Raw genomic sequence first — 57,671 nt, 5'->3', positions numbered from 1 at the left:
AGCCTTTATCCAGAGCAATCCCAATCAATATTGAAATCACACTTTTTGTCACGGAATAAACGTGAACGCGGCTATTCGCCGTACAGCCCTGAAAGTATTTTTCACAAAGTACAACTCCGTCTTTTATTATGACAATACCTGTGGTATTTCCATATTTGCTGCTTATAATCTGTTCCAGTTCTTCCATTTTTATCTGAGCCATACTTTCTTCCTCACGTGCTTCACAATATCCGCCTGCCATTCCGGTCTTTGGAAACCCTCTTTTTCACCGGATAAAAGACCTCCGTAACAAGTTCGCTTTCCTGTGAAACCTCTGCCGGGTCTGTTACATATACTTCATACAATGCATTGCTGTTTTCATACCCTTCCCTTTCTGCCTATTCTATTTGTTTTGCATAAACAGAAGGAAGCTGTAAATAAGACCCCTTCACAACTGTTTTCAAACACAGTCCAGGGCAGAAATCCCTTGTTCCCGTTGCATACTCTTTTATGGGGATTGCAAATTCCGTATCTAACCCGAATGGGGTATACTCATGGCCGTGAAACAGTACCATTGGCGGGGCAGCCGCTGTCAGTTTCTTCTCTTCCATTTTCTGAAACAGTTTTCCAAAACAGATACCATATTCTGCTGAAAATTCATGTTCTAAAACATTTTTCCGTATCGACAGAAGATACATCATGGGTATCTCAACCATCTGAACATCAATACTTTCCATATAGAACATAAGGGGTTTTCCTTTCCTCAGATTTGAGATATCCCTGCCTATCTGATGCAGTGTGTCTTCAAACTTCTGTACCTTTACTGTAATCTCCTTTTTTTATTAAGCGCAGTGAAAAGCACCTCATCCATGAGTTCTTCCGATTCAAATATTGATTTGATTTCTTCCAGGGAAAAACAATAAGCCTTCAGACGATTAATCAACAGCATTTTTCCAATTGCTCGATGGAATAATACCGATAGCCATTTTCCGGATTGACTTCATCCGGCAGTATCAATCCAATTTCAGCATAATATCTAAGCGTTTTTGCAGATACCCTGCATATGTTTGAAAATTCTCCAATGGTAAGCATACGCACCCCTCCTTCCAGTCCAGGTATAAAATTGTGGTAATTGTACATGGAATTCTTATAATTTATCCGTTTTGCAATTATCTGTTAGTATAACCTTTCCCCCAGGGGGAAAGTCAACCTCTTTGTTCTTGTCCGTTTCAGTTTCTTACCTGCCTCTCAAAAATAATGGTACTGTTTCCTGTGCCTGCATATCAGATATACCGTCAGCATAAGCGTGAAAAACTCTGCCAGCGGGACGGCAAGCCATACGCCTGTTACTTTTAAAAATTTCGGCAACACCAAAAGGAACACCGTGATAAATCCAAACGTCCGCAGGAAAGATATGATTGCCGATACTTTCCCATCGGATAATGCTGTAAACAAAGCGGATGAAAAAATATTGCATCCGGAGAACAGAAAGCTGCCTTACCAGTTCCATCCAGTCATCCACATCTGCGGGTGTGCCAAATTTTATATGTTCTTTTGTCAAATCCATTTTTACAGGCCCTCTTTCAGATAAATTTCAAGCTGTAACGGATAAAAGTTTTCCGTTTTCCGAAATTCCGCAGGGGAAGTCTTATACATCGCCTTGAAAATATCCGTAAATGCCTGCTGGCTTTCATACCCACTCATAAGGGCAATCTCCATAATCGGCTTTTCGGAAAACACCAGAAGTTCTTCGATATAACGGATAGCCTGTGAAACAATGCCTACTTTTCAAAAAATCGCGCATATCGCAGAAAGTCAGTAAGCAAAATATCGACAGGAAGAGATAGCGATTCAGCATAGCTCTTAAAAGCTCTATAAACATTATTTACTGTTGGTGTAACCTGCTGCTTAATACTTAAATAGTCTCTCACAAATCCACTGACATCATTGTTTGTACATTTCTCAATTTTCACCCAGTATATATCGTAATACTTAGTCTGGTTCTGCGCGGGAAGGCTCATCAATACATAGTTTCTGATTTTGTCACCTTCAGTAAGCGCAAGATCAGTTGAGTTCAAACTTTCAAAAATAAGCTGTGCATTATCACTTTGGTCTAATGTAATGCTGATGATTTCAAGTTTACCAATGGCTGCATATAAATCCTCTACCGGAACTTCCTCTCATTTTTGCCAGCCCAGGGAGAAATAAGAAAGCGCTGGCTAATCTGCTCATCGAGCTTTCCTTCATTAGTTGCCACCTTTCTTTGTACTATAAGATTACGAATCGCTAAAAGCAATAATGTAATGGTCGTCAATCTCTGCTGACCATCGATAATGTGATATTCAATTTTACTGCCATCAGGAACAACAGCAGACACAATACTCCCAAAGAAATGGCTGTTTCTGCCATCTGTTACTATTTTCTTTAAATCATCGTATAACTGGCGGCAGTTTTCATATTTCCAATCATACTTCCTCTGGTATACAGGAATCACGTAACGCTTGTCCGCGCCTTCCATGAAACCAGCCATTTTAGCTTCTGAACCTTTCACTAAACTTCCACTTCCAATGTTAATCTAATGACGAACTTCCAGGCGGTTCATACCCGCAGGACTCCAGCATTTCGTTTATTTCGTAAATACTATTTTCAGCACATGCACTTAATGCACATCTATATGCATAATTCTGTGGATTAGCAGATTTTATATTGAAATCCTTCTTACTAATCAATATTTCAGCTTCCGGTACTGACAGTTGTAATCCATAATATAAGCCCATAACAGTTTACACTGTTGTCGGATACTCCTCGTTATTTCTTAGTCTTTAAATTGTCTTTTCACCAACCAAAGATGAGTCCTCTAATTTCTTATTGGAAATCTTTCGTTCCTTCATCATTTGAACCAGGGTCTCGGAAAAGGCACCCGGATATAAGCGTATAGAATTTGCGCTCTTATTTGCTCCTTGAATCTGTGGCAATAAGGTTTTATTATGCTTATTCAACTCAAACGAATATTCCGGAGTTTTATACATCTTTTTAAGTACAATGAAGTCATCAAAAGAGCATCCGGTTCTTTTCTCAGGGTCAGGATTCTGATCATTTGCTTTATTAAAAACAGTCAAATCTCCGTATTTCTGCCCTTTATATTTATCAGTTACATACTTCATAAACAAAAGTGTAAGTATGTAATCTTTGTATCATAATGCATCCATGCCTCCACGTAATGCATCGCAGCTCGCCCAAAGGGAGCTATATAATTCCGTTTTCTTTACTGCCATAACCTGAATCTCCTTGTCGTTTATTTGCTGTATCGATTACTCGATAGCGCTTTTTCCGCTTTTAACCCACGCATCAAATTCAGAGCATTTAAACTTCCACTGTTTTCCAATCTTATGTGCCGGTATCCCCTTATCATTACGTATCCATCCTCAAAGGGTGACCGGTTTGATACCCAAGTATTCAGCAGCTTCTTCAATGTTTATCCATTTATCATTTAACTTATCTTCCATATCCCACCTCTCGAAGTTGCGTGTAGATATAATATTCCAATAATATTATGTTCATTTTTACATTCGAAAACAAGTGGTTTCCTGTTATTTGTTTATATTTGTTATTGGTTTTCTTGAAAATTTACATTGTCCTTTTCATGGAATGATCCGGAATTTTCCGCCTGTTTTACCCATTTGTCAAATGGCGAATGGGAGATACTGGATTGTCAACACTTTTTCAGACAACTTTTTTAAGGTTGTTTTCCCTATATTGTACCGGTGTTTGATATCCTAAAGCGGAATGTATTCTGTGATGGTTATACCAGTTCACATAATCCCATAACTTCAATTTCAGCTCCTCCTTTATTTTGCGTGTGCCGTAATTGTTACGGCTTGCTTTGAAAATTTCTGTGATTTCAGAGGAGAGCTCTGAATCGACGGGCGTTTGTTTTGCTTCGTAATAATAAGTGCTTCTGTTTACCTGCAGGACGCGGCACATTGCTGATACAGAGTATTTGTGGGCATTGGCCTTTATCACATTTACTTTCGTCCTGAGATCAGCGCCGCCTGTTTTAAAATATCGTTCTCCATCTTAAGCTGCTGGTTTTCCTTACGGAGTTTTAGCAGTTCTTCCTGCTCTGGTGTGCGGTTGTCCTTTTCGTGGAAAGAGCCGGAGTTTTCCGCCTGCTTTACCCATTTATCAAACAGGGAATGAGCAATATCGTATTCCCGGCAGATATCACATCTTCGTTTACCGGAATGGTATAAATCCACCAGCTGCTGTTTAAATTCATCTGTGTACTTACGAGGTTTTCTGTTCTGTTTTGATTCGGTCATATTGGCTGCTCCTTTTCTTACTGGTTTTATATTATATGACCTTAAAAAATCTGTCCAGTTTATTGTAACCTATCCACCATTATCCACTCTGACCGTGGAACGCAGTACACCAGCGAAGCTTACCGGAAAGCAGCTGCCAAATATGGCATCCGCCAGAGCATGAACAGTGCAGGGGGACGCTGCCATGACAATGCCCGATGTGAGAGCATGTGGGCGAGGATGAAGGAGGAACTCCTCTATGACCGTCATAATACGGAAGAAATGACCATTGAGGAACTAAAGACACTCATCTGGAGATACTTCATCAGCTACTGGAATAACAGGAGGATATGCTCAGCCAATGAGGGACTTCCTCCTATGGTTAAACGACAGAGATATTATGAATCTCTGGGGATTGCAGCTTAGGCGTTCATATCCTTGTAAAAAAAGTGTCAACCAATATTGACAATATCAAAACATCGCTGTCCCTCCTTTGGCAATGGAAGCTGACGCTTTACTAAAAACTCCCGGCCACATAATACCAACTGATAATCCACACAACGCACAGCCAATAAAACCAACTATCGGACTTGGTACAAGAGAAATACAGAGATATGCAATAATGCACAAAACGCAACTACCTGTCATAAAGTGTTCCAAATCAATTTGTTCTCCATATTTCCCATAAAAAGCTCTTGCACTTCCCATCAAAAGTGCAAACAACATCGGTCCCGCCAAATCTCCGATTGCCTTACTCCCCCAACCCTGTTTCCGCAAATGTAGATGCCCATTGACTTACTGCCTGTTCGCTTGCTCCGGCACATATCATCATTACCATCAGCACCCAAAATATCTTCCTGTGAAAAAGTTGTCCAATCGTTAATCCTTTTTCTCCCTTATTCACCAATGAATCAATAGGTACTTTTGTAAAGAAAATCATATTGATGAAGGGAACAACTGCCCATATACATGACATAATCTTCCAGCTTTGGATATCAAAAATTTGAAAAAAAACTGTAGACAAAAGCACTACCGCTACATGCCCCCAACAGTAAAAAGAATGCAGAAGGCTCATGGCTTTCTCTTTATTTTGGGTAGGGCAGGCTTCCACTACAGGACTTACCAATACCTCCAATAATCCGCCACCCACTGCATATATGGCAACCGCAATCAACAGACCTATAAAAGAGCTTCTGCATATGTCAGGAAGAATAGTCAGAAAAACAAGTCCATTCACTGCGCAGGCATGTGCAATAACCATTGATGCCCGATAACCTATCCTGTCAACAAAAGTAACCGACAAAATATCAATCAACAATTGCAACCCAAAATTAAATGTAATGAGTAGCGTAATCTGTGTCATCGGAATACCATAACTACTATGAAAAGTCAGAAAAAGAAGCGGTACAAAATTATTTACAATTGCCTGTACAATATAACCAATAAAACAGGCATAAAGTGTTTTATTATAGCTTTTATCCATATCAGGAATCTCCTTTTTCTTTCATTCTCACAGTTTCTGCATCCAGTTCTTTTTTCTGAATATTGCCAATGAAATAACCACACGCACACACTCTTCCATAGACAGTACAAAATAAATTGCTGCAATAGGCAAATGAAGCACAAAAGCAGAAAACAACCCAAGAGGTACGCCAAATATCCATGTGCCAATCAGATCAACTGCCATTACATAGGTTGTCCTGCCTCCACTCCTTAAAATTCCACCTAAAATCATATTCTGCACTTTTACTGGGGCAACAAAAGCGTATGCTATAAGCAGATACCCTGTTATCTGCCTTACATCATCTTCTACCTTAAAAATCAATACATAATATTTATGAAACACTATTACAAACACTGACATTAAAATGGAACAGGCAAGCCCCGTATACATCAGTCTTTTGGAATCCTGATAAGCACTCCCTGTATCATCAGCCCCCAGCCTTTTGCCAATCATCACTCCGGCTGCCTGCGATACGCCGCTTAATGCTCCCATTACCAATGCCTGCAAAGGATTGGTCAGCGTCATAGCAGCGAACGCATTTGTTCCTACATGACCATAAATAGACGCATAGACGTTTTCTCCAAGACTCCAAAAAAATTCGCATATAAGCAGCGGCATTAAAATAACCATATACTGTTTTATATGCACCTTATCTGTCCTGATTACAAATGGAATTTTCCATGAATGTTTCTGGTACAAATGGAAAAATAATATAACTGTAATGATACAGCCCGATAACTGAGCAATTACTGATGCCCATGCAGCTCCTTTGACGCCCATTGCCGGAAATCCTGCATTGCCAAATATAAGCACATAATTTAAAACAGTATTGGCTACACTGGCAAAAATGCCCGCATATAACGATATTTTTGCTGCCTGCACGCATCTAAGATATGCAGATAAAATTGACGTGACTGCTACAGGTAAAAAACTGAGCGCATATATCCTCAGATACTCCACTCCTTCCTGTACCGTAGCAACATCATTTGTGTATAATCCCAAAATCTGAACCGGCATAATCACACTTGATGAAGTAAAAATCGCCACTAATATCAAAGATACTGTTAAATTTGTGTAAAAGCTTCGTCCTACCTCTTTTATGTCTTTCTTCCCTATATATTGTGCTATCATAATGCCTGCCACAGATGCTACGGCAGCAATTACAACCGAATAAATGGACGCAAACTTTCCTCCTAACCCAATGCCTGCAATGCTGATGCTTCCAAGCTGCCCTGTCATAATCTGGTCTACCACAGAAAAAGAAGACTGCATCAGACACTGTAATGTTACGGGAACAGCAATTTGAAGCAATTCCGTTTGAAATTCTTTTCTGCCTCCCGTCATTTTCGGTTTTCTCCTATCCACTCCACAGCAAAATCTACCAATGCTCTTTGGCTCATCATGGAAAGAATACCGTTTCCCAATGATACATGACGCACCTGACCTGTCTGTTCAAATGCCTCTCCGATTGCTGAAAAGTCCTCTCCATCTACAGCCAGTGTTTCATAACCTTTCCATACCCTCTGCCCGTCAACCCGTATGGCACTGCTTTCGATAACTGTATGCTTGCCCGGATACTCAGCCCGTACATCTGCCAAATGCAAGGAAGTATTCTTATCATAGCCAACTCCAATCAACAGTACATATCCATCAAGTTCATACAACCTGCCAATAGGTGAACTGTCACCAAAAATATCCGACAGGTCATGATTTTCTGTCAAATATCCCGCATAATGCCCCCATGCCGCTACTGACCTTGCAGGGTGGTCGCTTCTAAGTGTCCCTGACCACTGCCGGAACATTTCCGACACAGCCCCCATCGTATTTGTTGGTGTAACCCTTTTATCATAAGCAGGAATATTTTCACGTATAACAGCCCACCATTCTTCTGGCTCCTGCCAGTAAACCCCTGTCTTTGGATCTAAGTTTTTCCATGACTGTGTTGGCATCATGATAGTCCCTTCTTCGCCAACGCTTTCCAGTAACGCTTCAATAACCGACTGTGCGCCGCCACATACATATCCCAGACTGCTCAGCGATGTATGTACCATAATTGCCTGCCCTTTTTTTACACCCACCTCCTTTAAGGCAGCTTTAATATCATTAGGAATTACCAGTTTTCTCTTTTCCATCTTATTATTCCTCCAATCTACGTTAAGGCAGTTGTAATAATAATAAAATGAACTGTGACAAATTACAAAGGTTAAACGCATAACCCATGCTAAAATTCAGTTGCATTTTTTGTGCAATTTTACATCATGCACTGTGTCGCGTTCTATAAGAGTTACAGGAAGCAATACGTTTTTCTCCCTGCATACGCCATCTTTTAACTGTTTTAACATTTGAAGCGCCAAAGCCGCCCTTTCATTGTAATCCTGTTTTATCGTAGTCAGCGGCGGTACGAACTTTTCACATTCCCTCACGTTATCAAACCCGATTACCGACATATCCGTCGGTACGGACAACTCCACACTTTTCAGGAATTGAATAAAATCCATTGCATAATAATCAGATACTGCAAAAACTGCTGAATATTTTTTAATTTCTTCCAAATGTTCTCTGTAAAAAATAGTACGGGCTTCCTGCTCCATAGGAATAACCATAAGCTCTGCTCTTGGAAGTTCACTTTTTAAGCCCCTAAACCTTTCCAAATCCATGCAGATATTGTTATCCGATATGCAAAGCACATCCCTGTGTCCCCTGCTTTTCAGATAATGTCCAGCCTGTATTCCACCGTCAAAATGGTTGACCTCAATATTTACAAGATTTTCGGAACTTTCCATGTACCCATCGTAAACTACAAAAGGAATATGCATCTGTTCCCTCAGTTTCTTATAATCCTGTTCACAAAAACCAATCAACACCATGCCTTCCATATTCCACATGGAAGCAAACTTTGGGATTTCACTCCATTTTCCAGTTACTTTGAGCATAAGGAATTTATCTGCCTTCTCCATCTCTTTTGCCAGTGCATTTACCGAAGCAGAAATAAACTGGTCTTCCAGCGTATGCCCCTCATATTTCTCATGGTCATTGATAACCACCCCGACAATTTTAGAATCATTCTGTGCCAAAAGTATCCCTGCCATATTCGGAATATATTGTCGCTTTTCCAAAAGCTCCTGCACACGCTTGACCGTTTCGTCCGATATTTTCTTTGTTTTTCCATGAATCACATTAGATACAGTAGCAGTGCTCAAGCCTAATTCTTCAGCAATATCAGCAATCCTTATCCTTCCGTTTTCCATACACATCAATCCTCTCTTTATGACTATAGGCACTATAATTTTCAGAAATATAAAATACCCTGTGACTTTTCAACACTGTATATTTTTATCTTATTCTATCAGATAAGCACTCTCCATATTTAATTCCTTTAACAAACAAGAATTATTTGTAGCCACAATATATACAAACTTCTTAATCAACAAAACCTACATCATGGAATTGTGCATAACCAGCTATTTCACTATGGAAAACTCCGTTCACAGCACATGGAAAAGCAAAGGACAGCTTTCCCACATCCTGCAAACAGAGTTTTCCACAGTTCCATAAAACAGCCAGTTATACAACAATTCCACAATGCCTGCTCCGGCGGAATCCCTATTAACCATTCTTCCATTTTATTATAAGTAAAAAAATCTTTGTCTACAAGGGAAAAGCCCTGCTAATTGCAGAGCTTCCCTAACTACCGTTTTATTTCTCTGTACAGAGCATTTCAAAGACTTACCCCTGCCTTTTGCGCGAAGTCGGCTTTCTCCCTGATAAGTACCGACTGTTTTTCTTTTGGCAGACTGTTAAATACTTTCTCATAGAGAATATCATCTAACTGCATCTCTCTTGCCATAAGATACAGCTTTGTATTGAACCATTCCTGCCATAGAGCCTCAAATAATTCCTTGCTGTCCGTAAAAGTTTCATCTTCCTCAAATCCATGCAGTGGCTTGTAATATTTCAGTTCCACAAAGCCATATCTGCCCGCATCAAGCACTACAATATTCTCCATCTCGTACAGTTCCGCAAACGCATCAGCCACCCTTTGGCACTTTGCCCGTTCTTCCTCTGTGATATAAATCTGCTTTTCCATATTGCTTTACCTCGTTTCTTCTAAAAAAACAGCCATCCTGTACAGATTAAAATCTGCAGGGCAGCTATTTTGCGTTTTGATTATTCAGGGCAGGGGAGCAGTTCACATGGCGGGGGCAGGGGTTTCATCCGGGCAGCAAGGGGTTCCGTACAGGGAGAAAAGGACAGCGTACAGGCAGAAATTGCTTGTTTATCAATGGATTTAAGGCATTTCCTCTGTATAATGGCCATTTCACTGTCCTATCCGCTGTCCTGTAAAATAGCTGTGGGACAGTGGGAATCAGCTCATAAATCAGGTTTTTTGCCGCTGTCCTATCCACTGTCCGATAGCCTTTTTACAGGACAGTAACTATGGCTGATAGGACAGTGGAGTCAGCCATAACTGACTACATTTCCATGTAGTGTTTTGCCTCTTCCTGAGAAAGATTGTATTCTTCCTGTATCTTCAGAAGGATATCATGGTCTGGTATGTTGAAGTATCTCAGAGAGGATACCATTTTTATAATTCCAATCTCTATGCCTTCTTCCCTGCCAATTTCTCTATTTTCACGGTCACGCATTAACAATGTCATATACTCATGCCTCCATTCTCTGTTTTTCCGGGCATTCTTCACTGCCTCTTCCAGTTCATCCACAAATGGGTCTGCTGGTTTCTTCCCTGCTACATAATCCAGGAATGCTTTCAGTTCCGGGCTGACGTCTTCCATAGTCCCTTTGGCGCTTAGGAATATCTTAGTTGTCCCGTCCTCCAGGAAGATGTCTTTATCTTCCCTGCAGGTATTTTCAAATGTGTAGATATGCCTGCCCATGCCAAATTGGTCAAACAGACAGATAAAAATGATATAGCTCGGTTTTAATTTTTTGTACGATTCGCCTTTGTCAATCATCTGCATATCCAAAAGGCTCTGATAATATCTTGTTCTCTTTGGCAGCTCCTTTGACATAGCGACTTGCATTTCGATGTCATAAACAGTATTGTTGCTATCAGCGACGTACACATCCAAACGCACACTTTTGGCGTCTATATCAGGACGTATCGTTTTTTGTGTTTCCGGATATTCTATATGGTCTATCTTTAACTGTGGCAGTATCCGCTGTAAAAGTCCTCTGCACAGCTTTGGGTCCTGCATGATTTTTCCAAAGATAAAATCATTCGATATCTGTAATTCTTCCCACGCTGTGGCGTTAGTATTATGATTTTCCATTCTGTTTCCGCCTTTCTTTGGTTTGATTATAACATATCCGCGCAGCCGGATAAAGGGCTGTTTTGTATTTGACATTTTATGCCGCAGCAGCCGGAAGCCGGGTGCTAAGCACCCTCTGCTCCCAGGCTGTGATAAACGCCTCAACTTCCGGCGTCATGCTGCAGTTTCCTGTGCCCCGTACCTGTACCGCTTTTTGTCCCCGGACTTCAATCGTATAAAATGGCTTGGATTCGTCATAGCTTTTCCGAAGGAACAGTATGACACATTCTTTGTTAGCCGCACGTTCCACATAGCCGCCTACGCAGTGATGCAGTGCATGCCCTTCTTTTATAACGTCATCCGGCGTATCAGGATACACGATTTTCAAGCCGTCTTTCTCAAAATCCAGCTGCCCGGAAAGTTCCTGGTATACAGCGATAAAGTCACGTTTTATTTTAGCGTCTTTCCTGTGCTTTATCCGGCGGGCCGCTTTATCGTGGGATTTCTGTAAATCTTTCGGGTACAGGACAAAGCTATGGAATAGCTTTCTTATTGGAAATGCACCATTCCGCCGTAAATGAGGAGTAATTTACTGTGATTCTGTTCCGCAAATACATAGGCGTATTCAGGGTTTCGTACATAAACTGCTGGATATAGTTTTTGTCAATCCATGTCGCACCCAGACGTACTTCAATCTCAGATGCGTCAAGGTCTTTTGGCTGTGCAGCTTTCAGGACTTCGACATTGGCTTGATATGCCGGGTCTTTTATTGCCGCTTTCTGTGCCTGCCGCAGCTTTTTACGGACACTTCCGGATAAATATTCGTCTGCTGTCTGCCAAATATTACTCGTTGGGTCTTTATAGATTACGCCTTGTAATTCCCGAATCAGCTCGGATTCACTTTTACAGGTCAGCTGTGACATAAAAGGCAAGTCAACTCTGGCGCGTTCCCCAATGGATACAACCAAGGCTTCCGATGCCGTGTCTACGCTGGTGATTGTCTTATGCTGTTTGATAGTGCGTTTTGTGAACATATCCGCTTTGCGTTCCAGCCTGCCGTCTTCATCCAAGATTTCCAAGGAGCAGAGCAGATAATAGCTTGAATCCCGCTCAAACGCCAGACGGTTCGCACGGCTGTTAATCAGGCCGTATTTATGAGTAAATGCATCGTATAACTGGTTTAACTCTGCCTGACCTGCCTTAATGGTACTATCCGGCATATATTCATCCATCTGCAGGGTAATCAACTTTTGTACGCAGTCACGCAGTCCTATCATGCCTTTTACACGGTTCTCGGCTGTTGCATTTAACCCAGCTTTCTTCATCATAGAATTCTCACGGTAGTACAATTCACCGTCTACCAGAGTGAAGGAGTAGTTCTTCACGCTGTCGTCAGCCGGAAGCGTGTCTGCCAATGTGCTATTATCTGGCTCAGCAGGTACAGCTTTCTGGTATGTTCCGTGGATAAGGGACACTGCCTTTTGAAGCTGTGTGGCAAGGCCAACGTTTGGAACAGGAATGACAGTATAATCCGGCCTGCCGTACTGCGTGCTTTCTGATGATGGCGTTCCCAGAACCATTTCTGGATGATTGAGGAAATAACTGTTGATGGTAAATCCGTCGTTATTCTCTTCAATATGTACCCAATCTGGGATTTCGTCTGCCGGGGTATCGCGTTTCTGTAAGAACAAAATATCAGACACCACTTCTGTACCAGCATTCGCTTTAAAGGCGTTGTTCGGCAGACGGACAGCCCCAAGAAGGTCCGCTCTTGCAGCCAGATATTCCCTTACATCTGTACTCTGGGAATCCATTGTGTAACGTGTGGTGATAAACGCCAGGATGCCTCCGGGACGCACTTTATCAAGGGATTTAGCCAGGAAGTAATTGTGAATGGAGAAGCCCAGCTTGTTGTATTCCTGGTCATTGACCTGATACTGCCCGAACGGCACGTTGCCAATGGCAAGGTCAAAGAAATCATCCGGGAAATCTGCCTTTTCATAGCCAGTGATGTGAATTTGTGCATTGGGATACAGCAGCTTTGCAATGCGTCCGCTGATGCCATCCAGCTCCACGCCGTACAGCTTGGATTTGGACATTCCTTCTGGCAATAAACCGAAGAAGTTTCCGACGCCGCAGGCAGGCTCCAGAATATTGCCGTATGTAAAGCCTATACTGCCGACAGCCTGATACATTGCCTTAATAACAACCGGGCTGGTGTAATGGGCATTCAGGACAGAGGCTTTGGCAGAGGTGTATTCTTCCGGCGTCAGTGTATCTTTCAGCTCCTGATATTCCTTTTCCCAGCCTGCCTTGTCCGGCTCGAATGCATCCGGGACGCCGCCCCAGCCGACATATTTAGATAAAATCTGCTGTTCATCAGGCGTGGCGACGCGATTTTCGGATTCTATCTGTTTGAGTGTCCTGATGGCTTCCATGTTCATACGGAACTTAGCCTTGGAGCCGCCCTCGCCCAGACGTTCATCTGTGATTGTGAAATTACAGGGTACAGGAACAGATACTTCCTGTACGTCGGATGTGTCCTGAACGACTTCTGTATCTGGCGTGGGAACCGGCTCTTCTGTATCCGGCGTGGGATGCTTCGCGTTGCGTGAATCATGCTGCAGCATATCATTCAAACGGTCTTTGTTTTCTACACGGAAGATTGGATATCGTTGCGACGGGTCACGCAGATGCACATCATACATGTCAATTTTCGTAATCTCGTAGGCCGTATCTTCCAGATACACGGTATCGCCCACCTGATAATTTGCAGGTTGTGGCTCCTGGCTGACTGGCTCAGTATCAAAAGTATCATGGCTGATGTTCTCTGTATCTGGTGTTTCAGTAGTGGCAGATTCCGGCTCTTTTGTAGCATCTTCTTGAACGGCTTCAGCAGTGGCAGGCTCTGGCTCCTTTGTAGCATCTTCCTGAGTGTTTTCAACAATAGCAGATTCCTTTGCAGCATCTTCCTGAACAGATTCAGCAGTATCAGGCTCGTTTTTAGCATCTTCTTGAACAACATTCGTTTTGGCTTCATCCGGCTTCTGTACATGAATCTGATGCTCGTGGTTATAGATAGTGACCGCAATCGTTCTCAGAATCTGTTCACTGTATTCACTGACGGCAGCACCGAGAACCTTGATGATTCTTTGTGTGTTAAAGTCCGGGATATACTGAAAATCTTTGCTTTTTAGATATTTCTCTGGCTGAAAGCCGCATCTGGCAAGGAGTACATATGAAATACTTGCCGCAGCAGTCAGCCGGAATTCCACGCTGACCTCCGGCTCTTCCAGTTCTTCAAGAAAACTCCCTTCACACTCATACATAATAGGCATTTGCGAAACGCCAGAACCCGCATAAATACGGGATTCTTTTTGTCACAAAATAAAACAACTCCTCACTGGTTTGTGGTAAAATTGAGATGCCGAGTAACAATCAACCATATCCACCAGTAAAGGAGTCGTATCTATATGATAACACATAAACAGCTCTCTTTGGCAGATATTTTTACCGATTGCCAAAATAAATTTGATAATGATAAATATCAGTTCCTTGCACTTCTCGAAAATACCATCAACTTAGATGAAATTGTCCCAGTGTCCTTTATTTCTCATTTCCATGCTGCCACTGGCAGGCCCCGTAAGCATCTGCTTTATCCAATGCTCAGGGCTCTGTTATTACAGCTTATCTTCTCAATCCCAACAACATCCCTGCTGATCATATTCCTGAAATACTCCCAGGAACTGCGGGACTTCTGTGGGTTTGATGTTGTCCCGGATGCCTCTAAATTCACCCGGTTCAAACAGGATTTTTTATCGGACTTACAATCCATGTTCGATCATCTTGTTGACTTGACCGAACCAATCTGCCATTGTATTGATACACAGAAAGCTTCCATGCTTCTCTTTGACACCTCCGGCATTGAGGCATGGGTTACAGAAAACAATCCCAAATATGCCAACCGTATCATCAAACAGCTGAAAGCCTTCAAAAAAGCAAAAGGGATGGACGATTCCTTTGACCCTTATAAAGCCGCCTACGGCTCCATGCCTTCCCATGCTGCCGCCAATCCAGCCATTCAGCAGATGTACATTAACGGGCATTTCTGTTATGCTTACACCACTTTACAACTTTTCCATAAAAAAAATGTCATACAGGACTTTCTGATGTATAATAAGTTTGCAAACAAAAAAATACGAAAGAAAGTGATCCTGTACGACAGACTTATTATACAACGAAAAAACTATAATTGGTAGACTTTATCATTATTTTTACATTTATTTTGAGGCTTGTTCCATTCCTACAGCCGAGACATTGGTCCTGCTCCTGCTGTCCATACTGACACTGGAGTCAGCGGATTCCATCCGTTTCCTTTACAGACATTTCCTGTCAAAGCTAACAGATAAATCCCTGAATGCCTTTTACTATGCCTGCTCCTATGCCAAAGTGGATTATTCCAGGTTTATGAATGCAACAGCATCTATGGCATTGAAACTAATCCCGAAATCCTTAGAGACGCAGCCCGTTTTTTTATGCATGGATGATACCATTGTTCCCAAATATGGAAAGAAATTTGAGGATGTCTCAAAACTCTTTGACCATTCCGCGCACAACGGCAGCGGCTACCTGAATGGGCACTGCTTTGTAAGTGTCATGCTCTGTGTGCCAATGTGGGATAAAGGCAAGATTGTTTACCAGGCGTTTCCGCTTTCCTACCGTATGTGGCAGAAAGAAGAGTCAAAATTAAAGCTGGCTGCTTCCATGGTACGCCAGGCCATGCCTGAATTACAGGAAAAGGCGAATGTCATTATCCTATGCGACAGCTGGTATACAAAAGGGGATCTGGTTTCTGTCGTGGATGAATACCCAAACCTTGGCCTAATCGGAAATGCAAGGTATGACTCTGTCCTTTATGACCTTGCCCCGCAGCCGACCGGAAAAAGGGGCAGGCCTGCAAAACATGGGAAACGTCTTTCGGCGGAAAAAGATTTTACACTTTCGGATGAAAAAATAGGCGGTTATTATATTGGGATGCGCCGTGTCCTTACAAATATTTTCGGCACAAGGGAAGTTTTTGCCTATGTGACAGCCACAGAGAAGGAAGGCGGTTCCAGGCGCCTGTTCTTCAGTACGGTTTTCCCCACACAGCTGCAGATTTTTTGTGCATGGCAGGAAAAGACCCCCCTGAACCAGACGGGGAGTGCATGGATGGATTACATCCCCTTGTTCCTGTACTCATTCAGATGGAAGATAGAAGTCAGCTATTACGAACAGAAAACCTTCTGGTCACTATGCAGCTATATGGTGCGCAGCCGGAAAGGGATTGAAATGCTGGTTAATCTGATCAACATAGCTTATTGTGCGATGAAACTGCTGCCATATCAGGATGAAGCATTTTCAAAGTACCGTAGGGAAAGCGCACAGGATTTCAGGTTTGTGCTCAGCGAGCGGATCAGGCAGGAGGTATTTTTTGCCACTTTCGTGAAAAAGAGCGAAAGTATAATAAAATCATCTGCCCTTATGAGAGCCTTAAAATACCTTGTTCAGCAAAAGGAGCGCTATTTATAATAGTTGTAAAGTGGTGTAATATAATCATCAGCCCCTAATCCTAACCCGTAGATGATGTCTGTTTCCAAAACCTTTGCAGTAAGAAACAGAATCGGACAATCCACAAGCCCTCGGATTTTTTTGCAAAACATGAATCCATCAACATCTGGCATCATAATATCTAACAAAATCAAATCGTAATCTTTCAAGCGGTCTACCGCAACATCCGTTGCACTTCCACATATAGCAACAATATGACCATCTTTTTCCAAGCCATTCTTAACTAAGTCAAGAATGGCTTTTTCATCGTCAATTACCAACAACCGTGCCAATTTAAATCCTCCTTTATTTATCTGTCAATTCTGCAATAAAATATTTTTCATTGATATTTACTGCAATATCCGTTGTTCCCTCAAGCATATAAACATATCCATACCGCAATTTATCTCCTTCAACCGTTGTGATGTTTTGAGAAACCTGCCCAATTTCTTCACCTAAATCAGAGGCTTTTGTTGTTCTTTCTGTAATGGCGTATGTCTTTCCGTCAAAGCTTATCTCCGTATAATCAGCAGTATTCAGCTCATATTTTGGAAGAGTGTCATTCAGCGTATTATTCTTATCAGCCGTATCCAATATTTGATTGTTATTGCAGCCCGTGAAACAGACACTTAAAGCTATCAGACATACACATACCAACAGCATTTTCTTAATCATTTTCTTTTCCTCCGTCCCATAACTTAATCCAAATAATGCCGATAGCAAACAACACAAGCACCACCATTACATTTATTATAATCCCACCGTAAAATGAATTGCAACTCTGCAAATAAGCATTCCTGTCCGTGACAGAAAGACACCAGAAATCCATAAAGCGGACGCTCCACGCCCACGGAATATATTGCCAACATATATCCCCTAAACCCGTGAGCATAATTGCCGCCAATAAACTTCCTGCTATTCCAAGCCCCATAGAAGCACTTTTACCAAACATGAAAGCACACAGGAAATGTATCAGATATATAGGGGCAGTACCTAAAAGCAGAAGCCCTATAATCTGAATGCAGCCATTTATGGAAGCAAACGGAAAAAGGAGTGAAAAACAGGCAACAGCAACTACACAAAATAATAAGGAATTTATCAGTAAGAAACATATTTCCCCGATATAAACGCTTACCCTTGACGGGACAGCACTCAATATAAATTGATACTGTCCTGCCCGACTTTCCTGCTGTGCAATGATTCCCACGGTGATTCCAATCAAAAACGGATATATGATACCCATCATTTCAAGAAAAGCACTTATCTTAAGTGTCCTGTCCCAATTTGAAATATGAAAATAGCCTGCAAATGCCAAAGCCAATACAAAAGGGACAAGTACATAAATAACACTCAGTATAGAACGCTTCGTTTTAAGACAATTCGCTCTTATACACCTTAATATTGTTCTCACTATTTTACCTCCTGCTGTGAAAAACTTTTAGCACTGAGCCTTAGCAAAGTGAAACTTAGTATCACGGAAAACAGTAATGCTAAAACAATCATCGCAACTGGCACTGGTAAATTACCTGCTTCTTCAGAAACAGGTACACCGTTTGGCAATATCCCAATTGCAGGAACCATTAAACGGGATATCCAACTATACGGGCAAAAAATCCAAAACTTAGTATTCGCCAGTGCTACCCCTAAGAATGAGCCTATTCCTGCATTTATCACAACTGTTGCAAATGCACCAACCTTTTTCGACAGCCACAAGCAGACTGGTATTTCCCACATAGATGCCACAATAATACAAAAGATGCCCGCTGTAGCCTGAATCAGCGATATACTGATTGGAATTTCGTAAATAAGGAAAACTGCCACGCCGCCAAGCATATTCAAACTTAAGAATACTAAGTTTGCTGCAATGTCAAAAAGCAATATAACAGTCGCTTTTGCAATCCAGACATTTTCAAGCTTTATGGAAAGAGGAATAAGGCTTCTGTATTTCATCTTTCCCCCGTCCCGCTGCTCGCATATTGTACAAAGCAAAGTAAGGCAGCCTGGGAAAAGCAAAATATACCACCAGTTAAATGAATTTTGCTGATACCACATTGGTGCAAACACATTCATAAGCAGCGTAATAACAGGGGCAAGGATAAGAATTTTCATTACAAAAGTCCGTCTGTGTTTCATCCATTCTGAGCGTATATATTTTTTCATCCTGTTACCTCCTGCTTTCTTCAACGACTTTGAGAAACAGTTCCTCAAGATTTCCACTATGCTGCATTTCGCCCTCATATCCAAGCGTACCGTTTGCAATAATGCCTATGTCATCTGCAATAAGCTGTACCTCTGAAAGAATATGACTTGACAATATAACTGTTATCCCTTGCTGTGGAAATGAGCGGATTAAGTTTCGCAATTCTCCGATACCAATCGGGTCTAATCCGTTTGTCGGCTCATCCAGAATTAACAAAGACGGATGATTCAGCAATGCTATTGCAATCCCCAACCGCTGTTTCATCCCCATTGAGAATTGTCCTGCTTTTTTCTTTCCTGTATTTTGCAAATCCACAATTTTTAATACATCATTTATTCGCTGCTCTGGTAAGCCTAACAAAATAGTCCTTACTTTTAAATTTTCAAATGCCGTCAGATTTTCATATAACGGGGGATTTTCTATCAAAGCCCCAATATGCTTTAAGTCCTGTCTGTTCCATGCATGGCTGGCAAATTCAATCGTGCCAGATGTTGGACGGAGCATACCTGTTACCATCTTTAGGATTGTAGATTTTCCTGCCCCGTTCGGACCTAATAGTCCGTAAACGCTTTTTTCCCGTACATGGATTGATACATCCGTTACAGCAGAATGTTTCCCAAAATTCCTACTAAGATTTGTTGTTTTCAATATGAAATCCATAGTGTTCATTTCCTTTCTTGATTTTGATAGGAAAAGGGTACTGTACAGTTTTGAAGATTTCATAAAGATATACCATTTTATTCAACATTTTACATACAAAGGGAGCAAGGAAATATCCTCGCCCCCTGATTATTATTTGCAATATATAAATCTATGAATATATGATTTCCCTTTCCACAACTTCCCTTGCACAAGCCCTCACATCATTGTGCCGTCCTGTCCATTCTAAGGCGTTTTCTTCCTTTAGGCGTTCCGTTATGCCCTGTGCCTGTTTCATGCCCTCTATGAGCCTTTCAAAGCGTTCCTGCGCCTGCCTGTCAATGTCGGCAAGGTAAGAATTGAGCCTGCCACTTGTGAGCAGATTGGTGTATGTAACCTTTCGGTACTGCTTCAGATAGTCCAGATGCCGCTGTCCCCATGTGCCTATTGGCTGTTCTTCTTCGGCGGGTAAAGCTATACATGGAATTAAATAGTCACCTTGCCTTTCGTATCTGCCGCCCAGTTCCTCAAAAATCGTCTTTGCCATTGTCTGTTACCTCCACATTCTTTTTTATTTTGAATGTCCGCAAAATCCGTCCTACATCAGACGGACGCCAGGGCACATCGAGGTGGTGTAATGCGATGAGCCTGTCCTGTACGTTCGTCCCGGCTCCCATTTTTGCGGTTGAGCCTAACAAAAAACGAACCTGCCCGCTTCTTACTTTTGCGAACAGCTCCGCTTTCCTTGTTTCCGTATTGGCATTATGAATAAATGCTATCTCATTCTCCGGCACTCCCTTCGCCATAAGTTTATCCCTGATGTCCTCATATACGTTGAATGTCCCATCCCCTTTCGGTGTGGATAAATCGCAGAAGATTAGCTGCGCCGATTTCTGCTCTTTGGTCTGCTCCCATATTTCAAATGCTTTCTCCACACAGGTTGTGGCTTTGGAGTTTTCTTCATCGGGAAGCATATCATTGATGAGCCGCTGGTCTAACGCTAACTTTCTTCCATCGTTGGTTATCTTTAGCATATTATCTCGTGAGGGATCTACTTTACGGTCACGCACCGCCTCCGCCCTGTCCGCAAGGGACTGAACCATGTCCTGCTGGTATTCGCTCGGCTTTAACACGATATTTTCATAATCCGCTTTCGGAACAGGCAGCTTTAACATATCCGGTGTCTGAATGTCTGCGCTTTCCTTGAATAGCGCAATCAGCTCTGGCAGATTGAAGAACTTGGCAAACCTTGTTTTTGCCCTATATCCAGTTCCCTCCGGCGCAAGTTCACTGCCCCCAGTATTATAGATACATAAATGGATTTTTAATTGATTTCCCCAACAAACTTATAGAAAATCCTGATATTCTGGACTTTCTCCCCGTTGACGGTCTGAGGTTCCGAAACCTCAATCTTTTCGATCAGGCGATTGACAATCTCTGTAGTCAGCTCCTTAATCTCTGCACATTCCGCCATCTCATCGGCAAGGCGTTCCGCTTTACCTGCACTGTCCTCCAGATTTTCAGCCGTCGCTCTTAACTTTTCGATTTGCTCTGTATAGTCTTTCTTTTCCTGCTCAAAGTGGGCAGACAGCAACCGGAACTGCTGCTCTGATATCAACTGCTTTGACCAGTCCCCATACAACTTGATGAATTGTTTATCAGATTCTTTTAACTTTTTCTCTAAGACAGCCACTTTCTTATCAATATTCGCCTTGCTGTTTGCAGATGATATGTCCATCTGACCAAGCACTTTCCGCATAAATTTCTCTCGATCCTTTATGACCTTCCCTGCATGGAACTGGATATCAGAAAGTACCAGTTCTTCCAAATCCCCGGCGCTGATGCGGTGCTTACTGCAGAACTTCGCTCCCCTTGCACGGTAAATCCGGCACAGGTAATACGTCTTTTCAAGCAAAGGTCTGTCCGGGTTCCTTCCGTCCGTATGGATTGTCAGATTATTGCCACAATCGGCACATTTTAAAATTCCCCGGAACTTATTATCATAACCAGAAGTACAAGGCTTTACTTTTGTATGCCTGTCAAGAATTTTCTGAACGGTATTCCATGTATGCTCGTCTACTAGGGCTTCATGGTCGCTGGGTATAGTTACACGTTCCTTAATCGGGATATAACCTCTTGACTGCTGTTTAAAATGCTTCCTGTCATACCTCTGTACCCAAAAATAACCTTTATACAGAGGATTCCGGAGTATACGAATTATCGTAGACTGTTTCCAATTATAAATATCATCCTCAGCAATCAAAAACTTCCCGAAAACTTCCTGATTGTAATAAGCTGGCTTCGGAATTTTTTCTTCATAAAGAATTTTCCCGATCTTATTGTTTCCGTAACCTTCCAACGCAAGCTGGAAAATATAGCGAACAGTCGGCGCTGTCTCTTCATCCGCAATCAGATGATTTTTGTCTGCCGGGTCTTTTTTATAACCAAACGGTGCATACGCCCCCATAAATTTCCCCTGACTGGCTCGGATATACCTTCCCGTCTTTACCTTTTTAGAAATATCCCTCGAATAAAATTCGTTCAGGATATTCTTGAACGGAGTAATGTCCATCTCACCGCTGTTTGCGGAATCTACGCCGTCATTGACAGCGATATAGCGGACATGGTGGTTCGGGAAAAATACCTCGATATACGCCCCGCTCTCCAGATAATTCCTGCCGAGCCTTGATAAATCTTTGGTTATGACGCAATCCACATGCCCCGCTTCGATATCTGCAATCATCTGTTGAAAAGATGGCCGGTTAAAATTCGTACCAGAGTACCCATCGTCTACGTAGAACTTGTAGCTGTGGATTCCCATTTCTTCCGCTTTCCGTTTAAGGATTGCTTTCTGGCTCCCGATACTCATGCTCTCCCCGACGTTTCCATCATCCATTGACAATCTCGTATAGAGTGCTGTCCATATTTCTTTATTTTCTGTATTCTGCATATTGGCCTCCTATATTCACTCAATATCCAGAGACAGAAATACGCTGACTTCATTATAGCCTTTTCTGTCTCTGGTATCAACCGTCAATTCATCTTTTCAGACAGCTTTCTTCTCTGTCCCCATACTTCCGTTCCTTAATTTTTCCTCCACGTTCTTACGGGCGGCTTCTTCGCTCACTACTGTCAGTAATCCCTCCATACTTTCCGTGCCGGAATATACATGCTCTACCACATAACGGATCGGCGTATCCTTTCTCCCCTTTTTCTTTCTCTGCATAGATTCCCTCCCTTCTTTCAATATTTTTTCAGCTTTCTCCACTCCCCTGTTATGTTTCCTTTCAGCTTTTGTGCAGTTCCTATTTTTATCAAGGGACTGTTATCTGTTATGCTCCGCTTTCTTATCTGGATACAGTTTCCCGGAAACTACCGCCGCATGGCTGCGGATTTTGATTTCCCCACGCTTTTCACTTTCTATGGCATTGCGGTATCTCCCGTCTGAGAGAAAGAAGCGGTATCTCTCCCCTTTAAATCCTACGGGGCTGTCATTATTCAGCACATCAAGGACGATCATATGTCTTGTGTCCGGCTGGAACCGTTCCCTCCCTGACAGGTCATGCCCCTGTAAGACCGGCTGTTTCAACCGTTCCTTTGCTTCATTCAGTCTCCGCAGGACAGAACTTCTGCCCTGTCCTATGAAACGTGCCTTATTGTCCGCTATGAACCGGCTGCATTCCGGTTCTGGAAGTTTCTCCAGTTTGTCTGCGGCATTCCTTATGATAATCCGTGTCAGGTCGTCCCTGGCTGCTGACTGCCCGTCCCTCATAGCTTTCACTGTGTCCTCTTTTGTTGTCGCTTCATATTTGTAAACCATCTCCAGTTCACTCTTTGTAAATCGCATGAATCCCTCCTTGCTTTTTTCATAATGCCTGATCAGGGGAAGCTGTTTTTTGCTTCCTACTATATAAGCCAATTGGAGAACGCTAGTGGGAAAGGAAATTGGATTATTTTTAGAATTTTTTTATCTTCCGTGATGTAAAGCAATCACGCTGCGACTATTTTTAATAGGAGCCAATCTGCATATTTAGAAAATATGCAGGAACTGAGGGTATGGGGAAACAGAATCCCCATCAAGGTTGCCGGGTAAGCAAAACCCACAAAGTGGGTTTTGAGTTACTCTGGCGAAACTTGCTCTTGGCTATACACTTCCCACTACCAGGGTGTGTCACGGACTTTCACCGATTAGATTGCGCCCATACTGGGCGCACATAAAAAACGGCAAACCCTTTCCTACATGGATTCGCCGTTTTAAGCCTGCCATTGCGCAAACATTCTCCTATGATTCTGTTTTTAAATTCAAAAAGCAGTGAATCTTGTAGACTTACTGCTTTCTTACATTTATGCAAAACAACGTTTTATTGTTAGATCTATTCTTTATCAAAACGGAATTTCAATATACCGTCTATTAACCGTTCCCTTACATGGTTTTCTACATCTGTATTCACATAACCATCCATTTTTGAAAAATATCGGATATATCCACCATAATGTTCTAATACTGTTTCGATTGCTCCCGGATCACCATTGGCAGCTTTTACAATCGTTCCATACGAAATAAGATTCTTTCCCTTCATTCCTGTTTCACCATTTCTCTTTTTAGCTGCTTCATTACCGTCTGCATCCTGCTCCAAACGCTACTATGTGCCTGACCATAATACCCTGCAATTTCCTGGTAAGTATAATGTTTAAAAAAATATAAGAATACAATTTCTTGTTTCTCCCTTTCCAATGAGGATAATGCCTTGGAAAGCCGCTCATTTTCTAGAATTACAGTATGTCCGCAAAGCAACAGTGGATATCTGGCTTCTATTCCATTCTCAAATCCCCCACAACTATATGCTGGTATCACTCCTGATTCTACTAAATACTCAAAAGATATTTCCTGCTTCCATCTTTTAGAAGCTTTGCCCTTAGCTTCTGCTGACGAATGATGAATGATGATCTTACATAGGGCATTAAACTCATGCTCAATGCGTCTTTGATATTCTTCACTGATTTTTTCCACGACATATTTCCTCGCACCATCAGAATAACTCTGATAAAAATATTTTCTTAAAATTCATGGGCATTATGCTTTTTGCGCATCCAAAATTGCTCGGAGATATTCCTCCCTGTTCCTAGCTCCCCGATATATCTCATAAGATATTTTCCCATTTTCCAAAAACAAGATACGGTTACAGTAGCTTGCAGAAAAAGAATCATGCGTAACCATCAAAATAGTTGTCTTGAATTTCTTATTGATTTCTAAAAGCAATTCCATTAAATTTTCTGAATTCTGTGCGTCAAGGGCGCCTGTCGGTTCGTCAGCTAAAATCAATTTAGGATTATTTACGAGCGCTCTGGCACAGGAACATCTCTGCTGTTGTCCACCGGATACTTGATATGGATATTTGTTTCCAGCTTCCTTGATTCCCAATATATTTATGATTTCTTCCGTTCGTTTTATGATGTCGTTACTTTTTTCTTCATTAAGAATCAGGGGCATATAAATATTTTCCTGCAATGTCATGGTATCTAAGAGATTGAAGTTTTGGAAAATGAAACCTAAATTTTCCTTCCTAAATCCACTTCTCTCGTCCTCGCTCATTTTTGTAATATCTTTTCCTTCAAAATATATGTGCCCTGCCGTAGCTGTGTCAATGGTGGCAAGCACATTCAGTAACGATGTTTTTCCAGAACCGGATTCCCCCATAATCCCAACAAATTCCCCTTTTGATATTTCAAAACTAACTCTGTCTACTGCTTTAGTAATGTTTCCTGAACTCCCATAATATTTCTCAACATCTTTCACCTTTATATATGCTTCCATTTCATTTTTCCTTTCTACATTCCCAATATATTAAGATCTATTTTTTCATCACAAATATCCAATATTCTTTTATCATGCGATACAATAATAAATATGTGATGTTCTTTTTCCTGTATAAGCAACTGAACTAATCGTTGTACTGTTTCCATATCCAATCCGTTTGTCGGTTCATCCAAAATCGTCAGTGTGCAATTCTTTTGAAAAGTACGCACTAAGGCTAATTTTTGCATCTCTCCACCAGAACAATGCACAATGTTTTCTTCTTGCTCCATATCAAAATCTTGATTCAGAAGAAACTGCCGAATCAATTCCTGCTCAATATCCGGATTATATTTTTCAATCCCAAAATGCAGATATTCTTTAGGTGAAATATTAATTCGTTCTGTTTGCTGTCCCAAAAAAGCAATGTTGCATTTCAGTATTTCGGAACTACACAGTTCTTTTATATTGGTTCCGTTATACAGAATTTCTCCCCCATACTCTTTCGGATACAATCCCAATATTACATCTAACAATGTAGATTTTCCTGCACCATTCTCACCTACTATTCCATAAATTTTTCCTACTTCAAACGTTGCAGATAATTGATGGAATAGCATTTTCTTTCCAAATGAAAAAGAAATATTCTCAAGTCTTACTGTCTTAATTTCATTTTCCTCTAAATTTCTTAATCTTTTATTGCATAAAGTTTCCGTTTGGCACTCTGCCAATAGTTCATTCATACGATCTGCCGCAACTTTTACTTTAGGGTAGCTTCCAGAGAAGTCGATAATGTCCGAAGCAGCAGACAATATCATATTTACATAGCTATTAATAATAGTAAAATATCCAATTGATATTTTTCCAATCACAACATTATATCCACCAATCCCTAATATCAACAGATAACATAGTACCATAATAAGGCGATTTAAGTTGGAAAAAAGATATTGTGTCTTTACTTGACCGACTGCGCTTTTTAACATCCTATGAAACGAACATGCAAACCTGTCTTCCATTTCTTTTGATATTGCATTTTCTTTTACAAATTGCGTGCATCGTATCTGTTCCATTCCTTTAGATGTGTAATCATTCCCTGCCTCCTTATATTCATGCTCGTTTTCATACATTCTTTTTTCCAATTTCCAATATATGTATAGATATATTGGAATTGTCAGCATAACAAGTAATCCCAGTATCAAATCTGCACGAAGTACAAATAAAGCGCTTACAATCAAAAGGAGCATATTATATGCAATATCTGGAATACTATTCAACACAAATTCCGCAATAGTAGCTGCATCTCCGGTAATTTGATCTGTCAAAAAGGCCGCATCATGACTTTGAAAAAAGGAGAGGGATGTACCATATACATGTTGGAACATTTTGTTGCATATTTTGTACAAAAATGTATTATTCAATTTTGTCATAAGGTATGTCATCCCATATTCCATCAGTATAGAAAATATATTAAGAAATGCCATTGCCCCCACAAATGCTAAAATCATAGGTTGCTTTCCTACTAAGGAATCAATATATGAGCCACTTACATATGGAACCAAAAGCTGCAGAAGCAACGTTCCCAATGAAACTAAAAAATAAGCGGCAAGAGCCTTCTTCATAGATAAAATTTCTTTCTTTAAAAGAATCTGAACTTTCATATCTTTTCTCCATTCTCTTATCAGATAGTGGCAAAACTGGTCAATGCCCCATCGGGGCATTGACCGAAGCTGCTTTTTATTTGCCGAAGATATGATACCAACAGGTATACTTCTTGCATCCTTTCGCATGGCATGAACCTTTCGCTGCTACTTCCACTGGTGTTCTTAATACATCCATTTCTGTTTCCTCCTTATATTTATATGGTTAATATGTCTTACTTGCCAAAAATGTGGTAAATACAGGTGTATTTCTTACAGCCTTTCGTGTTGCATGCTTTCTTGCTTGCAAGTTCAGCTGGCGCATTTAATACTTCCATTTGTCTTTCCTCCTGACTTTTATTTCCAATATGCTGTCATCATCCCTCATGAAAATTTCTGTTCTGTTTAGGACAGAAGCTGCTCTAATTGTCATACCAGCAGACTTTTCCCCGGTGCTTTCCGCTCTTATGTTTCTTCTTAACTAACTTCTTGATGAGTTTTTCCAATCCTTCTGTTCCAGTATTATATACTGGACAAGTATAATTACAGGACTCTGAATTCCTCTTCTGGTTTTGAGGCTGAACTAAGATATTCATACATCTTCCCTCCTTTCATTCAACACTTCTGCCGCATATGCCTGCATATACTCGCCTACATTGTAACGGTACTGCTCACATAATTGGTTTTTTTCTATTCTGCTATGAGGGCATCCACCCATACATATTGGCATAAACTTACACTTGCCGCACTCATCATCTTCCGTTGGGTCATACAGCATATATTCCGACGTTACCTGCTGTGACTGTGAATCAGTAATATCCGATTGCTTCTGAGGATTTACCCATTCATTAACAGTTCCTATGCGGCGTTCCATAATTCCAACATCACTCCAACATTTGTATATATTTCCTTTTGCGTCAATAACATAGCCCTGTGCATAATCTGCCCCACAGTAATTTCCCATCGGTTGAGGATAAAAGGATTCCAAAGGCATTCCATTGTTCAGCCAAAAATTAAGATTAAATTTTGAATACTTTTCTGCCGACATACATGTGCAGTTCTCACACGTTCCGTTTGTAGATGTTACCAAACCAAGATAACAGAAAACATCCTCATAAATATTTCTTTTCTTCAATTCCTCGATAACATTCTGAACTTCATTCTGATTTCCTTTATCTACATTAATCCGGATTGCAATCCCAATTTTCCCATGAATTTTCTCTAAATTTGCAAGTATTGTATCGTATGTATTTCCACCGTTTACTAATGGTCTTCTGCCATTATGTGTATTGGCATCCCCATCCAGTGTTATCTGGACATCTGTAATGTCCAATTCCAGCAGTTTATCGCAGACTTCCTCAGTAAGCAGATAGCCATTCGTAATAATGCTTGCTGAATATTCTATATTATATTTGCTACAGATGCTTTTCATCTTATTTGTTAGGCTTTCTATTGGTTCGATTGCTAACAGTGGTTCTCCGCCATACCATGTAATTACCAGTTTTTCCAAATGAGAGGCTTCTTTTTCCACTAACTTGCAGATGTCATCACTGACCTCTTCCGTCATGCTCCCATTGCTGTAATGTCCGCTTTCAAAACAATATACACAGCGAAAATTACAAGCCATTGTAGGCGTGATTGTCAAAGACAATACCGATGTATCAAACTTTGAATTCAACATACGCATTTTGATATCCTTTTTTTCATCAAAATTATCTTCAACCAAAAAACCACAATATTTTAGGTTCTTTAAAAAATCAACATCTACAATTTCCTTCTTTTTTGCAGCATATTCCTGGAACTGTCTATGCTTTTCTGCGTCTATATGTGCAAGACTGCCTGTACGCATATTGTAATATAACGCTTCCCCATTTCCTGTTTTATTCTCAATAATGTAATTGTAATAAGATGGTTTCATGATAGTTTTCCTTCCTTTCGATGATGAATATTTCTCCTAAAAAATATATCCGTAAGTATAAAGTAAATAATGTACAGCATTAAAATCCACAATAACGACAAGAACACATATTTTACCCATACCGCACGAAGTCCCGTAGCCAGAATAAAACCTTTGCTTGCATGGTTCGCAATCAGACATCCGGGAATAAGCGCCATACAAAGCGGAATCAGATAATTAACTGCCAACTGTTCATGTATCACCGTATCAATTTTTGTTTGATTCATTCCCAGTTTTTCTAAAAGCAGGTAACGGCGTCTGTTTGATTCCGAAGTGCTGATCAGATGGGATGCAAGGAAAGAAATTGCCACGCATAAAAACACGATACTTACATAGGCAAACGCAAATATAAATGGCACAAGCGTTGCTTTCAATTCTGTTTCCACCTGCTTTTTCAGCAAAATCGGACTGACATATAAAATACTGTGGTTACTGCCCCAATAAAGCCCGTCATTTCCACTGGACGCATCATCTAATTTATCAAACACTGTTCCTGCAGCCTGTTTCTTTATAGATGCCGCAAATACAGAGTAATATGGTGTCATATGATTTGCCGCATCATCCGGGATTACCAAAACATAGTCAGCTCCATTATGTCCATTCTGTTCAAAATCTACAGTACTGATTTCTTTGCAGTGCAATTCTTTTGTATCACATAGCAGCGTCCTGCTTCGGATTTCATTAGTAAGTTCAGGTTCTAACCTTCTTTTAATCTGTAAAATATACTCATCTGCCCGGAGTTTGACAGGCTTCTGGCCAAGCATTTTCCGAAGTATGTTATAGTCGCTCACTTTCATATAAGTATCATATTCATAGTAGACGTCATATCCCTCTTCATCAGCGTCCAGCTTTTCTGCATCGAATGCACCCTCTCCACTGATAAATCGATCCCCAAAATACATCAGATGTGTATAAAGCCATTCATTCATCATACTGACGCCATTTTGATATATCACATATTCATGGGATTCCTGTATTCCAGTTTCACTTTCTAATATATCTTTTTCACGCTGGAATTCAGGTTTGGGGGCTTGATGATATATCATGACATCAAACGGATATTCCGAATCAATCTGGTGGTTCTGATAATCGGTATACATCATGGCAACTGCGCTTCCTGAAATAGAAACAACTAAAAGGGACATAACAAATATGATTATTTTCCGCATAGAATATAGTTCAGATTCTATTGCCCTGCATAAAAATAGCCGGTTTCCTTTCAAAAGCCATTTTTTAGTTCTTTTCCTTTGCTTCTTCTTTCCAGATATTTTTTCATCGGCTTCATTTATCCTCTCCATTTCATTTAACTGACGGATATTCATTTTGGAAAATTGTTTTCTCACTTTAAGCAATGCGGCTAAATAACAAAATAAATATAAAGTTGCTGTCAAACACACCGTTACAAGCTGAAAATCCATTTTAAGCACATATTCCGTCCGGAACATATGGAAAAAAATTACCATCAAAAACTGTTTCAGCAATTCCCCTGCCAGGATTCCAGGTATATATGCCATTCCAACCATAAATACCGTTTCTTTTCGGAAAATCTGAAATACCTCTGTTCCTTTCATGCCAAACAGCATATACAGCCCGAATTCCCTGCTGCGGATTTTCAGCGATTGCCGCATCATATATTGGATCAGCCACGCCGTAATCATAACAATCAGTACAGATGCTATTCCTAAAAACACAGCCAGAACCGATGCCGTTTCGCAGGCTCTCCTGACATCTTCTGAAAAAAACAGAGAATTAAACGCAAACATTAGCGCTGCAATCAATATCATTGTAAAAAAATATACTGGCTCTCTTATAATCGCAGTCTTTACATTTCTCCTGGCCAACTGATTTTTGCTTAACATTTTTATCCTTCCTTTATATCTCTTCCTGATGTAGTCAGTATAACACTGCCCCCTACAGATTACCTATTGATTTTCATTACCTGAATCTTACAATTTTGTCATATATCCGGAAATATGCTGTTCTCCATTTGAAAAGGCAAACTCCCCACATCCATTTGTGATGAATTTGCCTTTTAGAATCAGATGTTTTGTTTTGCCGGAAGCGATAGATAAACAGAAGTATATTCTTTGAACAAAGATTCTGCCCATACTTCCATATCCAGCTTTTGACATAATTTTTTTACCAGATATAAGCCTATTCCCGTAGAACGCTCGTTTTCCCTTCCATTGCTCCCGGTAAACCCCTTCTCAAAAATCCTCGGTAATTCCTCTTCCTTTATCCCTGTCCCATTATCCCATATTTTCAGTATAACTTTTTTGCTCTTTTTTTCAGATGACAGGATAATCTTTGCATCCTCCTTGCGCCGGTATTTTACGGAGTTTAAAAGAATCTGGCTTATAAGAAAGATAAGCCACTTTTCGTCCCCATAAATATAAATATCATCCTCGCACTTAAAATCTATTCCGACACAGCTATTCATAATTATAGTACGGTTTCTGTTAATTGCCCTGACTAAGATACGGTGTAAATTCAGCTTCTGAATCAAATAATCTTTATATACCTGTTCTGAACGAGCATAATATAGCGCACGTTCTACGTCATTTTCAATTTTTCCCAATTCTATGTTCAACCCCTTTTTCAAGACGGGATTATCTCCAGCCCTGTTTTCTATCATAAGCTGCATTGAGGTAATCGGCGCTTTTACTTCATGTATCCATTCTTCAATATATTCCTCATACTCCCTTTCTTCATCCTCTATCTTATGAATCTGCTCTATAGCTGAACTTCCCACCAGCCTTAATAATTCCTGATACAATTTGTCCTCGGCACGATAAGAAACGGGCAGAAGCTCAGCGATCAGCCAAGGATGCTCCATACCTTCTACCCGCTCCCGGATTGTTTTGAAATATTCTTTTCTTCTGTACCACTCTATCAGATTCTTTATGAATAGTATGCTGATAATTGTTAAATCAATCAAAAAAATAGAAGCAAAAGTATTACCTACGATATATAAAAATTCAGATAAAATAAATAAAACTACCAGTGTCCCTAATAACCTTGTTACTCTATCCTTACAGTAATCTTTCAGTTTCATACCGTCCCCTCTCTTGCTTTTAACTGATAGCCCATTCCCCTTTTTGTCTGTATCAGATCCTGTACTCCGATATCTTCTAACTTCTGGCGGATTCTTCTGATGTTGACACTCAATGTATTATCATCTACAAAGCTTTCATTATCCCACAAATTATTCATTAAATCTTCTCTTGATATTATTTCATCTTTATGCATAAAAACCTGCTAACAAAAGTCAAGACTTTTTAGCAGGTTTTTAAATATATTTTTCGTATGAATTTTTCCTACGACAATTAGACCGGTGGAAAATCCGGTCTGCCGTATCCGCTGTTTTAGTTCTTTTTACTTCTGGTATACTTCCATCACACGTGCATAATAAATCCTAAGGAATTTATTTAATCCCGCTATTTTTGCTGCACGTTTTGACTTTCCTTCTTTTTCTTTCTTCAAAATAAATCTATACACTGCTGCGTCTGCTGGCTCTTTATGGGTTTTCAGACATCTCATCACTTCATATCCAATCTTTCGCAGGCTGGAAGAACCTCTCTTGGATATTTTCCTCTCTGTCCCCATAAACTGCCCTGACTGATAGGGCGGCGCGTCGATTCCTGCGTGGGCTATCAGGGCTTTTCCGCTATGGAATCTTCTCACATCCCCAATCTCTGCAATCAATTTAGGCGCAAGGACATTTCCAACACCTCCCATTGCCCTGACAACCGGATATTCCGGCAGACTCTTGGCTAATGCCTGCATCTGTGTTAGAATGGTCATCAGAGTGTTATCGACTTCTCGTAACACCCGTACTGCCTCCTGTACCAGCATTTTGGTCGATGGGGTATCGGAGGGTACTGTGGGGATGCCTTCTTTTGCCAGTGCATAGATCTTGACGGCTTTATCCTGGCTCTGATGGTATCCCTTCTCTTTTGCCCATTTCAGATAGCTCTCTATAAACTGTTCCTCCGGTTTCTTCGTGATATTGTCATAATGCCAGTATTCTTCCGCAAAATCCCCCAGCTTATCTTTCCCATTTGTTTCATTCCAGCCTTTCAGCAGCGTTTTGATCCCAGGCATCGTATAGTCCAGAAGATGAGTCAGTTCCAACACGCTCTCCACACGCATCCGCATATAGTGACGGTACTGCCTTCCCAAAAGCTTCAGCTCCGCATAGACGCTTTCTTCTGCCTCATAGTCCTTCAGCCTGTACCAATGGTCAATCCCATAGTTAGAGATTGTAATGGCATCCTGCTTATCCGTTTTCACACGTCTTAACCCCTGACAGCGGTATTCCTTCATCTCAAATGGATTAATCACTGCCACAAACAGCCCTTTTTCTTTCAGATAGCTTAATACAGGCAGATGGTAGATCCCAGTAGCTTCCATGACCACACGGATGTCATCATTCAGACGCAGCAGCATGGAAGTCAGTTCGGACAGTTCTTTCTCCACATGACAGACTTCAAAAGGCCTGCTCACAACCTCACCATAAGGCTTTAAGATACATACGGTACTTTTTTCTTTTGACACATCAATTCCTACACTTATCATCTGTAACCTCCAAAATAAATCTGTAATTGTCCCATCCACACTTATTACCACTCATTTTAGTTCGTTACACGAAAGCACCTTACGGGTTTCAACCTGCTTAAACGACTGCTTATAATAAGGGATGGTTGACGGTTTTTATGACGGATGTGGTTAATCCAAAAATCGCTTCGCCAGACCAATTACTCCCTTATCATAAAAAAATAAGTGCAGAAGGTAAAGCACTATTGATATGCCTTATCTCTTACACTTATATGGTACTAAAAATAGGACAGTATATGCATTTCATTTTTGGAAAGTTCAACTTCCTTTTTTTCACACCGCACTGTACCATTAAGCAGATTCAGCTCTATTCCTCCAAAGACAAGCACTTTATTCTGTGATTTTCCAGAAACTCTCCGCAATATTGCGGCTATGTGTGCCAGTAATACTGCAGGACGGTAAGGTTTCTCTATAAAATCGTCGCCACCCGTCATCATACATTCTAATTCTGCGGAAGAGGAACTTTGTGAAGTAATAAAAATAATAGGGACATCCGATATCATCCGTATTTTAGAACACAGAGTAATTCCATCGGCTCCCGGCAGAGCAACATCAAGAAGAAGCAAATCCGGCTGCAGTTTCTGCACATATTCTGGAATGTTAGCAAAATCCTCCGCAACATCTGCACGATATCCGGCATTTTCCAACAATAACTTAAGTTCTCTTTGAACAGATAGATCATCATCTATGATTACAATATAATACATGAAGCATCTCTCCTGACCTTTCATATCTGCTTACCAATTTTTCATTCTTGCGTTTTATTATAGCAAACTGAGTTTTTTATGCAATACTTTCCAAATATGTTAAAAGAGCAATCCATTTATGGTTGCTCTTTTTAGCGTATTTCTCCCTGGATTTGTTTATGTACCTCTAATTCTGGTGCTATCTCTATGGCTGTCTGGGTTTCCCCGAATGATGCCGCCCAACTGTCAAAATGCCCTAACCCCAATCGCTGTAAGGTGTTGTACTGGAGATAACGCATATTGGTGTAGAGTTCCGTCATGCTGTTGCTGATCGGCGTACCCGTTGCGAACGTGATGCCCTTCCCTCCGGTCAGCTCGTCCATGTACTGGCACTTGGCAAACATATCCGAGGATTTCTGCGCTTCCGTCTGTGCGATGCCCGCCACATTCCTCATCTTTGTGTATAAAAAGAGGTTCTTATAGTTATGGCTTTCATCTACAAACAGCCGATCCACGCCCAACTGTTCAAAGGTCACAACATTGTCTTTCCGGCTGGAATCGTTTAAGCGGCTTAATCTGGTAGAAAGTGATTTTTTTGTCTTTTCCATCTGTTTAATGGAGTAACGCTCGCCATTCTCCGCTTTGAGGGCTTCGATCGCCATTTCAATTTCTGTTATCTGCCTTTCAATCATTGCCATCTGCCTTTCGGTGGAAAGCGAAATCTTCTCGAACTGACTGTGACCGATAATCACAGCGTCATAATCCCCTGTCGCTATCCGGGAGCAGAACTTTTTCCGGTTTGCGGGTTCAAAATCCTTCTTGGTTGCCGCTAAGATATTCGCCCCCGGATACAGGCGCAGGAAGTCACTCGCCCACTGCTCCGTCAAATGGTTTGGCACGACAAATAAGCTCTTTTGGCACAATCCCAACCTCTTATTTTCCATTGCCGCCGCAATCATTTCAAAGGTCTTTCCCGCACCCACGCAATGGGCAAGGAGCGTGTTGTCCCCGTATAACTGATGCGCCACAGCGTTAAGCTGGTGCGGTCTGAGTACGATGTCCGGCGTCATTCCGGGGAATTTTAAGTGCGAACCGTCATATTCCCTCGGTCTTGTGGAATTGAAAAGCTCGTTATACTTTGCGCATAAATCCTGCCTGCGCTCCGGATCACGAAATACCCAGTCCTTAAATGCTTCCCTTATGGCTTCCTGCTTCTGGCTTGCAAGCATGGTTTCTTTTTTATTGAGGACTCTCTTTTCCTTTCCGTCCTCCGTAACCACATCAAAGATACGGGTGTCACGAAGGTTCAGGGAATCTTCTAAAATCCTGTATGCGTTTGCCCTGCCTGTTCCGTAGGTCATATTGACAAGGGCATTTCCCCTGTCTGCATTTTTCCCTTTTACGTTCCACTGCCCGGTCACATTGGAAAACTGTACGCCCATTGTCTTACGGTCAAACAGGTATTCCGGCGTTTCAAAAGTTTCACGCATGAAGTCCTCAATATATTTTGTGGAAATCCATGTAGCGCCGATACGCACCTCAATCTCCGATGCGTCAAGCTCCTTCGGCTGTACGCTTTCCAGTGAGGATACGTTAATGGCATATTCCGGGTGGTTTTCCGCAAAGGTTCTCGCTACTGACAGCTTCTCCCGCACGTTCCCGCTTAAATACTCGTCTGCGGTTTCCCATTCCTCTGTGACCGGGTTCTGGAAGATTACTCCGGCAAGCTCCTTCGTGATTTCCTCCACGCTCTTGTCCGCAAGCTCCGACATATAGGCTAAATCCACGCCCGCCTTCTCGCTAAGTGATACCGCCAGCGCTTCGCTGGCTGTGTCCACGCTCGTCACAACTTCCTGCTTTTTAATGGTACGCTTCGAGAACATATCCGCCTTGCCAATAAACTTCCCCTCATCGTCCAGATTTTCAAGGGAACATAACAGACAGTAGCTGGAATCCTGATTGAACGCCCTTTTATTGGTCTGTGAGCTGATAAGACCGAATTTCTTGGAGAAATCATCGTATAACTGATTCAACTCCGTCTGTTTGTTTTTAATCATATCATCCGGGTATTCTTCCAACTGGAAGTTTATCAATTCCTGCGTGCAGTCCCGGATTGCCACCATGCCCTTCATGCGCTGCTCCGCTTTCTCCGAAACGTCCACAGGCTTCATTATGGAATTTTCCCGGTAATACACTTTATCGTCCACTACGGTATAACTGTAATTCTTCACGTCCGGATCGGCGGGTATGTTCTCCCTTGCCAGTTCATCTTCAATCTCGTTAAAATCCGCCTGCTCGATGCTGCCCTCCACATAAGAGAGCGCATGTTTAAGCTGTGCCGACAGGGGGAGGGAAGTATCCGGCAGACAGGCGCTTTCCATGCCATGCGCCCCGGAAACCATCTCCATTTTTCCGAGTACCATTTCCGGGTGGTCTGCAAAATACTGGTTCATCACGATACCGTCTTTTTCCGTCAGATGCACCCAGTCCGGTTCAATGTCTAATACCCTGTCACGCTTCTTTAAAAATAAAATGTCCGAAGTGACCTCCGTACCCGCATTTTCCTTAAATGCTGTGTTCGGAAGCCGGACTGCCCCTAAAAGCTCCGCCCGCTGTGCAAGGTATTTCCGCACTTCCGGGTTTTTCTTATCCATAGTCCCCTTTGAAGTGACAAAGGCAACAATGCCGCCCGGACGTACTTTATCCAAAGTCTTTGCGAAAAAATAATCGTGTATGAGGAAATTATGCTTGTCATACTTCCTGTCAGACACTTTATACTGTCCGAAAGGCACATTTCCCACCGCCACGTCAAAAAAGTCATTGGGATAACTGGTATTCTCAAAGCCTGTGATTTTAATATCCGCATGAGGGTAAAGCTGTTTTGCGATGCGCCCGGTAAGTCCGTCAAGTTCCGCCCCGTAGAGCCTGCTTCCCGCCATTTTCTCCGGCAGACAGCCATAGAAATTCCCGATGCCTGCGGCGGGATCTAACACATTACCTTTTGTAAATCCCATTTTCCCCACTGCATCATAGATTGCCTGAATGATGACCGGGCTTGTGTAGTGGGCATTTAACGTGCTTTCCCTTGCGGAAGCGTATTCCTCCGGGGATAACAGGCTCTTTAATTCCTGATACTCATTCGCCCAGTTCGCTTTGGAAGAATCAAAGGCATCGGCAAGACCGCCCCAACCCACATATTTTGCTAAAATTTCCTGTTCCTCCGGTGTGGCAGTGCGGCGTTCACCTTCAATCTTTTCAAGGGTTCGTATGGCTTCCACGTTCTGCCGGAATTTCTCTTTCGGTGCAAATCCTTTTCCGGTATTCTCCGCTTCATTGAAAGAGATACGGTAATTGACTGCGCCCGTTTTATCAATTTCCGGCTGTTTTTGAGATGCTTTTCCCGGCTCTGGCGGGTTGCCCCCGGTCAGCGTTTCCACATCGCCCATGACCTGCCGGATAAACAAATTGTTTTCTAAGGCGGTTTCATCTACTAACTGCCCGTCCACAATCCCGGCTTTTTCCAGACCTTCCCGGACAGCCTGCGTATCAATGTCGGGGAAATCATCTTTTTCAGCAGTATCTTTTGTGCCAGAAACATCTTCCGTTTCCTCTGTAACATTTTCCGGCTCTGATACAATATCTTTTAATTCTGAAACAGTTCCCGGCTCTGTAATAATATTTTCTGCTTCTTTCCCCTGTAAATCTCCGTTGAGATTTTGGCAGAAAACATCCGCTTCCTCCGGTGTGTCAAATGTCGGCACTGTGCCATCGCCTGTCACATAATAATCCTGTGTTTCGCTGTCCCATACCGCATAAGGCTCTGTAAAGGCATCCGAAGTTTCCGTAACCGTAAAGCGTACTGTTTCTTCCTGTTCCGGTTCTTCTGTCCGTTTTTCCGGCTCTGCATCCGGGTGATTTTCCTCCCGGCGCTCTCCTGCCGACTCTGCTTCAGATACTTCCGCAGCGTGTCCCTCCCTCTGCTGTCCCGGCTCGTTCTCATAACGTGCCGCATACTTCTGTGCTTCCTTCAGCAGGGCATCCATCTCCACCGCTTTTTCCGCATTGCCGCTTATTGACTGCATCAGTACATAATCGGCGGCTTCCAGAAACAGGGTGTCATAAACTGCCCTGCCCTCCAACCTCCTGTCAGCGTCCTCTATGGCAACCGCCCCGGTATCCTCGTTCCAGCCGACCACATCTTTCATGGACAGCGCACCGCAGATTTTTACCACTACGGACATTTCCGCAAGCCTTTCAGCCAGTGCTTTCTCACTTTCACTGGATTTATTTTCTGGTTCGGGACTCTGAATATTGTCCCCGGAAATTTCCGCTTCCTGCTCCGGTACAGCCATTTTTTCCGGTTCTCTGTCACGCTCTATATACCGCCTTGCCTGATTGGTAAAACCGTCCAAAACAGCCGGGTGTGAAGTGACGATATAATCCCTTGTCTGCCAGTCAGCGGAAGGCACAAGGCTTTTCGCCCATTCTTTATTGTTTGGGGAAAAACGCCCGTCATGGGATAAGTGCGTGATTGTGTTGGCAAGGACAATCTCTACCCGTTCCTTCCCGTACTGCCGGATAACGCCCTCTGCGGTATCCCCCGGAAGTGTGTAACCGTCAAATTTCTCCGCAATCGCTTTTTCTATGGCATCTTTGCACTCCACCCGGACACCATGCTCCAGCTTTTCCTGCTCCCGGCGCATGGCTTCCTCCGCCTGCTCTTTTTTGTACTGTGCGAAGGCTTCCTTCCCTTTCGGCGTAAGGTATTTATCCGCATTGACAAGTTCCCTGATGCGCTTCTCCACCACGTTCCATGTTAAAAGCACTTTTGTGTATGAATCGCCTATTCTGCCTTTCCCCAATTTGATTCCTTTGGAATCGTGCCATTCATCACTCCGGTCTGAACCGATTAAGGCTGGCGAACCGCCGCCCGTCCCGTACTCATTTTTAAGGAATGCAATATTTTCCTTCCTGTCATGCCCTTCCATAAAATACTCATAGATACGGAACTGCCCATGATGATAGTTGCTGCCGCCTGTCAGACGCTCATCTATCTCATCCTGTGTGATAAAATCCTCATGCAGCACCTCCACGCTGTCCTGTACCGGGTATTCCGTTTTCTCTGTGCTTAAATCCGCAATCTCTGAAAGCAGATGCTCCGGCTTTTTCACATACCGCCACCTGATCTGCTTTTCCCCGGCTTCAATCTGCTCTTTTGCGTGGGAAAGCTCCCCGGCGATGACATCACGCCCCTCCTGTGTGGATAAAAGCTCGCACAGGATTGTCATGCTCTCCGGGTGGTTGTGGCTTTTAATCGGTATGCTCTCCGGCGCTTCCCCGATACCGTCCCAAAAGAAATTGAACAGGTCATTTGACACCCTCTGGCGTTCCACCGCATCCACAAGGAACACTTCATTTGCGCCCATGTAAGAGCCATTCTCCACCATAGAACGGACAACGCCCTCTATTTCCTGCCAGCCCATCACCGCAGCCGGGTTTTCCTTTGCGGACATCCCATAGCCGATGCTCATGCCGGATTCATTGAACCAGACGGATATGGGATTGCTGCCAAAATCAAAGCCTTTCCCCGTAGTCCGGTACTCATTTTTGAGAAATTCCGCCATTTCCTCCGGCGTTTTGCCCTGCTGGTACTTGGCATAAATGCGGCTCCTGCTGTTATCCCGTCCGCCCCCTGTGCGTAAAATGGCTTCAAGCTGCTCCTCTGGCAGAGAAAAAGCGGCGGGCATGATATATTTCTCTCCTGCCTGCGCCGCTTCTATCGTGCCGATCTGTTCCTCTATGGTGGGGAATAAACTAAGCTGCTGGTAACTTTGCGTTTCCTTCGGTTCTTCCCACTGCGGTATCTGCCCCTCTTTCAGATATTCGCCCTTTTCCATGTAAAAGGCGATGCTGTCCCTCACAGCTTCCCATGATACAGTTGCCTCCGCTGTCCGGTTTAAATAGCTCCCCTTCCAGACCGTCAGACCGTTTTCGTCCGCCCTGTACCCGGCTCTTTCCTCCCCTACATAAAACTCGGTAAATTCCTTATGGCGGTAACTGTTTTTGATATATTCCGTCTGTTTATCCTTATCCGGCTCGAAAAGCATTACCCCGGCAATGTCCGGGCATTTATGCACCATAAATTCATCAAACTGCAAGATGCCTTTCCCTATTCCGGACAAAGAAAGACCGGGCAATGGTTCTCCACTGTCCGGCTCTGGTAAATCCTTATTTTCAGTTTTTTCAGTCGCTCCTTCACTTACAGGCTGTATACCAGTTCCCTCAGCACGATTTCCTCCGCCGAGTGCCTGATGCTGTTCATCTTCTGAACCCAGAGCATCTGGTTCTCTGCCTTGAGTTTTTCCGTCACTCCCTCCTGCTTCATCATCTGCCCGGTCAGCAGTTCCATCCTCTGCTCCGCCTGCTCCTGAATGGTCAGAAGATGCTCTTTCAGCTTCCCTTTCAGCAGAAGCCCGGTGTAAATCCCCTTCTTGTGTTCCTGTAAGTAATTCTTCCTCATCAGTCCGTATTTCGTGAGCGTCCCCTCCGGCTGCTCGTCCATCTTCAACATCGGTATCATGTAATCCCCGTTCTTCTCGTAGGTCAGATTCATTATTATTTCCCCTTTCCCCGGCGTTCCCGGTCTGTGTGGTAAGTTGTATGTCCTCCGTTTTGCTTTCACGCTTTAAAGCATTATAGCGTGTACCAGAGGTATTTGCAAGTCCTTTTTCGGCAAAATTTCTTGATGCTTCTTTTCCGGCGATTTCCCTGTCATACGCCCCGATTGCTTTACCAATCTCCATAAGCACAGGCTTGGATAAATCGGATATGCTGTCACCGATATGTGACAGGGTTTCGATTGTATTAAACTCATGGATATAGGGGAACTGGATTTCCTCTGCCAGCTCCGCATCTTCCATGCCGCACCTCTTTAAGACGGTGTAGGCGATGCTGTCCGCCAGCGTTTCCCGGACACGAACAGCAATATTCAGTCCGTCCAGTTCCTCCAGAAAACTTCCCTCTTTCAGATATTCCATATCAGAAGCAAGCTCCCCATAGCAGTCCTGTGCAATCCGGGAAGCAATCTCCCTGATCCTGTCCACAAATCCCGCTTCCTTGTTAGTATCCCCGTAAATCCCTTCCAAACGGTTCAGAACCGCTTCCTGATGTTCCTCCCGCATCTCCCAAAGCTGAGGGAAACGCCCGATGCGCCTTGCCTTATGCACGTCCGATATGTCAAAGACGTACCGCAGTCCGGTGTAGGGACTCCCTTCTTCATCCAGAAGCGCAATCCCCTTTGCGCCCTTGTTTACCCAACAGTGCATTTTTTCATTCCATATCTCTATGGAAGCGCAAGCTGTGGCGTCCGGTCTTTGGGCATAGATAAGGAGCTGGTCTTTGAACGGGTATTTGTAGAGCCTTGAAGCTGTGTTCAGATATTTTTTCCAGCTTTCTTCATTTCTCGCCACCCTCTTTGATGTTTCTTCGGAGAGTGCGGAAATTACGTCATATTTTCTCATTGTAAACCTCCGTTTCTTAGTTTTTCGCAATTTTAGGCAATAAAAAAGGCGGCTATGGTTCGTTCATAAGCCATTGCCACCAGTGACGGTAAACTTTATTCAGTTTTTATTTACTCCTTTCCCCGGATTTTTCATATACTAAAAACACCTAAGATTTCTCCTAAGTGTTTTTAGTATATCGACTATTTCATACTCTTCTTCTGCCTCGTGGAACACGAATTCTATTTTTTAACAATTCATATATTTTCACCGATTCATCCTCTATCTGATATGTAACTACTAATGCATAATCCTGTTTTTCTACCGACCAGTTCTTTTTACAGTCAACAACAAGATAATAATTTTCTCCATATGAAGATCGTGAAAACTCAAATGTTCCTTTTTGCAAAGTTCCATACTCTCTCAAGGTTTTACCGCAATTTCCTATATCACAAATATATTTACTTTCAAATCTCTCCTTCTTCTCTTCTACATCAAGTCCAGCTTGAGATGCAAATACTTGGTAAACCTCTTCCAAACTTTTCCCTCTGATTAAATCAAATGACATACTTTTTCCTAAATAATCCAATCTCGTTTTTCTTACATCTGGATTATACGCTAATGACACCGTAATCTTCTTTTTTCCTTTTGCAGCTTCAAATTCTTTTGGAATTGGAATTTCAAATATATGATTTTTATCAACTTGAATTGCATTTTCATCTCTCATATCAGCAAGCAACATAACTCTCTGTTCAAAAGAATCTGTTGCCATATCCTGAATTGGATACCCATATCCCACTAAATAATGTAGCATTTTCTTTTTGTTAGCCCTAATCTGTCCCTTCACATTTTGTTTAAAACTAGGTTGCAGATTACAAATAAAATCTTCTGTGTCATCCAATTTCTCTATCTGCACTTCTATTTCTTTTGGAATATTGGATGCACTCGCCAAAATTGCTCTTAATAAATTATTAGAAATTTTAGGATAACGTTCTAATACTAAAGCAGCAATATGAGATACGTATGGCGCAGCAAAGCTCGTCCCAACATCTTGACAAAACAATCCGTCAGTTAACTTATTGGAGAATGAAATTACATAATTCCCTACATTTGGACTTATTTTTGATAAAGTTGTGTTAAAAGCATCATCTCCTCCATATGCAACGAATTCTGGTTTTATAGCTTTCTGTATTCCAGGTCCAATACGTGTACTGGATGATATTTGATTTTTCTGTGATATTGGCAATGCAGATATTCTTTCGTCACTTGCCGCAAAAGGTATTGAAGATAATGCCATACCTCCTACTGTAAGTGAAATACTTGAAGCAGCAGGATCAATAACTCTGGTTTTTGCATCTGTGTAAAAATATTTCGGATAATCTTTTAAAATGTTTTTTACGTCATGTTCATATGCGTAATTATAGTTTCCAGAGGATACGATAAATAAAATATCATATTCTCTTTGCAATTCATCTAATACACAAGTCCATGCCCTTGGTTTTTTATCATCATATGGATAATTTAAATCGCCTTGCGACAAATTAAAAATCCGACATCCGTAATTATTGTAAAAATATTCAACAATTTCCCTCATTTGATTTACAATTAACTTGTCTTGCATATGTGTGTATTTTTTTATTATACTTTTTGTTTCCTGAACCCTAGTTTTTAACCCTATATTATCAAATAAATATTTTTCTGTGACATTTCCTACATAAAAATTATAAAGCAAGTCCTCCTGCTCCATATTTAATTTTATTTTTTCATCATATAATTCCTGCCTACATAGTTCAAAATCCCCTAAATAATACCCATCATGTATTTTAGCATTATAAAGAAAAATTCGGGGAACAAATTGGTCATCAGGGCGAATAATTCCATATTCACAAATTCCAGCAACCATTGTGCCATGACCATCTATATCATTCTCATTTGCAGTATATCCATCAGAAACATAGAAAGTCTTAGCATCCCCTATCGCATCCTTAAGTAAAGGATGCCCCGATAGAATTCCACTATCAATCACGCAAATACTAGAAGCATTCTCAGTTAATAAATCTCCGTTATATTTAATATCGTTTAAATTGATATTGCTAATAATATTTCTTTCCGTTCTCTTTATCTGATAATTTGGTATCTTATCAATTCTATAAACCAATGGATGTTTAAGAAAATATATCAACTGTTTTCTCTGTATTTTTAAACGCACTATCGCAACAGTTTGTGAAATATATTTATCGCAATATTTAATACAATTTTGTTCTGCATTTTTTATAAATTCTTCAGCTTTATCCCGTGTTTCATTAATCGAATCAAAAATCCAAAGATAACAGTCAATATAATCAACTTCTGATAGCTGTTCAATATCTTGTCCTTTTCTATCTTCTTGATTCCATCTCGAAACACTTTTTATTGAAGAAAAGATATCTTCGTTTTCTATTTTTGTTCGTGCAATTACTCCCTGCTTATAATCATCAATAGCCTTATTAAACTCTTTTAATTCACAATCATCTGCAAAAAGAACCATAAGTTCCTTTTCCTCTGTATCTATCACCTTCAGCCCCATTGACTCTAGTACAATGTTTCTTTGATAACCATATACTTTTTTCTTCCATTTTTTTATAAAATATGCAATAATATCTTAACAGGAATTGGTTCAAATTGGAGGGAATATTATGCGTGGTTTTCAAGCTGCTTCTTTTACTTTGTCTGATAAGGCAGAAACAATATTAAAAAATTTCAGCACCAGCTATTCCCTGCCATCATGTATTGTGACCCGATCCAAAATTATATTGATGGCCGCGGAGGAGAAAAACAATACCCAGATCGCAGAAGCGCTTGGAACCACCTATTCGACTGTCAGCATATGGCGGAATCGTTTTTATAACAACATAGACCTTATTGCCCAGACGGAGGAGTATGACGGACCGGATGGTGATAAAAAGCTGTCTGATGTCATAAAGTCTGTGCTTTCAGATAAACAAAGACCCGGAAAAGAGCCTGTATTCACCCCGGAACAGATCATGCTCATCAATGAACTGGCGTGTAAAAACCCAAAAGACTTTGGCTGTGAGCTGAGCTGCTGGAATCTTGCATCCCTTGCGAAAGAAGCTGTCAGGCAGGGTATCGTGGGATCCATTTCTGTCGCAAGTGTACAGAGGTTCCTTAAATTTGCGGGTATCGCACCATGGAAAAACCGTTACTGGCTCAACTCCCCGGAAAGGCACGATAACCCGGAATCCTTTAAAAAAAATTGAAACAATCTGCGGCATCTATCTTCAGGCTTCGGAACTTGCTGAATGCGGTACGGAAGTATATTCCACGGATGAAATGACCGGGATCCAGGCATTGGAGCGCAAATATCCGGACAAGCCGGTACGCCCGGGCAGCCCGGCGCTGCATGAGTTTGAATACATCCGTCATGGCACTATAAGTCTGATCACATTCCTGCGTGTTGCAGATGGCAGGATCCAGTCACCGTATCTGAACAGCACACGAAATGAGGAAGATTTCTGCAATGCTGTGGGGCAGCTTATATCAGAGGATGCAGATAAAAACTATATCATTATCTGTGATGGTCTTAATACCCATAAATCCGAAGGACTTGTAAAGTTGGTTGCACAGAAATGTTCCATTACGGTTGATCCTGGTATTAAGGGAAAGAAAGGCATACTGGAGAGCATGAAAAGCAGGGAAACTTTCCTTATGGATGAAAGCCACAGGATTCGTTTTGTATATACGCCGAAGCACAGTTCCTGGGTGAACCAGATAGAAATCTGGTTTGGTATCATCAATCGGAAGCTTTTGAAAAAAGGCAGCTATAAATCCGTAGAGGAAATGGCTCAAAGCATCCTTAATTTTATTAAACAATACAATTTAACAGCCAAAGCATTTAACTGGAAATATGCTGGTTAAAAACAGCCTTGATAGTATATGAGCATCAAAAAAACGCTGTACTAGTTTGCTTATATTAGCTTCACTAAGAATTGCATCCTTTTCAAGCTCTACTTTCATTACCAAATGAGGTTCAAATCGAAATCTTTGGCTATCATCTATATTTTCTGCTACATGATTTTTAACTTGTGACAGAAGTTTTTCACCATGCTGTGTATTATTTTTTCTGTCGCCGCTAGGTGGAAATCCGCCTCTCTTTCTTCTATCTTGCGAAGGTTTTTCCACTTTTGTAAAAAATAAATGCTCCATAATTATTCCCCTATCGTCTTAATTATATTAGCACGTTCCAATTCCATCCGAACATTTTCTGAAAACACTTCATCTGTTATTGGCTTATTGCCATTTATAAGACAACTTTTAATAGATGATAAGCATACCCTTTCTATGTCAGCATACGAACATCCTTCTAATTCTTTGGCAAACCTATTTATATCTAAACATTCCACCGAAAATGCCCTTAATTTCTTTTGAATCAGTTTTGTAATCTGTTCACAGTCCGGTTTATTAAACATTACTATTTCATCAAAACGCCTCCACAATGCTTTATCAATTGCTTTCTCATGATTTGTAGCTGCTATTACTAATGAATCACAAATAAAACCGTCCAGAATTTGTAAAAATGAATTTACCACCCTCTTTAACTCACTATGTTCTTCTACCGTCTCTCTGCTCTTACCAATTGCATCAAATTCATCAAAAAAAAGAACCCAATTATTTTTACTAGCAAAGTCAAAAACCTTCCGAATATTCGATGAAGTTTCTCCTAAATAGGATGAAATAAGACCATCAAAACAAGTATAAAGTATAGGTAAATCCAGTGCATTCGCAACAGCTTCAGCACATATCGTTTTTCCACAGCCTGGTGCTCCACAAAATAAAAGTTTCTTTTTAGGAGTTAAACCATATGCTTTTAAAATCTCTTTTTTCTCATACTCAACAATAACACTATCTAACTGCTTCTTAACCTCATCCGATAAAACAATGTCATTAAAGTTTTTATGTGGATATATAACTTTCACTAGCTCTGTACCATTATCTTTATCTTTTGGCAATTCAATCACTTTGTTCAATTTATTTGTAAAAGGTCTATTACCGTTGATTTCAGGGGGAGAAGATAATATTTTTTTTAGCTTATTAGCTAAAACATAATGATTCTTTGCCTTTTCTTCTTCAATTAAAGTCATCCCAACTCTTAAAAAGGCACTATTATCATTATCTCTATATGCCTCAAACAAAGCTACTAATAATTCTCCTGTTGTCATCTCAAACTACTTCCTTTCAATAAATATTCATCTTTAACGAATAGCTTTGTGAAAACATTATATATCAAATCCTCTGATATTTTTGTTGTCCCGATGAAGTCTTATTTATTGGTTTTGCAATATTAGAATTCTGTTGTATCCAATTTAAGAATAATGTTCCCAATAAGAGCCTATCTTTTCTCGGAATTCTATTCCATAAATATCCTTTAAATAACTCTCTAACTAAAAAATGCTCACCACTATTAAGTTCCAATACTTCCTGTGTAGCATATTCCAGTAATTGATTTGCATTCATACATTTCTTCTCCTAACAACATTGTTAATAATCATTATACATAACGCATATTAAATGGTCAAGATTTCTCATGTTATTTTTTGCAAGCTGTAGGGAAAAATTCCCCACAGCTTCAATCATTTTATATTACTCATAGAAACCATGTTCCTCAATGCCTTTTTCTAAAATGGTATGTATCAGTTCCTCCAGCTCCACACCGTTTATCTCGCTGACCACAATCAGCTTTGCAAGGGTATCCTTCTGTACGGATATGGCATACTGTTCCTCATCGGCACGAAGCTCATGGACGCAGATGCCAAGCCCGTCCGCAATCCTGCATACCACGCCAAGTTCCGGCTCCCTGATGCCCGCCAGAATATCCATGATTGTCCTCTCCGGCACTCCCGACATTCTGGAAAGCTCCATAATACTGATTTCTTCCTCTTTCATCACGTTTAATAACTTATCTCCGGTTGTAAACATCTTTCTCCCTCCCTTATTTTTTCTTCCCACCAGAAGGTTTCTTTTTCGGAAACTCCATGACAAACTTAAACTGTACCCCGCTTTTTTCTGCCCCGTCTTTGGTGTAATGGTATTCTTCCGTCCCACTCGGAATGATATAAGCATCATAGGGCTTGCCCGCCTTGCTCTTTAACCCTTTTAACAGGATTTTCTTTCCGGCAAGCATATCCTTCACCTGTGCATCGGTAAGGGCAGCCCCCATTACCCGGCTCACGTTCATACCGCATTTTTTCACGCAATATGCGCCGAATTTTCCTTTTACCACCTGACCGCCGCAGTTCGGGCATACCCCAAGAGCCGCCTGCTCCTGTGCGAACATCTTTTTCTGCTCGTCACTGACCTCATGGTAAGTGTGTATCAGCTCCGACACCATGTTTTCAATGTCCGCCATGAAGTCCTCCATAGGAAGCTCCCCTTTCGCTACCAGTGTCAGGGCATTTTCCCAATCGGCGGTAAGTTTCGGGGACTTCACCACGTCCGGCAGCACCGTAATCAGCTTCATTCCGTCCTCTGTTGGTATGATCTGCTTCTTCTCACGCTTCACAAACCCGTCCCTGACTAACTTCTCAATGATGTCCGCCCTTGTCGCAGGCGTACCCAAGCCTTTCCTCTCCACGTCATCGCCCATATCTTCCGCCCCGGCACGTTCCATTGCGGATAATAATAAATCTTCCGTAAAGTGCTTCGGCGGGGAAGTGAAATGCTCACTGACTTTCGTCTGCACACCGTCAAATGCCTGTCCCTCCGACAGTTCCGGCAGCTTCTTTTCCTCTTTTTCTTCCTCCTGATTCCCGGAGATTTTAAAGGAACGCTTAAAGGCATCCTCAAAGGACTTCCACCCGTTATGCGTAACGGACTTCCCGGAAACCGAAAAAGTATGTCCATTACAGGAAAACTCAGCCTTTACCGTTTCATACAGATGTTTCTCCCCTGTGGCGCATAACAGGCGGTTCGCAACCAAAGACAGGATTTTGCGCTCCGTTTCCGGCAGTGCCGCAAGGTCAGCTTTCGCTATCTCCATTGTGGGGATAATGGCGTGGTGGTCTGTCACCTTTTTACTGTTCAGAATCCGTTTTATGTCCGGTCTGGAAGCCCTGTTTTCCTCAAACATCAGGGAACTGAATACCGCTTCAATTACGCCCTCTGCGGTATTCCCCATGTCATCGGATAAGAACTGACTGTCCGTCCTCGGATATGTAGCTAACTTTTTCTCATATAAACTCTGCGTGTACTCTAAGGTCTGCTTTGCGGTAAATCCAAACAAGCGGTTCGCATCCCTCTGGAGCGTGGTAAGGTCATAGAGCTTCGGCGGCATGACTGCTTTTTCCTCTTTCACAACGGACGTGGCGAGAGCCTGCCCGTCCCGGCAAGCCCCCGCAATCTCATCCGCTTTATTCTTATCATCCATGCGCCCAGTGGCGGCATCCATCCCGTCCATCAGGATATGCGCCATGTAATATTTTTCCTTCTGGAAATTCATAATCTTTGCTTCCCGGTCTACTAACATCGCAAGAGTGGGTGTCTGTACCCGCCCCACCTTTAAAACCTTTCCGCCATACAGGACAGTAAACAGCCTTGTACCGTTTATGCCCACAAGCCAGTCCGCTTCCTGCCTGCACAGTGCGGAATGGTACAGGTTGTCGTAATCGTTCCCCGGCTGTAAATTCTCAAACCCCTCACGAATGGCGCTTTCCTCCATTGAGGAAATCCACAGGCGTTTGATCGGCTTGTCACAGCCTGCCATTTCATACATAAGGCGGAAGATAAGCTCTCCCTCCCGTCCGGCGTCAGTGGCGCAGATTGTAGCCGAAACGTCCTCCCTGTGCATCAACTGGTAAAGCACGTCATACTGCGCTTTTGTGTCCGGCTTCACCTCATACTGCCATGTTTCCGGCTTGACGGGCAGGCTCTCATACGTCCATTTTTTCCACTGCTCCCCGTAGCTTTCCGGCTGTGCCAGCTCCACCAGATGCCCTACGCACCAGCTCACAACATAACCGTTCCCTTCCATATATCCGTCACTGATTTCCGTTGCGCCGATTACCTCCGCAATGCTCCTTGCTACGCTCGGTTTTTCCGCTATGACTAACTGCATTTATTCGTCCTCCCCTTCCTTATCTTCAAAAAAATCATCCTCATTATCCTCGTTTTCCTCGTCATCATCGTATTCTTCTTCGTCCTCCTCCTCATCGTCCTCGTCAAGAAATTCCTCTTTCTTTTTCTTTACTACCTTGAAATAATAGCCGCCGCCAATAGCCGCAACTGCCACAATCCCAAGAATGATATAGGTTGCTGCCGGATTTTCCCCTGTTTTCTCCGGCTCCGGTTCGGGTTCTTCGGTATTTTCCTCCCCGCCCTCTGCCGCTTCTTCCGCAGGTTCTTCTTCCGTTTCCTGTTCCCCATTGTTATTGGGAAGTGCGCCCTCCGTCACAGGGATTGCGGATTCCAGCGCAGCGGAATTTTTCGGCAAGGTTTCGCTGTTGTCCGCTGTCACATTCAACAGGTCATTTTCCGTAACTTCCGTCAGGAAATATACCATTTCTTCCTCCCCGTCCCGGTCAATGATAAGGTAGAACACTTTTTCCGATGCGGTCTGGATTGTGTAAAATTCCTTCCCTGTTTCGGTTTTTTCCTTCTCCCCGGATTCTTCCGCTTTTTCCGATGCAGACGCTTCCGCCATCGCCTGTTTTTTCTGCTCCGCAAGGCTGTTCTCCGATACGGTGTTCCCGTCACTGTCCGTCTTGGTATGCTCCGTCACCTGTGCGGTTGCAGAGGAAGGCTTGGTTGCCTGTGCGTTTACCGGGAGCTGCTCTGCCGGGTTCTTCTCGCTGCTGTCCTCTTTTTCCGGATCGGTGTAATAAGGGTTGGCTGTTTTGTAAACCTCTGACATATTCCCGGCATTGTCCATAGCGGAAATCGTAAAATACTGGTATCCTGCGTCAAACTGTTGCAGACGGATATTTAAGACACCGTTTGTCAGCTCCGTAAATTCATACCCGTTCACATATACCGCCTTGACGCCGGAATCCGTATCATGCGCCTGTATGCTTAACAGACCGTCACTGACTGCGGCATTCAGCGTAGGCTTTGTGAAATCAAAACATTTAATATAACGGTTCTTCTCATAGGTTTTACCTTTCTGGTCTGTCACAAGCACATATACGGTGGTATTCTCCGAAATCTCCACATACATATCCTCTGTGATGTCCGTCCAGCTCCCATTCTGTGCGACTTTCGCCTGAACCGTCTTTATGGAGAAGTTGCCGGAATGTGCCACATCCTCTATGGAGATATGTACCTTTGTGGTGTCATTGTGCCACCCGGACGGAGTGGAGATAGTGATTTTTACATTCGGGTTCACATACTCGCATAAGCTGTAATTCCCCTTGCAGACCTCACAATCTTTATCAGCGGAATACTGTGTGCATTTTTCTTTGCAGGTACATTCCGGCTCCGGAACTTCATTCCCGGATACTGTCCCGCCTTCCGTACCTTCCCCACTGCCACCGGATTCTGCTTCGCCTTCATTCTCGCCGGATTCGGATTCTGTTTCCCCAGTTTCACTTTCTCCGGTTTCCGTATTTTCCTCTGTTTCAGTGCTTTCCTCTGTTTCCGCTTCGGTACTGCCTTTCTCTGACGTTTCGCCGCTTTCCTCTGTAAGCGCACCCTCCGCATAGACATCTACCGTATTCCCGCTGTTCGCCATAAACGCCCCTACGGGCATACAGAACAATAATGCTGACAAGAGCAGCGACACCGCCGCCCTAACTGATAACTTTTTCTTCATTTCCTGCCATCTCCTTTGCGTTTTCTTTTTCTTCCAATAACTTCAAAATCTCGTCCTCGCTGAATTTGATAAGTAATTGCAGCTTCTCGGACGAGATTTTATGCTTTTCGATAATATCCATTTTTTCGGCTCTTTCCGCCATGCGCTTCTGTTCTTCCAAATCCTTCTTTTTCGCCTGTAAGGATTCAAGCTGCGCCCCCACTTTGGAAAGCTCCTTTTCAATGCGCTCCTTTGTCATAAATGCCTCCTTAATTTAACCTTCCGAAACTGTAAAAATGACTCTGCCAGTACGAAGAATTGATGCTTGCGTAACTGATCGGATCGCCGCAATGTATCATAGTCCCGCCGCCGCAGTAAATCCCCACATGGCTCACCGCCCCGGCAGAATTGTAAGTCCCGGTAAAAAAGATAATGTCCCCCGCCTTTGCGTCCGATGCGGAAACAGGCGTACACTGGTCATAAATCCCCTGTGCTGTGGTTCGTGGAAGGTTATGCACCCCACTGTTGGTAAATACCCAGCAGACAAAGCCGGAACAGTCAAAACTTGTGGAAGGGTTTGAGCCGCCCCACACATAAGGGTAGCCGAGGTATTTTGCGGCTTCCTCCATAAGAGCCTGCACCGATGCGTCATCGTAGGCATCCGGCGGTATGGCGTTCCCCGGCAGACCTCCCGGCGTTTCCCCGTAAAGCGTGCCTTCGCCCACATCGAAATAAAATAACGGTTCCGATAGGTAAGCCTTTGATGTTATCTCCAGCTTTTCCCCCGGCTAGCACCGGACATGCGACTTTCACCGCATCCGGCACCCCATCAAGCATAGTTTCAGCAGTGATACACACTCACTTTTTCACATTAGCTAAATCAGTTTGTTACGATTTACATTGACATTTCTGCCAACCCTGCGGTAACACGCAGTTTGTTTACCTTAGTAATTTGTGCCTTATTCAATTCATACTTCTTTGTCAGTGTAGCGAACTTTATACTGTCTGTTGTTGAGATAAATTCATATCCGGCAGGCGATAAAAGCAACAGATTACGGTAACTGTCTCTGCCATTTTTACACTCATTTGATTTCCTGTAACAAATACAGTGAATCACTTCCAGTTGTTCCCCAGTGATTGCACATTTACCTTCCTGCCCGGCATAGAGAGAGATTCGGTTATCATTGAACTGTACCGTTTCTCCTGTTACCGGGTGGCGCATGAGCCAGAGCATATCTTCAACATTCAGTTTCAGATTGCTGTGGATTTCCATTCTTCCGTCCGGAGTATATGGATTGATTTTCCTGCTCTTGCGCATTGGTATTTTAAACTGCACATATGCCAGAGGTACTACTGGTGTATCTCCAATCCAGCGCATTTGCTTCGATTTTCCATACCGGTTTTTTAAATATTTGTTGTTTAGCTCGCCCTGCTTTTTATATCCATCTATCCGATGGAGAAAACGACCGTTATTCACATGAGCCATTCGGCTGAAATTCAGATTTATCCTCGTAGCAATGCAATAATAGTTCTGCATACCTATGACTTTGGCGTTGTATTCGTGAATGTTGCTCTTTATATTACTTGCTGTCTTGCTGTTTTGAATCTCTATAATTGCTTTTGAGAGTTCTTTCTGCATATGCGACATTGCCTTGTCACAGACATTTGAACTGATTACCCATGTCCTGCGTTTCCTTATCAGCTTCATACGGAACCCCAGAAATTCACTGTCTCTTTTCCTGAGATTTGTGACCTTTGATTTTTCATCAGAAATTTCCAGTTTGAGCCGCTTTAGCAGCCAGTCCTTAACCGCATGGTATGCTCTGTCAGCGTCCTTACGGTTCCTGCAAAAGATTTTAAAATCATCTGCATACCGGACTATACGCATTTCCTTGAGATTGCTCTTTTTGAGCGCCGTGTAGCTGTTGCACTTTTTCTCTGCCCCATTCGGATAATATGTGACCTTACAAGGAGACTTCATATGGTCTGCCATACCCTCCCACTGTGACGCTATCCACCAGTCCAGTTCGTTCAGGACAATGTTGGCTAACAGCGGGGAAAGTATGCCGCCCTGAGGGGTTCCCCTGTCTGGATATAAGATTTCTCCATCTGGCATTTGAATTGGCGCTTTCAGCATTGCTTTGATTATCTGAATCAGTTTGGTATCCCGTATACCCAGCGTCCATATCTGTTGTAACAGCTTTCTATGATTTACGTTGTCAAAGAAACCCTTTATATCCACGTCTACCACATAGTGGAGCTTATTCCTTTGAGCCAGTCCGTAAGCGTAGGAGACAGCGTTTTCAGCACTCCTGCAAGGTCTGAAGCCGTATGAATGTTCATAAAACTTTGCTTCGCAGATTGGCTCCATGACCTGCAATATACATTGCTGTACAATCCTGTCTATGATACACGGTATACCCAACGGTCTAAATTTCCCGTTTGGTTTGGGAATCTCTACCCTCCTTACTGTTTTTGGCACATACCTTGTAAACTGTTTTTGAATAAGAGAGACGAAATCTTCTTCTGACATATCTGCCAGGGATTCTATCGTTCTCCCATCTGTGCCTGCGGTATGGCTCCCATCATTGCTTTTAATATTTCTGAAAGCAAGCATGATGTTATTTGGCGCCGCAATGATTTCCACGAGATTATTGAATATTTCTCCATCTTTGCTTTTTGCATACAGTTCATCAAAGATGTTCTGCATGTCGTAGTATTCCGCATGGCGCAGTTTGCTTCTTTTTTTAGCTTTTTGTGTCATGTACATCACCCCATTTCATTGATTCGAGTGACAATTTCTTATTCTTACTCGACTGCATGATTAGAGAGTGTGTACTGCTGATTTTCTGCCTGACTTGTGGCCATTCCTCCGTCGCCCTCTTTTTCGCAGGCAACATCGACAGTTCGACCACGACCTTTCAGCAGAGATTCATCCGCTTATTGTTCTTCGCCGGATTATCCATAGGACTCTCTGCCTTTCCTTGTTCCGATAATTCTATCTGTGCATATATACCCTTAGGTGTTCCCTCTAAGCCTGACAGCTTGCATGTGCCTGTAACACATCACGGTGGTTCGTAACAACCATTCCTACTAGACCGCACTGTCTGGGCATGAACCCACACATACATTTCTGTATGTGGCACTTTTAGACCTTTACATTCGGGAGTTTCGTCAGGCATTGCTGCCATTCTCACCTTAGGTATTTTATAGACCCCCGGCATATGGGGTGCGCTGTCCACCTCTGGACAGGTTTCGTCAGCGTTATCTGTTACGGCACCTTTCTGCCGACTTTACCGGGCTTCACACCTCATCACAGAGTGATGACGCATGCCGGAGTATCAGGGGAGGCGTTTCAAGGCGTTACCCTATCATTCCACCTCTCGAATTATCAGTTCACAGAACTGATTAAAAACAGCGCTGTGCGCCGCCTTTTCAGCGACGAACAAGTCGCACGGTTGTAGTGCATGGATTTTTTGAAGTTAATGGTATTCAGCACCTTTACCCGGTAATGATTCTTTAAGAGCATTTTTCCGCACTCTACTAACACTGTCCCCTTCGGCATTAGTCAATAGGGAAAAAGAAAAAATGTATCTTTTTTCAATCGGTTACACTGTCCTTGTCATTCTCAATCAGCCGCACTACCTTGTCCGTAAAGGTTTCCCGGCTCGTTTCGCTGAAATGGATATGTATGTCAAAGGTGGTATTCCCTATCCGCTTCACAAGGTCGGGCTTCGCGTCCAGAGGGGCGGCGGTGCGGCTGGTCTTGCTGGTGTCATTGTTCATAGGCTCTCCTTTCCGTTCATCAGTCCTTTTAACCGTTCCATTTTCCCCTGTGCCGTGGTTTTTCTGATATTCTCCCCGGTGAAGAATACCGGGCAGCACATTTCAAGCAGACGGTCATAAATCCGGGCATGGGCGGTGTCCTCCGGGTGCTGCAATTCCTCCAGCGTCAAATTGGTTGTGACTATCAGTGGCTTCTGGCTTCGGTATCGGCTGTCAACCACATTGTAAACCTGTTCAAGCCCGTATTCCGTGCCACGCTCCATGCCAAAATCATCAAGGATAAGTAGGGGGAAGCGGCAAAGGCGGTCTATGTATTCGTTCCTGCCCTTGTAGCTGGCGGCAAGGTCATTGAGGATAAGGGCAAAATTCGTCATGCACACGGAAATCTCACGCTCCATAAGGGCGTTGGCGATACACCCGGCGAAATAACTCTTGCCTGTGCCTACCTTGCCCCATAGCAGATAGCCGATATTTTCCGCTTTCATTTCCTCCCAGTTAGCCGCATAGAATAAAGCCTTATCCATTTGGGGGCATTTGCCGTTGTCGTTTTCAAAAGTCCATTCCAGCATAGCCGGGTTGGTAAAGCCCTTTCGCTTCAGCCGCGCCACTTCCTCCCGGTGCTTCTGTTCCCGGTCGGCGGCTTCCTGCTTTTCCCAGCGTTTGCGCTGGCAGTCACATTCTTTGGAGTGTCGGTCACGTCCGAAAAGCCCCTTTCCCCCGGTGACGTAGGCTTCTTTGGGCTGGCGGCAGCTCCCGCAGTATAAAAGCCCGTCCTCGCCCGTGTAGTCCTCCGGCTCTGCTCCCTGTGCTGTGGCAAGCCGGAAAATAGCGTTGTCGTAATCGCTCATAAAATCGTCCTCCTTGTTCATGGTCTTTTCCACGCCCTGTTTACGTGGCGTTATATCCCCGCTGTCAAAGGCTCTCGCCCTCCTTGTAGGAATAATCGGGGATTCCCTTTTTCGGGTTCTCCTTTTTCTCCTTGTCTGCCCACCTGTAAAGCGCGGCGGCATGGTTGGCATAATCATTCCCGAAAGCGGCGATATACCGGCTCATTTCCTCGATAAGCCGTTCAAGGCTGTCCGGGTATTCCTCTTTCAGCTCCGCATATTCGGATTCGGAGAGGAAAACATTCTGGTATTTGCCATAGGGCGCGGGCGGCAGCTCCCCACTCGCTCCCTTTGTTTGGTTCTCTTTTAGTTTGTTTATATTTAGTTGGTTAGGGTAAAGATTTCTTTGTATCATACCTAAAGTTTCCTTTGGTTCAGTTGTACAGTTTTCTTTAGGACTGACGTAAAGATTTCTTTGTGTCATATCCAAAGAAACCTTTACTGCTTCCGGTACTTTCACATAAAGGCGGTTCGGCGCGGAAAATCCCCGGCGTTCCCGCACCAGAAGCCCGGCAGCGTCCAGCTCTTTTAGGGCGTTCTGTATGGTCATGGTGCTTTTATCCAGTATTTCCGCTATCTCCGCTATGGGGTAGACAATATATGTCCTGCCCCCGCTGTCCTGCCAGCCGTTCTTCTGTGAGAGGGTGGAGCGGTCAAGGAGCAGCGCATAGAGCAGCTTTGCGGTCTGTGACACGTCCATTTTCAGCATGAAACGGGGGTAGGGCAGGAATGGGGGTATCGGGGTGTTGGCTGTGATATATTCGGTCATGTTTTTTACCTCCTGTGGCTTTCTGTTACGCATTTAAAACAGCTTTTCCGGGTGCAAAGGATAAAAGTACCGCATACCCTTTGAGCGGTAGCCGGAAAGCCTTGATTTACGGGGGTCTTGCATTTCCTAAAGCGTGACATTTCCCCCTCTGTTTCCGCTTGCGCTGTGCGGCTCGGATTCTTTTCATGCGTCCGGCACACTCTGGGCAGTATTTCCCCCGGTTCGATTTGGGGAGAAACTGACCGCCGCACTCGGTACAGCGTTTCAGTTCTGCCCGGTGCAAAAGGGCGGCTTCCAGTTTCCAGTCAAGGGGAAGCACGGCAGAGATAAACCAGCGGCATAGGAGCGAATAGCTGATACTCTGCACACATACACAAGGCTCGCCATAATCCAGCGCAATACAGTTGCCGTTGTCATAGTTGCAGCACTCATGCACAAGCCGACAAGCCGCCCTGTGCTGGCGGTAGTCCATGTAGGGGCGTTTACCGTTCATTCTTCCGCCCCTTTCCGCGCCCCGGCTCGCGCCTTAAAATCTGCTCAATGTTGCCCTTGACGGTCTGCAATTCCTTTGTTTTTTCCCTCTTTTCCCGGTACTCGTTGTAAAGGCTGTTCTTCTCCCTCATAAGCTGCTCAATCTCCGCTTGTAATGCTTTGGACGCTGGCAGCTTGGAGATTCCCTTTGATTTAAAATACCGGGTGGCAGCTTCGGCTATCATAAAATCGCTTTCGTGCTGCTCCCGGTAGTTTTTGCGGGCTTTCTCTGTTCTCTGTGCTTT

The 57,671-nt window shown here is 42.7% G+C and carries 51 protein-coding genes and 10 pseudogenes (2 of these 61 cut by a window edge); 5 read left to right on the top strand and 56 right to left on the bottom strand.

Annotated features, from left to right (window positions below; translation table 11 throughout):
- The 10 genes and pseudogenes from VSQ32_19125 to VSQ32_19080 all read right to left on the bottom strand — a co-directional run.
- On the bottom strand, positions 1–202 hold the start of the coding sequence (locus tag VSQ32_19125; protein MEH2944891.1) for a serine hydrolase. The gene continues 767 nt to the left of window position 1, outside the view; the window shows 202 of its 969 coding nt (coding positions 1–202); its start codon is at positions 200–202; the stop codon falls past the left edge of the window.
- Between the two features lie 175 nt (positions 203–377).
- Positions 378–725, bottom strand: a complete 348-nt coding sequence (locus tag VSQ32_19120; GenBank protein MEH2944890.1) for a hypothetical protein — start codon at positions 723–725, stop codon at positions 378–380.
- A gap of 193 nt (positions 726–918) precedes the next feature.
- On the bottom strand, positions 919–1,071 hold the full coding sequence (locus VSQ32_19115) for a MerR family DNA-binding transcriptional regulator (GenBank protein MEH2944889.1): 153 nt from the start codon (positions 1,069–1,071) through the stop codon (positions 919–921).
- A gap of 156 nt (positions 1,072–1,227) precedes the next feature.
- Positions 1,228–1,473, bottom strand: a pseudogene (locus tag VSQ32_19110) (MATE family efflux transporter).
- Between the two features lie 75 nt (positions 1,474–1,548).
- Positions 1,549–1,683: a hypothetical protein gene (locus tag VSQ32_19105; GenBank protein ID MEH2944888.1), complete on the bottom strand. Its 135-nt coding sequence runs from the start codon at positions 1,681–1,683 to the stop codon at positions 1,549–1,551.
- Positions 1,684–2,143: 460 nt separating this feature from the next.
- Positions 2,144–2,530, bottom strand: coding sequence for a DUF262 domain-containing protein (locus VSQ32_19100; GenBank protein ID MEH2944887.1), 387 nt, complete (start codon positions 2,528–2,530; stop codon positions 2,144–2,146).
- Positions 2,531–3,011: 481 nt separating this feature from the next.
- Positions 3,012–3,254 (bottom strand): annotated as a pseudogene (locus VSQ32_19095) (type I restriction-modification system subunit M N-terminal domain-containing protein).
- A gap of 36 nt (positions 3,255–3,290) precedes the next feature.
- Positions 3,291–3,485, bottom strand: a pseudogene (locus VSQ32_19090) (helix-turn-helix domain-containing protein).
- A 217-nt stretch (positions 3,486–3,702) separates the two neighbouring features.
- Complete coding sequence (locus tag VSQ32_19085) at positions 3,703–3,795, bottom strand: IS3 family transposase (protein MEH2944886.1); 93 nt, start codon at positions 3,793–3,795, stop codon at positions 3,703–3,705.
- Between the two features lie 18 nt (positions 3,796–3,813).
- Positions 3,814–4,301, bottom strand: a pseudogene (locus VSQ32_19080) (transposase).
- A 78-nt stretch (positions 4,302–4,379) separates the two neighbouring features.
- On the opposite strand from VSQ32_19080, the pseudogene VSQ32_19075 reads away from it, so the two are divergent.
- Positions 4,380–4,706, top strand: a pseudogene (locus tag VSQ32_19075) (integrase core domain-containing protein).
- Positions 4,707–4,754: 48 nt separating this feature from the next.
- Here the strand turns inward: VSQ32_19075 and VSQ32_19070 are convergent.
- The 8 genes and pseudogenes from VSQ32_19070 to VSQ32_19035 form a co-directional block, all read right to left on the bottom strand.
- Positions 4,755–5,763, bottom strand: a pseudogene (locus VSQ32_19070) (MFS transporter).
- 27 nt (positions 5,764–5,790) lie between these two features.
- Positions 5,791–7,128, bottom strand: coding sequence for an MATE family efflux transporter (locus VSQ32_19065; GenBank protein ID MEH2944885.1), 1,338 nt, complete (start codon positions 7,126–7,128; stop codon positions 5,791–5,793).
- A complete protein-coding gene (locus tag VSQ32_19060; GenBank protein ID MEH2944884.1) occupies positions 7,125–7,916 on the bottom strand; it encodes an AAC(3) family N-acetyltransferase in 792 nt (263 codons plus the stop codon). The genes VSQ32_19065 and VSQ32_19060 overlap by 4 nt, the downstream gene beginning before the upstream one ends.
- 96 nt (positions 7,917–8,012) lie before the next feature.
- Positions 8,013–9,032: a LacI family DNA-binding transcriptional regulator gene (locus VSQ32_19055; GenBank protein MEH2944883.1), complete on the bottom strand. Its 1,020-nt coding sequence runs from the start codon at positions 9,030–9,032 to the stop codon at positions 8,013–8,015.
- A gap of 470 nt (positions 9,033–9,502) precedes the next feature.
- Positions 9,503–9,871, bottom strand: a complete 369-nt coding sequence (locus VSQ32_19050) for a hypothetical protein (GenBank protein MEH2944882.1) — start codon at positions 9,869–9,871, stop codon at positions 9,503–9,505.
- A 385-nt stretch (positions 9,872–10,256) separates the two neighbouring features.
- The gene (locus VSQ32_19045) at positions 10,257–11,075 is read right to left on the bottom strand and encodes an Rpn family recombination-promoting nuclease/putative transposase (protein MEH2944881.1); all 819 of its coding nucleotides are present in this window, start codon (positions 11,073–11,075) and stop codon (positions 10,257–10,259) included.
- A 76-nt stretch (positions 11,076–11,151) separates the two neighbouring features.
- Positions 11,152–11,580: a PcfJ domain-containing protein gene (locus VSQ32_19040; protein MEH2944880.1), complete on the bottom strand. Its 429-nt coding sequence runs from the start codon at positions 11,578–11,580 to the stop codon at positions 11,152–11,154.
- 13 nt (positions 11,581–11,593) lie between these two features.
- Positions 11,594–13,492 (bottom strand): annotated as a pseudogene (locus VSQ32_19035) (hypothetical protein).
- A 1,035-nt stretch (positions 13,493–14,527) separates the two neighbouring features.
- Between VSQ32_19035 and VSQ32_19030 the strand changes: the two are divergent.
- Positions 14,528–15,244, top strand: a pseudogene (locus VSQ32_19030) (transposase).
- Positions 15,245–15,401: 157 nt separating this feature from the next.
- Positions 15,402–16,625 (top strand): transposase, encoded by a 1,224-nt coding sequence (locus VSQ32_19025; GenBank protein MEH2944879.1) that lies wholly within the window; start codon positions 15,402–15,404, stop codon positions 16,623–16,625.
- On the opposite strand, the gene VSQ32_19020 is transcribed toward VSQ32_19025, so the two are convergent.
- The 24 genes from VSQ32_19020 to VSQ32_18905 all read right to left on the bottom strand — a co-directional run bounded on the left by VSQ32_19020 (position 16,616) and on the right by VSQ32_18905 (position 44,229).
- Positions 16,616–16,936: a response regulator gene (locus tag VSQ32_19020; protein ID MEH2944878.1), complete on the bottom strand. Its 321-nt coding sequence runs from the start codon at positions 16,934–16,936 to the stop codon at positions 16,616–16,618. The genes VSQ32_19025 and VSQ32_19020 overlap by 10 nt on opposite strands.
- Before the next feature lie 13 nt (positions 16,937–16,949).
- Entirely contained in the window at positions 16,950–17,318 is a 369-nt protein-coding gene (locus tag VSQ32_19015; GenBank protein MEH2944877.1) for a NisI/SpaI family lantibiotic immunity lipoprotein, read from the bottom strand.
- The gene (locus VSQ32_19010; GenBank protein MEH2944876.1) at positions 17,311–18,054 is read right to left on the bottom strand and encodes a lantibiotic immunity ABC transporter MutG family permease subunit; all 744 of its coding nucleotides are present in this window, start codon (positions 18,052–18,054) and stop codon (positions 17,311–17,313) included. Before VSQ32_19010 ends, VSQ32_19015 begins: the two co-directional genes overlap by 8 nt.
- Entirely contained in the window at positions 18,054–18,803 is a 750-nt protein-coding gene (locus VSQ32_19005; GenBank protein ID MEH2944875.1) for a lantibiotic immunity ABC transporter MutE/EpiE family permease subunit, read from the bottom strand. The genes VSQ32_19010 and VSQ32_19005 overlap by 1 nt, the downstream gene beginning before the upstream one ends.
- Positions 18,804–18,807: 4 nt before the next feature.
- The gene (locus VSQ32_19000; protein ID MEH2944874.1) at positions 18,808–19,503 is read right to left on the bottom strand and encodes a lantibiotic protection ABC transporter ATP-binding protein; all 696 of its coding nucleotides are present in this window, start codon (positions 19,501–19,503) and stop codon (positions 18,808–18,810) included.
- Positions 19,504–19,654: 151 nt separating this feature from the next.
- Positions 19,655–20,029, bottom strand: a complete 375-nt coding sequence (locus VSQ32_18995; protein MEH2944873.1) for a TnpV protein — start codon at positions 20,027–20,029, stop codon at positions 19,655–19,657.
- Positions 20,010–20,657 carry a hypothetical protein gene (locus tag VSQ32_18990; GenBank protein MEH2944872.1) on the bottom strand — a complete coding sequence of 216 codons (648 nt, stop codon included), beginning with the start codon at positions 20,655–20,657 and terminating at the stop codon, positions 20,010–20,012. The genes VSQ32_18995 and VSQ32_18990 overlap by 20 nt, the downstream gene beginning before the upstream one ends.
- 149 nt (positions 20,658–20,806) lie before the next feature.
- Positions 20,807–22,432, bottom strand: coding sequence for a recombinase family protein (locus VSQ32_18985; protein ID MEH2944871.1), 1,626 nt, complete (start codon positions 22,430–22,432; stop codon positions 20,807–20,809).
- Positions 22,433–22,528: 96 nt separating this feature from the next.
- Positions 22,529–22,708: a hypothetical protein gene (locus tag VSQ32_18980; GenBank protein ID MEH2944870.1), complete on the bottom strand. Its 180-nt coding sequence runs from the start codon at positions 22,706–22,708 to the stop codon at positions 22,529–22,531.
- 99 nt (positions 22,709–22,807) lie between these two features.
- Complete coding sequence (locus tag VSQ32_18975) at positions 22,808–23,329, bottom strand: DUF5720 family protein (protein MEH2944869.1); 522 nt, start codon at positions 23,327–23,329, stop codon at positions 22,808–22,810.
- A gap of 526 nt (positions 23,330–23,855) precedes the next feature.
- Entirely contained in the window at positions 23,856–24,062 is a 207-nt protein-coding gene (locus VSQ32_18970; protein ID MEH2944868.1) for a helix-turn-helix domain-containing protein, read from the bottom strand.
- Entirely contained in the window at positions 24,059–24,493 is a 435-nt protein-coding gene (locus tag VSQ32_18965; GenBank protein MEH2944867.1) for a sigma factor-like helix-turn-helix DNA-binding protein, read from the bottom strand. The genes VSQ32_18970 and VSQ32_18965 overlap by 4 nt, the downstream gene beginning before the upstream one ends.
- A gap of 63 nt (positions 24,494–24,556) precedes the next feature.
- Positions 24,557–25,297 (bottom strand): ABC transporter ATP-binding protein, encoded by a 741-nt coding sequence (locus VSQ32_18960; protein MEH2944866.1) that lies wholly within the window; start codon positions 25,295–25,297, stop codon positions 24,557–24,559.
- 14 nt (positions 25,298–25,311) lie between these two features.
- Positions 25,312–26,937: an ABC transporter ATP-binding protein gene (locus VSQ32_18955; GenBank protein ID MEH2944865.1), complete on the bottom strand. Its 1,626-nt coding sequence runs from the start codon at positions 26,935–26,937 to the stop codon at positions 25,312–25,314.
- A gap of 401 nt (positions 26,938–27,338) precedes the next feature.
- On the bottom strand, positions 27,339–27,512 hold the full coding sequence (locus VSQ32_18950) for a hypothetical protein (protein ID MEH2944864.1): 174 nt from the start codon (positions 27,510–27,512) through the stop codon (positions 27,339–27,341).
- Entirely contained in the window at positions 27,509–28,834 is a 1,326-nt protein-coding gene (locus VSQ32_18945; protein ID MEH2944863.1) for a radical SAM protein, read from the bottom strand. Before VSQ32_18945 ends, VSQ32_18950 begins: the two co-directional genes overlap by 4 nt.
- A complete protein-coding gene (locus VSQ32_18940) occupies positions 28,831–30,636 on the bottom strand; it encodes an ABC transporter permease (protein MEH2944862.1) in 1,806 nt (601 codons plus the stop codon). The genes VSQ32_18945 and VSQ32_18940 overlap by 4 nt, the downstream gene beginning before the upstream one ends.
- A 275-nt stretch (positions 30,637–30,911) precedes the next feature.
- A complete protein-coding gene (locus VSQ32_18935; GenBank protein MEH2944861.1) occupies positions 30,912–31,928 on the bottom strand; it encodes a sensor histidine kinase in 1,017 nt (338 codons plus the stop codon).
- Positions 31,925–32,122, bottom strand: coding sequence for a winged helix-turn-helix domain-containing protein (locus VSQ32_18930; GenBank protein ID MEH2944860.1), 198 nt, complete (start codon positions 32,120–32,122; stop codon positions 31,925–31,927). Before VSQ32_18930 ends, VSQ32_18935 begins: the two co-directional genes overlap by 4 nt.
- A 126-nt stretch (positions 32,123–32,248) precedes the next feature.
- Positions 32,249–33,451, bottom strand: coding sequence for an IS110 family transposase (locus tag VSQ32_18925; GenBank protein ID MEH2944859.1), 1,203 nt, complete (start codon positions 33,449–33,451; stop codon positions 32,249–32,251).
- A 257-nt stretch (positions 33,452–33,708) separates the two neighbouring features.
- The gene (locus VSQ32_18920; protein MEH2944858.1) at positions 33,709–34,197 is read right to left on the bottom strand and encodes a response regulator transcription factor; all 489 of its coding nucleotides are present in this window, start codon (positions 34,195–34,197) and stop codon (positions 33,709–33,711) included.
- 131 nt (positions 34,198–34,328) lie between these two features.
- Complete coding sequence (locus VSQ32_18915; protein MEH2944857.1) at positions 34,329–39,164, bottom strand: DUF3849 domain-containing protein; 4,836 nt, start codon at positions 39,162–39,164, stop codon at positions 34,329–34,331.
- A gap of 1,271 nt (positions 39,165–40,435) precedes the next feature.
- Positions 40,436–40,738 carry a TnpV protein gene (locus VSQ32_18910; protein ID MEH2944856.1) on the bottom strand — a complete coding sequence of 101 codons (303 nt, stop codon included), beginning with the start codon at positions 40,736–40,738 and terminating at the stop codon, positions 40,436–40,438.
- Positions 40,739–41,883: 1,145 nt separating this feature from the next.
- Positions 41,884–44,229 (bottom strand): S8 family peptidase, encoded by a 2,346-nt coding sequence (locus tag VSQ32_18905; protein ID MEH2944855.1) that lies wholly within the window; start codon positions 44,227–44,229, stop codon positions 41,884–41,886.
- Positions 44,230–44,350: 121 nt separating this feature from the next.
- Between VSQ32_18905 and VSQ32_18900 the strand changes: the two genes are divergently transcribed.
- Positions 44,351–44,932 (top strand): helix-turn-helix domain-containing protein, encoded by a 582-nt coding sequence (locus VSQ32_18900; GenBank protein ID MEH2944854.1) that lies wholly within the window; start codon positions 44,351–44,353, stop codon positions 44,930–44,932.
- Positions 44,933–45,005: 73 nt separating this feature from the next.
- Complete coding sequence (locus VSQ32_18895; GenBank protein MEH2944853.1) at positions 45,006–45,590, top strand: transposase; 585 nt, start codon at positions 45,006–45,008, stop codon at positions 45,588–45,590.
- Here the strand turns inward: VSQ32_18895 and VSQ32_18890 are convergent.
- The 14 genes and pseudogenes from VSQ32_18890 to VSQ32_18825 form a co-directional block, all read right to left on the bottom strand.
- Positions 45,552–45,878 (bottom strand): hypothetical protein, encoded by a 327-nt coding sequence (locus VSQ32_18890; GenBank protein ID MEH2944852.1) that lies wholly within the window; start codon positions 45,876–45,878, stop codon positions 45,552–45,554. The genes VSQ32_18895 and VSQ32_18890 overlap by 39 nt on opposite strands.
- 2 nt (positions 45,879–45,880) lie before the next feature.
- Entirely contained in the window at positions 45,881–46,891 is a 1,011-nt protein-coding gene (locus tag VSQ32_18885; GenBank protein ID MEH2944851.1) for an ATP-binding protein, read from the bottom strand.
- A 64-nt stretch (positions 46,892–46,955) separates the two neighbouring features.
- Positions 46,956–47,186, bottom strand: a complete 231-nt coding sequence (locus VSQ32_18880; GenBank protein MEH2944850.1) for a single-stranded DNA-binding protein — start codon at positions 47,184–47,186, stop codon at positions 46,956–46,958.
- A gap of 126 nt (positions 47,187–47,312) precedes the next feature.
- Positions 47,313–47,648 carry a helix-turn-helix transcriptional regulator gene (locus VSQ32_18875; protein ID MEH2944849.1) on the bottom strand — a complete coding sequence of 112 codons (336 nt, stop codon included), beginning with the start codon at positions 47,646–47,648 and terminating at the stop codon, positions 47,313–47,315.
- Between the two features lie 13 nt (positions 47,649–47,661).
- Positions 47,662–49,782 (bottom strand): DNA topoisomerase 3, encoded by a 2,121-nt coding sequence (locus VSQ32_18870; GenBank protein MEH2944848.1) that lies wholly within the window; start codon positions 49,780–49,782, stop codon positions 47,662–47,664.
- Entirely contained in the window at positions 49,783–51,474 is a 1,692-nt protein-coding gene (locus tag VSQ32_18865) for a DUF4366 domain-containing protein (GenBank protein MEH2944847.1), read from the bottom strand.
- The gene (locus tag VSQ32_18860) at positions 51,452–51,712 is read right to left on the bottom strand and encodes a cell envelope biogenesis protein TolA (protein ID MEH2944846.1); all 261 of its coding nucleotides are present in this window, start codon (positions 51,710–51,712) and stop codon (positions 51,452–51,454) included. The genes VSQ32_18865 and VSQ32_18860 overlap by 23 nt, the downstream gene beginning before the upstream one ends.
- A 10-nt stretch (positions 51,713–51,722) precedes the next feature.
- Positions 51,723–52,124, bottom strand: a pseudogene (locus VSQ32_18855) (NlpC/P60 family protein).
- Positions 52,125–52,348: 224 nt separating this feature from the next.
- Positions 52,349–54,217: a group II intron reverse transcriptase/maturase gene (ltrA, locus tag VSQ32_18850; GenBank protein MEH2944845.1), complete on the bottom strand. Its 1,869-nt coding sequence runs from the start codon at positions 54,215–54,217 to the stop codon at positions 52,349–52,351.
- Between the two features lie 836 nt (positions 54,218–55,053).
- On the bottom strand, positions 55,054–55,239 hold the full coding sequence (locus tag VSQ32_18845; GenBank protein MEH2944844.1) for a transposon-encoded TnpW family protein: 186 nt from the start codon (positions 55,237–55,239) through the stop codon (positions 55,054–55,056).
- On the bottom strand, positions 55,236–56,087 hold the full coding sequence (locus tag VSQ32_18840; GenBank protein ID MEH2944843.1) for an ATP-binding protein: 852 nt from the start codon (positions 56,085–56,087) through the stop codon (positions 55,236–55,238). Before VSQ32_18840 ends, VSQ32_18845 begins: the two co-directional genes overlap by 4 nt.
- 64 nt (positions 56,088–56,151) lie before the next feature.
- The gene (locus VSQ32_18835; GenBank protein ID MEH2944842.1) at positions 56,152–56,928 is read right to left on the bottom strand and encodes a replication initiator protein A; all 777 of its coding nucleotides are present in this window, start codon (positions 56,926–56,928) and stop codon (positions 56,152–56,154) included.
- Between the two features lie 73 nt (positions 56,929–57,001).
- Positions 57,002–57,388 carry a cysteine-rich VLP protein gene (locus VSQ32_18830; GenBank protein MEH2944841.1) on the bottom strand — a complete coding sequence of 129 codons (387 nt, stop codon included), beginning with the start codon at positions 57,386–57,388 and terminating at the stop codon, positions 57,002–57,004.
- Positions 57,378–57,671, bottom strand: a pseudogene (locus VSQ32_18825) (relaxase/mobilization nuclease domain-containing protein) (it continues 1,161 nt past the right edge of the window). The gene VSQ32_18830 and the pseudogene VSQ32_18825 overlap by 11 nt, the downstream one beginning before the upstream one ends.

The sequence above is a fragment of the Lachnospiraceae bacterium JLR.KK002 genome, from assembly GCA_036941025.1.
In the GTDB taxonomy this organism is placed as follows: Bacteria; Bacillota; Clostridia; order Lachnospirales; family Lachnospiraceae; genus Petralouisia.
The sequence above is the reverse complement of the archived record's forward strand: the minus strand, read 5'-3'. Positions and strand labels throughout refer to the sequence as shown.

Coding starts and splice junctions, on each gene's coding strand:
- VSQ32_19120 (MEH2944890.1), bottom strand. CDS start 725: ATGTTCTATATGGAAAGTATTGATGTTCAGATGGTTGAGATACCCATG.
- VSQ32_19115 (MEH2944889.1), bottom strand. CDS start 1,071: ATGCTTACCATTGGAGAATTTTCAAACATATGCAGGGTATCTGCAAAA.
- VSQ32_19105 (MEH2944888.1), bottom strand. CDS start 1,683: ATGAGTGGGTATGAAAGCCAGCAGGCATTTACGGATATTTTCAAGGCG.
- VSQ32_19065 (MEH2944885.1), bottom strand. CDS start 7,128: ATGACGGGAGGCAGAAAAGAATTTCAAACGGAATTGCTTCAAATTGCT.
- VSQ32_19060 (MEH2944884.1), bottom strand. CDS start 7,916: ATGGAAAAGAGAAAACTGGTAATTCCTAATGATATTAAAGCTGCCTTA.
- VSQ32_19055 (MEH2944883.1), bottom strand. CDS start 9,032: ATGGAAAACGGAAGGATAAGGATTGCTGATATTGCTGAAGAATTAGGC.
- VSQ32_19050 (MEH2944882.1), bottom strand. CDS start 9,871: ATGGAAAAGCAGATTTATATCACAGAGGAAGAACGGGCAAAGTGCCAA.
- VSQ32_19045 (MEH2944881.1), bottom strand. CDS start 11,075: ATGGAAAATCATAATACTAACGCCACAGCGTGGGAAGAATTACAGATA.
- VSQ32_19015 (MEH2944877.1), bottom strand. CDS start 17,318: ATGATTAAGAAAATGCTGTTGGTATGTGTATGTCTGATAGCTTTAAGT.
- VSQ32_19005 (MEH2944875.1), bottom strand. CDS start 18,803: ATGAAAAAATATATACGCTCAGAATGGATGAAACACAGACGGACTTTT.
- VSQ32_19000 (MEH2944874.1), bottom strand. CDS start 19,503: ATGGATTTCATATTGAAAACAACAAATCTTAGTAGGAATTTTGGGAAA.
- VSQ32_18995 (MEH2944873.1), bottom strand. CDS start 20,029: ATGGCAAAGACGATTTTTGAGGAACTGGGCGGCAGATACGAAAGGCAA.
- VSQ32_18990 (MEH2944872.1), bottom strand. CDS start 20,657: ATGTTAAAGCTGCCTGTTCCGAAAGCGGATTATGAAAATATCGTGTTA.
- VSQ32_18985 (MEH2944871.1), bottom strand. CDS start 22,432: ATGCAGAATACAGAAAATAAAGAAATATGGACAGCACTCTATACGAGA.
- VSQ32_18980 (MEH2944870.1), bottom strand. CDS start 22,708: ATGCAGAGAAAGAAAAAGGGGAGAAAGGATACGCCGATCCGTTATGTG.
- VSQ32_18975 (MEH2944869.1), bottom strand. CDS start 23,329: ATGCGATTTACAAAGAGTGAACTGGAGATGGTTTACAAATATGAAGCG.
- VSQ32_18970 (MEH2944868.1), bottom strand. CDS start 24,062: ATGAAGGGAAAGAATCTTATTTCGTATGGAACGATTGTAAAAGCTGCC.
- VSQ32_18960 (MEH2944866.1), bottom strand. CDS start 25,297: ATGGAAGCATATATAAAGGTGAAAGATGTTGAGAAATATTATGGGAGT.
- VSQ32_18955 (MEH2944865.1), bottom strand. CDS start 26,937: ATGAAAGTTCAGATTCTTTTAAAGAAAGAAATTTTATCTATGAAGAAG.
- VSQ32_18950 (MEH2944864.1), bottom strand. CDS start 27,512: ATGAATATCTTAGTTCAGCCTCAAAACCAGAAGAGGAATTCAGAGTCC.
- VSQ32_18945 (MEH2944863.1), bottom strand. CDS start 28,834: ATGAAACCATCTTATTACAATTACATTATTGAGAATAAAACAGGAAAT.
- VSQ32_18940 (MEH2944862.1), bottom strand. CDS start 30,636: ATGTTTGCGTTTAATTCTCTGTTTTTTTCAGAAGATGTCAGGAGAGCC.
- VSQ32_18935 (MEH2944861.1), bottom strand. CDS start 31,928: ATGAAACTGAAAGATTACTGTAAGGATAGAGTAACAAGGTTATTAGGG.
- VSQ32_18930 (MEH2944860.1), bottom strand. CDS start 32,122: ATGCATAAAGATGAAATAATATCAAGAGAAGATTTAATGAATAATTTG.
- VSQ32_18925 (MEH2944859.1), bottom strand. CDS start 33,451: ATGATAAGTGTAGGAATTGATGTGTCAAAAGAAAAAAGTACCGTATGT.
- VSQ32_18920 (MEH2944858.1), bottom strand. CDS start 34,197: ATGTATTATATTGTAATCATAGATGATGATCTATCTGTTCAAAGAGAA.
- VSQ32_18915 (MEH2944857.1), bottom strand. CDS start 39,164: ATGGAAGGGCATGACAGGAAGGAAAATATTGCATTCCTTAAAAATGAG.
- VSQ32_18910 (MEH2944856.1), bottom strand. CDS start 40,738: ATGGACGAGCAGCCGGAGGGGACGCTCACGAAATACGGACTGATGAGG.
- VSQ32_18900 (MEH2944854.1), top strand. CDS start 44,351: ATGCGTGGTTTTCAAGCTGCTTCTTTTACTTTGTCTGATAAGGCAGAA.
- VSQ32_18895 (MEH2944853.1), top strand. CDS start 45,006: ATGACCGGGATCCAGGCATTGGAGCGCAAATATCCGGACAAGCCGGTA.
- VSQ32_18890 (MEH2944852.1), bottom strand. CDS start 45,878: ATGGAGCATTTATTTTTTACAAAAGTGGAAAAACCTTCGCAAGATAGA.
- VSQ32_18885 (MEH2944851.1), bottom strand. CDS start 46,891: ATGACAACAGGAGAATTATTAGTAGCTTTGTTTGAGGCATATAGAGAT.
- VSQ32_18880 (MEH2944850.1), bottom strand. CDS start 47,186: ATGAATGCAAATCAATTACTGGAATATGCTACACAGGAAGTATTGGAA.
- VSQ32_18875 (MEH2944849.1), bottom strand. CDS start 47,648: ATGTTTACAACCGGAGATAAGTTATTAAACGTGATGAAAGAGGAAGAA.
- VSQ32_18870 (MEH2944848.1), bottom strand. CDS start 49,782: ATGCAGTTAGTCATAGCGGAAAAACCGAGCGTAGCAAGGAGCATTGCG.
- VSQ32_18865 (MEH2944847.1), bottom strand. CDS start 51,474: ATGAAGAAAAAGTTATCAGTTAGGGCGGCGGTGTCGCTGCTCTTGTCA.
- VSQ32_18860 (MEH2944846.1), bottom strand. CDS start 51,712: ATGACAAAGGAGCGCATTGAAAAGGAGCTTTCCAAAGTGGGGGCGCAG.
- ltrA (MEH2944845.1), bottom strand. CDS start 54,217: ATGACACAAAAAGCTAAAAAAAGAAGCAAACTGCGCCATGCGGAATAC.
- VSQ32_18845 (MEH2944844.1), bottom strand. CDS start 55,239: ATGAACAATGACACCAGCAAGACCAGCCGCACCGCCGCCCCTCTGGAC.
- VSQ32_18840 (MEH2944843.1), bottom strand. CDS start 56,087: ATGAGCGATTACGACAACGCTATTTTCCGGCTTGCCACAGCACAGGGA.
- VSQ32_18835 (MEH2944842.1), bottom strand. CDS start 56,928: ATGCGTAACAGAAAGCCACAGGAGGTAAAAAACATGACCGAATATATC.
- VSQ32_18830 (MEH2944841.1), bottom strand. CDS start 57,388: ATGAACGGTAAACGCCCCTACATGGACTACCGCCAGCACAGGGCGGCT.